Origin of the sequence: Peribacillus deserti, assembly GCF_016909175.1 — a bacterium.
In the GTDB taxonomy this organism is placed as follows: Bacteria; Bacillota; Bacilli; order Bacillales; family DSM-1321; genus Paraperibacillus; species Paraperibacillus deserti.
Map to the genome: position 1 here is coordinate 288,358 of NZ_JAFBFI010000001.1, position 57,671 is coordinate 346,028.

Sequence of the window (57,671 nt, forward strand, 5' to 3'; positions counted from 1 at the left end):
GTAACCCCCAATGATCTTTGGCGGGTTATTCTTCAACTGTTCTAATAGGTCTTTGTTTTGATTCTGGGTATCCATCTTAACTAACGCCTCCATTACTGCATTGAAATATGAAATTAAAAATCACTTCAGTATTTCTGCTGTCTCTCTATATATATGAAGATATTCAAGAATATTAAAGCAACATAAGTCTTTTTGAAAAAGTCTGTCTATTTCTATAATTTAGTATAAAAGAAGTTTCAAAACAATGTCAAAGGTTACCATGAAAGTATTATATTAGAAAACCGTTTAATTTACTAGAAGGATAGCTATTAGACTATGACTATTTACTTATATATTTCTTAAAAACGAATAGACAGGGCGTACAGCGATCACGCTGGTACTGCCCTGTCCAGTTAGAATAACCTTTTATAGCCTTTTAGTCTGGTTTTATAGTAATTCATGCTGGTGGAAGTAATTTCAATTCCCTTACCGGAACTGGCGTGGATAAATTGTCCGTCTCCAATATACATGCCCATATGGCTGATGCTCGGTGATCCTTCTATGGTAGAAAAGAAGATCAGGTCGCCCGGTATCGGTTCTGTTACAGACTGTCCAAGACTAAAATAGCTGGCAGATGATTGTCTCGTTATTTTATATCCAAGCTTATTAAAAATATAGTAGACAAACCCGCTGCAATCAAATCCGCTTGGTGTACTTCCTGAATATACATATGGAACGCCAATATGCTTTTTTGCTTCATCGATGACAGCTTGTATTTGGTTAGGATTTTTTTGAGGAACAATAATAGGAACAGTTGTTGCTGGCTCTTTACCTTTGCTGATTTGTCCTTGTGGAATCTGAAGCGCTTGTCCAGCGACGATACCGTTTTTAGTTAATTTGTTAGCGGCGCTAAGAGCTTCAACAGTAACGCTGTGTTTAGTTGCAATTTTCCAAAGGCTATCGCCTGGCTGAACGATATAGGTGGCTGGGGGTGATAGCTTATCTTTAGGGTTTGCTTTCTGTGGGACATCTGCTGCCGGAGTTTTAATGGTATTAGTAACCAATAGTTTTTGGCCGAGCAGGACCTTGTCACTTTTTAGGCTGTTCCACTTTTTGAGATCGGAAATAGACACTTTAAGCTTCTTGGAAATTTTATCGAGTGAATCACCTTTGACGACTATGTATGTAGACTGTGTCTTAGCAGGCTGTGTAGATGAAGTTTTTGTATCCGGTAATTGAAGCTTTTGGCCTAAGAAAATCGAATCGCTTTTTAGCTTATTCAATTCTTTTAGTTTAGCAATTGTTGTTGCGCTGTTTTTTGCTATTTTACTAAGTGAATCTCCGCTTTTAACGGTATATGTACTCGCTGATGCTACTGAGATAAAACAGCTTGAAAGCATGATAGAAGCTGTTAATGCCGCAATCGTTTTCCTCAAAATCTACACCCCTAAATTTTCCTCTTTTACATTATTCTACATAAACATCGATAATATGAATATTACAATTGTGTTACAAAAGTAGGGAAATAATGACTATCTCTTATTTTTTATTGATATACCAGCATTTCTAGCTTGGGAAATGGGGGACACTCCCCCTATTAATCAAGCGTTTAGTTAAATAGGCTGAAATGCCTGTTGTGCCGGTCAATCGGACTATTTTTTGCTGAGAAATGTGTAAGGTGTGGTGGCGAATATTGTCTGGGAAATAAATGTTAGATTTGGGGAATTGCCTTTTATCCTGTTTTTTCGTTTTTAAACTAGGTAATTCGACCTTTTTTTCAAAAACTATTAACATTTATGTAATTTTTTTGCATACTAGTTAGAGTATGGATAAAAAGAAATAAAAAGGGAGGATTGTTGGCTATCAAACTTAAACTTCTATTTGCCTCAATTATTACTATGTCACTAGCTATTTTTCTTTCAACTTTCGCTTTAGTATCTAATGCTAGCGCAAGTGAATCTACGTGGAGCGCCACTTATTATCCTCGTGTAGACTTTAAAGGCACAGCTGTAAACGCAACTGTCAGCCAGCTTAATTATAACTGGGGAGCCAATTCACCAAATACCAAGATTCCAAAAGATAATTTCTCTGCGGTATATTCTAAAAAAATAACACTCTCCAAAGCTGCTAAATACCGCATATCAGGAAAAGCAGATGATGGTCTGCAAATCTTCGTAAACGGTGTTAAGCAAGTAGATTACTGGAAAGATGGATCTCATTATTTCAACAAAGAACTTACGTTAAAATCCGGTACTAATACTGTACAGGTTAAGTATTACGAGCGGGGATCAAATGCTTATGTTCAAGTGAATATACAGCCTATCGAGGATCTTCGAACTGATAAATGGATTGCTCATTTTTATCCTAAAATTAATTTTACCGGAACACCAGCGAAACAATATTATACTGATCTAAAGTCTGTCTGGAGCGGTTCCCCTGCATCGGGAATACCTGCAGATAACTTTTCGGCAACATTTGAGCGGAAGATGGTCATTCCAAAAACCAATAAATATAAATTTTCAGGAAGAGTAGACGACGGAGTCCGTATTTACGTGGACGGAGTCAAACAGATCGAATACTGGAAAGATGGAGTAAGCAGCTTCAATAAAGAGATCTCGCTTTCAGCAGGCACTCATACTATTAAGGTAGAGTACTATGAGAGAGGTTCAAAAGCATCACTGGACTTAAACATTGTGCCTGTCCAGATCCAGCCTGCGATTCCATCAGACAAATGGCTGGCAACCTATTATCCGAAAATTAACTTTTCAGGTACACCAGTCAATCAATACTATAGCGACCTGGAGCTGGTCTGGAGCGGTTCACCAGCAGCTGGAATCCCGGCAGATAACTTCTCCGCCAAATTCGAACGAAAAATGGCGGTCTCTAAAACTGGAAAGTATAAGTTTTCAGGAAGAGTAGATGACGGATTCCGGATTTATGTGGACGGTGTCAAACAGATCGAATACTGGAAAGATGGAGTAAGCAGCTTCAATAAAGATATCTCGCTTTCAGCAGGCACTCATACTATTAAAGTAGAGTACTATGAGAGAGGTTCAAAAGCATCACTAGACTTAAATATTGTGCCTGTCCAGGTTCAGCCTGCAATTCCTTCAGACAAATGGCTGGCAACTTATTATCCGAAAGTTAACTTTTCAGGTACACCAGTCTATCAATATCCTAACGACCTGGAGCTGGTCTGGAGCGGTTCACCAGCAGCTGGAATTCCGGCAGATAACTTCTCCGCCAAATTCGAACGGAAAATGGCTGTCTCTAAAACCGGAAAATACAAGTTTTCAGGAAGAGTAGATGACGGAGTCCGTATTTACGTGGACGGTGTTAAACACATCGAATACTGGAAAGATGGAGTAAGCAGCTTCAATAAAGAGATCTCGCTTTCAGCAGGTACTCATACTATTAAGGTAGAGTACTATGAGAGAGGTTCAAAAGCATCTATCGATTTAAATATTGAGCCTGTACAGATTAAGCCAGCGATTCCATCAGACAAATGGTTGGCAACCTATTACCCGAACATTAACTTTACAGGAACGCCAGTCTATCAATATCCTAACGACCTGGAGCTAGTCTGGAGCGGTTCTCCCGCGGCTGGAATTCCGGCAGATAACTTCTCCGCCACATTTGAACGAAAAATGGCAGTCTCTAACACTGGAAAATATAAATTTTCTGGAAGAGTGGACGATGGTGTCCGGATTTACGTGGACGGTGTTAAACACATCGAATACTGGAAAGATGGAGTGAGCAGCTTCAATAAAGATATCTCGCTTTCAGCAGGCACTCATACTATTAAGGTAGAGTACTATGAAAGAGGCTCAAAAGCATCAATCGATTTAAATATTGAGCCAATTATAGCCACTGATCAATGGACAACGGCGTATTATCCTAACGTGAATTTTACAGGAACGCCCGTATCCGGAACCGCTGATACACTTAACTTCCAGTGGGGCGCTGGGTCACCCCATGCTTCTATACCGTCTGATTCTTTCTCTGCCAAATTTACAAAAAATGTGTCTATTCCTACAGCAGGAAAATATAAGTTGTCCGGACAGGCAGATGACGGAATTAGAGTTTTAATTGATGGAGCAGTAAAGGTTGACAATCCGGCAGAAGGCCTCAAGAATTTTAATGTGAATGTTGATCTACCCGCCGGCGTTCATACCATCGAGGTAGAATACTATGAATCAAGCGGTAATGCCATACTAGAAGTTAACCTAGATCGAGTAGAGATTACAAAGTCCATTCAATCTACAAATTATTCTTATACTCTTCAATCTGCAGTTGATAAACAGGTGAAGTATGCGAGTCCGCAGACCGACCTGAAATATAAGGCCTATATCAGCGCAGATGCTTTTTCATCTGTAACAACAGCGGGAACCGTTACTACAGGGACAGTAAAATCAGGAACAAATGACCCTGCTACCTGGAATGTAAGAAGCGGTCCTGGTACTGATTATTGGGCTTGGGGAAGTTTAAGCAAGGGTAAAAAGGTTCCAGTCGTTTCTCAAAAGCTGACGGCGGCGGATGGAAGCTACTGGTATGAAATTTCTTACAGTACGACATGGAAAAAAGCCAACCCTTTAGATGTCAAATACTATATAGACCCAAATAGTTTCAAATCAGATTCCCAGACTTTCTACCAATTCTTGAAACTTTCTGGCAGTGCAGGGACAAATGCTTATGAAGTAAATGATAGAATTCTAACTTCAGAAAAAGCTGGGGTATTGAGCGGCAAAGCTCAGGTCTATAAGAAGGCGAGCCAGGATTATAATATTAATGAGGTGTATCTCATTTCCCATTCGCTTCTTGAAACGGGGAATGGTAAGTCTCAGTTGTCATCAGGAGTAAAAGTAAGATATAGCGTTGATGAAAACGGGCAGCGAATTTATAAAGACGGAAAACCACAGGTCTCAGTTGTCAAAGATTTGGGCACCTATGATGCTGTCGTATATAATATGTACGGTATTGGAGCATATGATGACTGCGCACTAGAATGTGGAGCACAAAGAGCGTTTGATGAAGGCTGGTTTACTGTAGATGCTGCCATAATAGGCGGGGCAAAATTTGTGGCTGAAAACTATGTTTCTAAAGGCCAGGATACGCTTTATAAAATGAGGTGGAATCCAGCAGCTCTTATGGTTACGGCAGACGCAAAGCCTACTCACCAATATGCAACAGATATTGGGTGGGCCAGCAAACAGACTACTAGATTCTACGAGCTGTATAGTACACTCGAAAGCTATAGCGCGATTTATGATGTACCAGAGTATTCAATATAATTAGGAAGCATGGCCTGCAATTTTGGGCCATGCTTTTTTTATTTGGAGCCTTGGCCGCACTATTAGGGAAACTGAGCGAGAGGGAGGCTGCTTAAGGTTAAAGTGGACGTTAAGCTTCCTTAGATGAAAACATTCATTCGGGGTCACCAGCCCCAGGGCTGGACCACGTAAAAAAGCCGCTTCAAAAAATGAAGCGGCTGCAAGTTTTTTAAAACAGAAAATCGACTAGTTTTTTGGCAGATGATCCGGTGGAATACTCGTTCCATTTGTGTTTAAACTGATCCAATATTTCTTGGTCCATATTATTTTTCATTATTTCTTCCACAATAGCATCTGTCGAAAAGACCACTGGACCTGGCATTGTTGAAACGTAATCCTCCCAGAAGCCTCTCTCTTGTTCATATTCCTCTAAGTCATAAGGATAGAAGATCATGGGTCTTCCAAGCAACGAGTATTCGAATGGGATGGAAGAATAGTCTGTTATTAGTAAATCGGTTATTAATAATAATTCGTTTATATCATGATAGTGGGAAAGATTATAAAGAAAGCCGGGATAATCATTTTCAAATGAGGCAGAGACCGTAACTGCAGGGTGCAGCTTTAGTAAAAGGACGCAGCCTTCGTTGAATAGCTTTTGATGCAATACATCAATATCAAGCGATAATGTATCTGTATTGAGCTGATCTTCACGATATGTCGGTGCATATAAAATGGTTTTCTTCCCTGTCAAATCAGGATATTTATTTTGTAAGGAATGGATGGCTTCTGATTTGGCTTTTTCGTTAAAGAAGAAATCTGTCCGCGGAACACCGGTTTTCAATATATTCTGATCCTGAAGTCCGAAGCTTTCTTTATAGATATGAGCCATCGATTCAGAGCCTACAGTGGCATAGTGAAACTGTTTATAGACCTGTGAAAAACGCTTGTTGGCACGACTGCTTCTATTTATATTAGAAGGATCTTGTAAGCCGAATCGTTTAACAGCACCCGCTGCATGCCACACCTGTACGCATTTCACTTCAGGCTTAAAGGATGCTGCTGAAAGGAAAGCAAAATAGTTATCTATGATAATTACCTTTGCCGTCGCAAGATGATAGACAGAAGCTAACCAATGCAGTATATTGGGCGTTCCGTAATTAAAGACGATGGTTTCCCCATCGCCTTCAATGTTTGCCTTTGATTTTTTTGCTTTTAGGAATACCGTCTTATAAGGGATGTTCTGCTGTTTCATCTCTTGTAAAATAATACTGCAATTATCTCCAAAGGATGAAACAAAGGTTGCTTTGTTTTTCAGGGGGAACATTCTGAATAGAAGAAAGAACACCTTGAATATAAAAAGATAGATGCTTATAGCAGCTTCCCGGATCATCACTTAACTTTTAAGAGGTCTTTTTTAATTTTGGTGGTTGAGATACCGACTGTTCTCGGAAGATAGACAACCTCACAATAATCCCTTAATTCATCGAAATGACCTTCCCAGTCATCTCCCATAACAAAAACATCCACGCCTTCACGGATAATATCTTCTTTTTTTTGTGCCCAGTTTTCTTCTGGAATCACTTTATCCACATAACGGATTGATTCAAGAATTTTTTTTCGGTTTTCAAAGCTATGGTATGCTTTTTTATTTTTAATATCGTTAAATTCGTCTGTTGAAATAGCAACAATCAAGTAATCTCCTAATTCTCGTGCACGCTGTAGAAGATTAATATGGCCCCAATGAAGTAAATCGAATGTTCCGTAAGTAATTACTTTTTTCATACGAACTCCTCCTGTCCTGCTCATTTGCAATATGATTCCTATAAAATAGGCTGTTTTTCATTCAGGTGACAATATGCGACAAATTCCTTATAGTATATAATTTTTAATAGCTCATTATATTACCTATATCCGTTTATTTTTCAATTAAACAAAAATTGGCTATAAATCTATACATAAATGATATTTTACTTGTTTTTCGGGATACATACAAGTAAATCCATGATAAATCAAAGGGCAGAGCTCATAAAATGCTGGAAATGAAATCAATTTTTTCAAGTGTGATTTATATTATTTTTTATATTGTATCCGCATTTTTCTACAAAATCCCTTTAATTTTTTAGCAATATTTAGATATTGATTTAGTAGAAGAATTACCAGCTATGTATATGCAATGGAGCATTCGAGTGATTAGGCTGTGTGATTGTTATATACTTAAATATCCGAAGGAATTGTATGGTAATATGTAAGATGACTAAAATGATATTAAGGATTGTGAAAAACATGGAAATTGCAGTAGATGACAAAAATAAACAAAAACCTTTAATAAATAAACCTTCTTTTATTTCTAGAATCGTGTCTTCTTTAATAAGAAGAGCAGGCAAGCTTATACAAAGGACATTCAAATATACATTTCGAATTGTTGGAAAACTGCCTGTCCAAAAAAACCTGATTATTTTCGAGAGCTTCCTTGGAAAACAATACAGCTGCAATCCAAGAGCCATTTATGAATATATAGAGAAGCATTACCCTGAATACGAAATGTACTGGAGTGTCGATAAAAGATATACAAGTATGTTTGATCAGGAAGGAATTCCATATCTTAAACGTTTCTCAATGAGCTGGCTTCTTAATGTACCAAGAGCACGGTACTGGGTCTCTAACAGCAGAATGCCGCTTTGGATTCCGAAGCCAAAACACACAACCTACTTGCAGACATGGCATGGCACACCGTTAAAAAAATTAGCTGCGGATATGAAGGAAGTTCATATGCCGGGAACTAAGACGGAAAGTTATAAAAGAAATTTTATTGCTGAATCCAGCAAATGGGACTACCTGATCTCGCCAAATCCCTATTCCACGGAGATATTCTCAAGAGCCTTTCAAGTAGACAAAGAAAAAATTATAGAATCCGGCTACCCTAGAAACGACATTCTATATACAGGGCTGAACACTGAAACCATTACGTCAATTAAGAATAAACTAGGAATTTCCCAGGATAAAAAAGTGATTTTATATGCCCCTACCTGGAGAGATGACCAATTTTATTCGGTCGGAAAATATAAATTTGAACTTCAGCTCGACTTAAATCGGATGAAACAGGAGCTAGGGGATGATTATGTGATCCTGCTGAGGCTTCATTATTTAATTGCAGACGATCTAGATTTATCTTCGTTCAATGGTTTTGCTTATAATTTATCAAGACATGGCGATATTAACGAACTGTATTTAATATCTGACTTATTAATAACGGATTATTCCTCCGTGTTTTTTGACTTCGCTAATTTAAAAAGACCGATGATGTTTTATGCGTATGATATCGATACCTATAGAGATAAACTTAGAGGCTTTTATTTCGATTTTGAGGCGCAGGCACCCGGCCCGCTTGTAAAAACAACAGAGGAAATTATTTCGGAAATTAAACTGTTTGAACAAAACGGCTTTCATCCAGGAGATGAGATAGAGGAGTTCAATCGCAAGTTTTGCGGTTTAGAGGATGGAAGAGCGGCTCAAAGAGTTGTGGAAAGAGTATTTCAGGAACAACCATCCAAACAGGTAAGTAACAACTTCTAATTTGAGCTGGTCCTATCGAGGGCCGGCTATTTTTTAAACAATTAAGGTATTGTTAAGAAAAGTGGTTTATCTTTTTAGTATGTAATGAAGGAATGAGAAATATGAAACAAGAAACTGTAAGTATTTTGGGTCTGCCATTTATAAACGGGACAAGGGTTAAATTTGTTCAGGGTGACCTGAAAAGCAGGATTATGAACAAGGAAAAAGTTTTTATAGTGACAGCAAATCCTGAGATTGTCGAATTTGCGATTGCCGACAATGAGTATAGGAAGATGATTGAAAAAGCTGACTATATTGTTCCAGACGGGATCGGCATCATTGTTGCCTCCAAAATGCAAAGAACGCCGCTGCAGGAGCGCATTACCGGCTTTGAAGTGATGAAAGACCTTATGGAGCTGGCGGACAAGCACCATTTAAACGTGTATATGCTGGGCGCACAGGAGCATGTGGCTGCACGGGCTGCGGCTCAAGTGAAAGAGGAATATCCGGGTCTAAATCTGGTGGGGTATCACCACGGCTTTTTTGATCTGAAAGATGAAGCTTTTGCAGAAGATATAGCACAACTGCAGCCAGATCTCATTTTTGTGGCAACAGGGGCGCCGAGGCAGGAACAATGGATTTCCATGCATTATGATAAATTCGCTAAGGGTATTTTTATGGGAGTCGGCGGCTGCTTTGATGTATTAGCTGGTGAAGTGAAGGGTGCTCCGGAACTCTGGAAAAGGTATCATGTCGAATGGCTGTACCGCCTGCTCCGCCAGCCGTCCAGATGGAAACGAATGCTTGCGATTCCAAGGTTTCTGATAAGAGTTGCTAAAAATAGAAGTTAAATCCAAAAAAATGAAGTAATGCAGAAGTGAAACTTTTATAAATCATCTTCGTCAAATAGTAAGGAAGCTGCATAAATTCAGCCGATATATAAAGTAGCAGGCGCTAAACATAATTTTGAATCCTTGGGTTAAGGTAATAATGGGGAAATCCTTGGAACCAGGCAGGTATAGACCACTCTGCCCGGGTTAAATGAACCTCTCTCTGTTACAAAAAAGTCGATTATATGACATAGTTAGGAGTATATCTTCAAATATTTCTCCTTTGTCAAATTTTCGTGGAGAAAAATGCAAAAAGCGTTTATAATGTATATTTAGATACGAATTAAAGAGTAATGGTATAAAACACCATTTTATGTTAATATGTTACAGATTGCGAAATATGGGTAATTGTGTATATACATTCAAGAAAAGAGGTGGGTACCTTGTTGCTGTTAGCTTTCTGTTTAGCCTTAATACTATCACTGCTTATTACGCCGCTAGTCATCCGTTTTTCATTAATGGTAGGGGCTGCAGATAAACCTAATAGCCGCAAAGTACACGCTAAAGTGATGCCTTCTGCAGGCGGGCTGGCTATCTTTATTAGTTTTGTCGCCGTATACCTTATTATGACCCCTTATTTTCCATTTGAGGAATATAATCAAGTCGCTATCCTGGCCGGTGCCTTTGTCATTGTATTGTTTGGCCTCATGGATGATATCCATGAAATGAAAGCAAGAACCAAGCTCATCGGACAAATTGCAGCAGCACTGATCGTCGTGTACTGGGGCGGGATTCAGGTTGAATATATTAACCTTCCGTTCGGAGGACAGCTTGATTTTGGCGTACTGAGTATTCCTATAACGATCATATGGATTGTGGGTATAACAAATACAATTAATTTAATCGATGGATTAGACGGCCTTGCTGCCGGTGTTTCATCATTTGCACTGCTTGCTATCTCAGGCATGGCCTTGATCATGGACGACATGTTTGTTGCGATCATAGCCCTAATAGTAACTGGAAGCACACTCGGCTTCCTTAAATTTAATTTCTTCCCCGCAAAGGTATTCATGGGTGATACAGGAGCACTATTCCTTGGCTATATCATCTCTGTCCTATCGCTGCTCGGATTTAAGAACGTAACGTTCATCTCATTAGTAGTACCGATTATAATCCTTGGAGTACCGATATCTGATACATTCTTTGCAATCATCAGAAGAATCGTCAACAAGCAGCCGATTGCGGCACCAGACAAATCACATCTGCATCACTGCTTACTGCGAATCGGTTTTACACACAAACAAACCGTACTGCTCATTTACGCCATTGCAGCATCATTTGGATTGGCAGCCTTTATCTTCACCATGTCAACCGTATGGGGAGCGATGCTTTTCATAGCAGTCCTGATCCTTGCCATTGAACTGTTTGTAGAGTCTATTGGTCTTGTTGGACATGATTACCGCCCTCTCTTAAAGTTCATTGCTTCAAAAAGCGTAAAAGACCGGCCATAATAAAAAGCCCCATTCAGAATTTTGTTTCTGAATGGGGCTTTTTTTCATCCGGAAATTAGCTGGTACGCTCGATTTTGGTGAGGGTACGCGTGATGGGCTTAGCCAAGGGCAGGTCATCCAAACCGAGATAATGCAAGTTCAGCAGCAGGAACGCTCTATTTTGGTCCCTATACGCGCGATTCTGAGAAAATACGCTCGATTTTGGTTGGCCTATGCTCGATTGTAAAAATAGGTGCGATGGACCAACTGAGGGCAGGTCACCCAAACCAAGCCTAACTGGAAGTTCAGCAGCAGGAACGCTCGATTTTGGTCTCTCTACGCGCGATTCTGAAAAAATACGCTCGATTTTGGTCTCCTACGCTCGATTTTGAAAAAATACGCTCTAATTTGGTTGGCCTATGCTCGATTGTAAAAATAGGTGCGATGGACCAACTGAGGGCAGGTCACCCAAACCAAGTCTAACTGGAAGTTCAGCAGCAGGAACGCTCGATTTTGGTCCCTATGCGCGCGATGACCCTAGCCGAGGACAGGTCACCCAAACCGAATCTGACAGCAGGCCCGCAGAATGAAATTTCCGCAGACTTTTATAAAATCATTGATAATTTAAGCTGAACGTTCTATGATGAAACAAAGATAATTAATTAATTTAATTAAGTTAATCATATATGTTAATTAAAATGAGGTGGACTCGGATGACAATCTATCAATCTATTCAAAGTTTATTAAATTACGGAGTTCAGCAAGGTTTGTTGGAAAAAGAAGATCTTATTTATTCACGCAATCGCATCATGGAAGTATTAGGTTTAGATGAATGGGAGGATTGCGGGGGAGAAGAGTCTTCTTTAGAAGTTATTCTTAAAACCATTTTGGACTGGTCAGCTGAACAGGGTATTCTAGCATCGAATACGGTTACTGAACGGGATATTCTGGATACAGAAATTATGAATTGCTTGATGCCGCGCCCGTCAGAAGTGGTTCGTACATTTAAAGAGAATTATACAAAGAATCCTGAAGCAGCTACAGATGCCTATTACCATTTATCGCTGGCATCGAACTATATCCGTAAGGACCGTATAGCAAAAAACAAACAATGGAAGAGCCAGACTCCATATGGTGAAATAGATATTACCATTAATTTATCTAAGCCTGAGAAGGATCCTAAAGAGATTTTACTTTTAAAAAGTGCTCCTCAGGGAAATTACCCTGCCTGTGCATTGTGCCGGGAAAATGAGGGCTACAGAGGAAATCTTTGGAACGCAGCAAGAGCGACACATAGAATTATCCCATTAACACTGAATAATGAAGGCTGGTTCCTGCAGTATTCTCCTTATGTTTACTATAATGAGCATTCCATTGTTTTCCGGCAAGAGCATCTCCCTATGAAAATATCCGGAGATACTTTCACAAGGCTGCTTGAATTTACGGAGCAGTTTCCTCATTATTTCATTGGTTCAAATGCCGACCTGCCAATTGTAGGCGGTTCCATTTTAACTCATGACCACTTCCAGGGAGGAAGATATGAGTTTGCCATTGAGAGAGCAGAAACGGAAGAATCCATCAGCCTCGATCGCTTCCCTTCTGTGACGCTTGGGATCGTGAATTGGCCGATGTCCGTGATCCGCGTGCGAGGTGAGAAGAATGAAGTCCAAGCTGCATCGGAATTCATCTGGAAAAGCTGGCAGACGTACAGTGACAGAGAAGCCGATGTATATGCATTCAGCGGCGATACGCCGCATAACACAGTTACACCGATTGCCAGAAGACGAGGCGATTTATATGAGATGGATGTTGTTTTACGAAATAATCAGACATCAGAGGAACATCCAGACGGCATTTTTCATCCTCATGCTGAACTTCATCATATTAAGAAAGAAAATATCGGTTTAATCGAAGTAATGGGTCTGGCCGTCTTGCCGGGGAGACTTGCCGAAGAATTAGGGCTTGTTGCCGAATATCTTCTTCATCCTGTTTCTAAAGAGGAATGGGATGAGTCGGTCATTAAGCATTGGGATTGGGTTCAGAACCTATCAGCCAAGTATGACGCTATTACTAAAACAAACGTGATGGATATTATTGAAGTGGAAGTTGGTGCCGTATTCCAGACGGTTCTTGAACACGCTGGTGTTTTTAAAAGAACAAAAGAAGGAAAAACGGCTTTCTTAAAATTTTTGTACTGGCTGGAAGAGAACGCAAAGTAATAGAAAAATAGATTTTATGCTTTAAAAAATGAAATCGGAAAGCGGGTTGTGTATATGAATGCGATTCAGCTAAGAGAATTATTTAGAGATCAATATGGCTATGAAGAAGGCGTAAGAATTTTCTTCGCTCCGGGGCGGGTGAATTTAATTGGCGAGCACACTGATTATAATGGGGGTTATGTGTTTCCAGCAGCTTTAACGTTCGGGACCTGGGCGGCAGCGGCTCCCCGTAAAGATAGAGAGTACAGGCTGGCTTCTGCTAATTTCCCTTCGACAGCAGCCTGTTCAGTAAAGGAAGAGCTGGTTTATAAACAGGAGGATGACTGGGCTAACTATCCAAAAGGCGTATTGAAGGAGCTACTTCAGCTAGCCGGGCAGGATGGCAGTGAACAATATTTAGGTGCCGATGTTCTTTATTATGGCAATATACCGAATGGGGCAGGGTTATCGTCTTCTGCGTCCATTGAGCTTGTAACTGGGCTTGCGTTAAGTAAGCTTGCCGGATTAGAGATTCCAATGATTGAACTGGTAAAAATCGGCCAGAATGCCGAAAACCGTTTTGTCGGAGTTAACTGTGGAATCATGGATCAGTTTGCGGTGGGCATGGGCAAGGAAAACCAGGCGATGATGCTGAAGTGCGACACGCTGGAATTCAAATATGTACCCGTGAAAATCAACGGCTATAAGCTGGTTATTATCAACACCAATAAACGCCGCGGACTTGCTGATTCCAAATACAATGAGCGCCGTGCTCAATGTGAGGAAGCACTTGCAATTATCCAGCAGCACCTCAAGGGTGTTCAAAACTTAGGAGAAGTAAGCGCAGCTAAGTGGGAAAACGTAAAAGGATTTATTGAAAACGAAGTGATCCGTAACCGCGCTGAGCATGTTATCGCAGAAAACGAACGTGTACTTGCGGCAACTCAGAGTCTGCAGGAAAATGATATCCTGGCCTTCGGAGAATTGATGAAACAATCACATGAATCTTTGAGAGATTTATATGAAGTAACAGGCTTTGAGCTGGATACACTCTTTGAAGAAGCATCAAAAATAGAAGGCTGCGTGGGAACACGCATGACAGGGGCCGGATTTGGCGGCTGCAATGTGAGCCTCGTTAAGGAAGAAGCAGTGGATGAGTTTAAAGATAAAGTAGCTAAAAATTACACAGAAACAACGGGCCTTGAACCGGCTTTTTATGTGTGCAAAATAGGAGATGGCGCAAAAGAGATTTTATAAGGGGAATAATGGCCATTTTAGCTACAGGCGGTGCATGCTGCATCAGCCATAGCTAAAACAATCCTTGAAACAGCCTGGCACTTGCATAAAGCTAATCTGGAGGGATACCAGGATAGATAAACAATCAGCCAGGCCTTATGGCGAGGAGCTTATTTGCCTTCTAATCACGAATTACATCAATAAGAAAGGCTGGCCCAAAAGGCCAGCCTTTTTACTATTACTTCAACAGGGGCGCATCCTGTAGCTTCTCACCCGGCTCCTGGTTTTTGATCTGCGGCCAGCCATCCTTCCAGAGGATCGGATCGATCATGAGCGGCCTGCGGGTAACGCCGCTGATCATTTTTGGTTCTTTTTTATCTATAGCATGATAGACGAGCCAATCTGTGCCTTTTTTATCTGTGATGATGGCATTATGTCCGGGTCCGGCGAATTTCTTGCTGCCCGTGAGAATAACGGTTCCTTCCGTTGACACAATATCGTTTCCGCTTTTATCAAGATAAGGGCCTGTTATGGATTTAGATCTTGCCACTGCAACATGATAGGTGCTATCCTCACCTTCACAGCAGGAGCCAGAGGAAAGAAACATATAATAAAATCCCTCGCGCTTTACCACATACGGAGCTTCAAAAGCGTTGCCGGCAACCTGAAATGGTTTGCCTGATACTTTAAAGCCGTCCCTTGATAACTTGACTCCATAGATTCCATGAAAGCTTCCCCAGAAAAGATAAGGAGTGCCATTATCATCATAAAAAGCAGGATCAATAGAATTTTCGACACCGATTATTTGGCTGCGAAATAATGGACCCTCATCGGTAAACGGACCTTCGGGTTTTTCGCTCGTTGCAACTCCGATACCTGGGTCCATATCTCCCCAGGTGGACATAGAGTAATACAGATAATACTTGTCATTATAGTAGGAAATATCGGGAGCCCAAATGCCGCCTTCCTTCCAATTAGGCTTGTCGACAGCTTGAAATGCCTCGCCGATATACTTCCATTTTACCAGGTCTTTGGAGCGGATTACTGGAACATATTTCGGGCCTTTTCCTTCACCCCAGTTATCTTCTGTTCCATATACATAAAAATAGCCGTCTTTACCTTTTATGATCGACGGATCAGCAATCACTGGCTGGAACACAGGATTTTTATATTGAGAGCTCTTTGCTAGTTCCTTTCCGGGAGCTTTCGAGCATCCACCTAATACAAGCAGACTCGCTAAAAATAGAACTATTAATCTTTTACCCACTCTTTCCACAACCTTTTCCCAGGGGGACCCTGTTTCCCTTTATTAAATAACTTAACTTACCTACTGAGATTCTATCTTAGTTTATTTCAGGCTTCAATATATTTCCTTTTATAATTTAAGTGGATAAGGGAAGAAAATGAGAGGCAGTTGGAACAGATATCCATGGATAAATCACTTAAATTAAGTCTAGTAATCTTAATATTTTTTAAATTGAAAGCGTTGACAAAAATAGGCTATGAGATTATGATGAATATACAAAGTAAATTAATTTAACTAACTAATTTATTTCGTCAATTACCTAAGCATTAAAGCTTTAAATGAAGCTATTAACTCACATTTACCCAAGGGGGAAACACAAGATGAAGAAGAAGAAGTGGCTTGGCGCTGCAATGACAGCGGCACTTGCGATTGGTTCTTTAGCTGGATGTTCCGATAAGGAAGCAGGATCTTCTAAAGGCGGCGGCGATAAAATTACTTATTGGGCTCCATTCTCAGGTGCAGATGGCCCGCGAATGAAGAACATAGTAGCCAACTATAATAAATCTCAAGATAAATACGAAGTAGACTTACAGATTGTTCCTCAGACAGATTACTATAAAACAGTTGACCTTGCATTCTCAGGCCAGAAAAATGCTCCGGATCTTATGATCATGCATACGGATCAGCTTACAAACTATGCTGAGAAAAATCTATTAAAAGATATGTCAGATACCGTTAAGAAAAATAATGTTAAAGCTGAAGATTACTCAGAAACTGCATGGCAGGGAGGAACAATTGACGGGAAGCAGTATTCCATTCCTTTAGATATTCACCCATTAGTCATGTACTACAATAAAGACATGTTCAAAGCAGCCGGTTTAGATCCGGAGAAGCCGCCAACCAACCGTGAAGAGTTCGTTGCTGCAGCTAAAAAGCTTACAGATGAATCTAAAAAGCAATATGGGTTTGTAGTGCCGACTCTATGGCCGAACCAATTCATCTATCCAACTGTATTCTTCCAGAATGGCGGCGAATTGCTTAAAGACGGCAAACCTAACTACAACAGCCCTGAAGGTGTTGAGGCTTTAACTTTCTTAAGAGACCTTGTTCAAAAAGAAAAAGTATCACCGGCTAACGTTCAGCAGGATGGTGAAGTAACCTTATTCCTTCAAGGCAAAAACGCGATGCAGTTAAACGGTCCTTGGATGATGGAACAATGGGATAAAGCAGGCCTGAACTATGGTGTAGCTCCAGTTCCTACATTAGGTACAAAACAGCAGGCAGTTTATGCAAATGGACATAACTTTGTTATCCCGGCTTCTGTAAAAGATTCAAAGAAACTTGAAGGAATCTCTGATTTCTTGAAATATACGGCAGATAACACAATGGAGTGGGCAAAATCAGGCCAGGCTCCAGCTTCAAAAGCCATTTATGAGCAAAACGAAGATTTCAAAAAGATGGTTCAGCAGCCGCAAGTTGCGAAACAATTTGAATATGCTAAATTTGCTCCACGCGTTGCAAACTGGGGTCAATTATCAGAGCCGCTATGGGCTGAAGTAAACCTTGCTTTACTAGGCAAGAAGGATCCTCAAAAAGCTTTAGACGATGCTAATAAAAAAGCAGAACAATTATTGAATAAATAAGCAAAGCAAAAACAGGGAGGCGGGACAGGTGTATAGTGAAAACTAACCTGCCCGTCTCTTCTTTATCAGAACGTATTTACAAAAACATTTGAAAGGGGGAGAGGTTACATGTACAAAACAAGCTGGAAATCTAAGCTGACTTCAAGTTTGTTCGTGCTTCCATATTTGATTTTGTTCACCATTTTCCTGTTTATACCCATCATCTATGGCGCATGGATGAGCTTGCACAACTGGGATTTATTGAATCCTGTCCATGAATTTGTCGGATTAAAAAACTATATGAAGATTTTTGACTCTTCTTCTTATCTAAATAACCTGTTTTTTGAAGGCTTAAAGCACACTCTCCTATTTGTTATCTTTAGTGTGCCATTATTAGTGGTGGTCGGCCTTGGCCTTGCCCTCTTGATAAACAGCCTCCCAGGCAGGCTTAAAGGGATATTCCGTACGATGTACTTTATTCCTTATTCTGTATCTGTATCTGTTGTAGCGATTATCTGGCTCTGGCTTCTTGATACGAACAGCGGATTGATCAACCAGTACCTGCAGGTTCTTCATCTGCCGATTATTCCATGGCTTACGGACCTGCCATGGGCTTGGGTATCAATCGTTATTGCAACCCTCTGGTGGACGATTGGTTTTAATATGGTTATTTTCATAAATGCATTAAATGATGTGTCTGAAGAATTATATGAAGCAGGTTCTCTTGACGGGGCCTCAAGATGGCAGCGCTTGATCTACATTACACTGCCGAGCATCAAACCGACGATGCTGTTTGTTTTGATCACCTCCACCATTGCTTCATTTAACATCTATGGCCAGCCATACTTAATGACAAGAGGCGGACCGGGAACAGAAACAAAGGTTTTATTAATGAACATTGTCGATGAAGCATTTAAACAAAGACAATTAGGAAATGCAGCAGCGATGTCGCTTATGATGGCCTTAATCATGATCGTCATTTCAGTCGTTCAGCTGCGCATCACAAATCGAAAGGAGTAGTGGAGCATGCAAAGCAAAGCAAGTAAAGCGGTTATCGTCATCATAGGCATTCTGATAGGCCTGATATTCCTTGTTCCAATCTTCTGGATGCTGGCTACTTCTTTCAAAAGCGACCAGGAAGCGTTTACGGCAGGATTAAAGTGGCTGCCGGAAGTATTTACTCTAGAAAACTATCAATATGCTTTTCAAGGAGACGGAGAAACTCCCGTCTTAGCATGGATGGCCAACTCACTTTTTGTTGGTATTGCCGGAACTTTAATTGTCTTGATTGTTGATACATTGGCTGCATATGGACTCGCACGATTAGATGTTCCTTTTAAAAAGCTGTTCATCGGCATGTTCATCGGATCTTTAACCATTCCATGGGTTATTACATTCCTTCCATTGTATATGGAATTCAACACTTTCGGCCTTCTCGATACGTATGCCGTCTTAATACTTCCTTATTCAGCGAACGCGTTTGGTGTATTTCTTCTATATCAATATTTCAGAGGATTCCCAAAAGAGCTGGAAGAAGCGGCATTCCTGGATGGAGCCAATAAGTGGCAGGTATTCACAAAGGTTGTACTGCCATCTGCCCGACCGGTTATCTGGACACTGGCAATCTTCACATTCATGGGAATTTACAACGACTTCCTATGGCCTTTAGTGACAACGAATTCTCCGGAAATGCGGACAATCACCACAGGTATTGCCATCATGCAACAGGGAAGCTTCGTATCTTCGCCGGCAAAATTAATGGCATTAACTTCAATAGCGACGATACCAGCGGTGCTTCTGTTTGTGATCGGCCAGCGTTCGTTTATTAAAGGTGTAACACAGTCAGGAATAAAATAATTTTAGTTTATAAAATTGTCCAGCTCCAGCACCCAGTGACTAGCGCTAACCGGGTGCTTGCGCATTTAATTTAGGAAGGATTGAGTATACAATGTCTATTCCCCGCAATGAATATCCTAGACCCCAATTTGTCCGTAATGAATGGCAAAACTTAAACGGTCAATGGGACTTTGCTTTTGATGATGGAAATAAAGGTCTTTCTGAAAAATGGTTTGAGCAATTTCCAGCAGGGCAGACCATTACTGTTCCGTTTGCATTTCAAACTGAGTTGAGCGGAATAAATGACCCTGGCTTTCATGATGTAGTATGGTATCACCGCAGAATTGCCGTTCCAGAGAAATGGTCTGGCAAGCAGATTCACCTTCATTTCGGTGCAGTGGATTACCGCTCATGGGTGTATATCAATGGCAATCTTGCCTTTCATCACGAAGGAGGAAATACTCCTTTTTCCGTAAATATCACTCATTTATTGAAAAAGGACGGCAGTGACGATGAAGTAACGGTACGTGTGGAAGATCCATCTGAAGATGTGACCATCCCAAGAGGGAAGCAGTACTGGCACGAAAAATCAGAGTCAATTTTTTACACGAGAACAACCGGAATCTGGCAGACAGTGTGGATGGAACCAGTTGATCAGGTTACGTTAAGCGGCATTCGCTGGACACCTGAAATTGACCGCGGGGACATTGATCTCGAGTTTGAAATCGATGGCGGTTTAATTGAAGGGCTTTCACTGTCTGTTGAGATTTCCTTTAAAGGCCAAAAAATCATCACTGATTCTTCGAATATCTATGAAATATACAATAAGCGGAGCTATAATCTGCGCAACCGCTTTACAGACCGCAGCAATATCCATGGACCTGGCTGGTACTGGTCTCCGGAACACCCAAATTTATTTGATGTCACACTTACCTTAAAAAATGGGGAGCAGATCCTTGATCAGATTGAGACCTATTTTGGAATGAGAAAAGTATCCATCGAAGACGGTATTTTTATGCTGAACAATATGCCTTATTATCAAAAGCTTGTCCTGGATCAGGGATATTTCCCGAAGGCACTGTTAACAGCTCCGACAGATGAAGACTTAAAGAAAGATATTGAGCTTGCCAAAGAAATGGGCTTTAACGGGGCGAGAAAGCACCAGAAGGTTGAAGATCCGCGTTTTCTTTACTGGGCAGATAAACTTGGATTTCTGGTATGGGGAGAAATGGCGAACGCATCTGAATACAGTGAAGAAGCTGCCCGCCGCTTAGCAACTGAATGGTTTGATGTAGTAAAGCGTGATTACAGTCATCCATCGATTATCGTATGGCTTCCGCTTAACGAAAGCTGGGGCATCTCAAGAGTTGCATACGACAAGCAGCAGCAGGCACATGCTACATCCATGTACTGGCAGACCAAGTCTATTGATCAAACTCGTCCCGTGCTTTCTAACGACGGCTGGGAGCACACGATTTCTGACATCTGCGGCATTCATAACTACCGCAGTGCTGAGGAAATGGCCGAAGCTTACAAAGATGTGGAAAGCGCCATTTCAACTACACCGGCAAACCGTGTGATTTATGCTAAGGGCTTCTCCTATGGCGGAGAACCGATTCTTATCACAGAATATGGCGGCATTGCTTATAAAGTGGACGAAACAGAAGGATGGGGCTACTCAGCCGTACAATCCGAGGAAGACCTGGTAGAAGAATACCGCAAAGTAACGGATGCGTTATTTAACAGTAAGGTTGTACAGGGCTTTTGCTATACTCAGTTAACCGATGTTGAGCAGGAAATTAACGGACTGCTGACCTATGATCGTGAACCGAAATGTGATTTTAGCAAGATAAGAGAGATAAATAGTAAGAAATAATGGTGTTGAAGATCCCTGTGCTCCTGTGGAGAGTGCGGGGATTTTTTTTGGAGCTGGGCTGCGGTAGATGAGGTGCTAATTTGAAGTGCTGAGGGCTGAGTTTTGATGAGGAACAGCTAATGGCAGAACGGTGGAAAAAGCGAGGCGGAATGAGCTGCTGTGACGGCGGAGAAACTAGATGGGGTGAAAGTTCAAAGTGGTACGGGGTGTAGCGCAGAACCGGTGAGGATACCTGCCTAGTTTCGGCTCAATTATCTTGTTATCCGCACAATCTTTTAATAAAGCCACAAATAATAAGGGATTCGGCGCAATTTTACTCTATGAAGCTGCCATGGAAATAAGTTTTATAGTCATTATATACGTTTGGCGCAATTATTTTTTTATATGATGCAATTATCTCAAAAAACGGCTCAATTATTTCTCAGGGACCCTCAGTATGGCTTCAGCCACACACGCCTAAAAAAACAGCCTCAACTCAAAGAGCAGAAGCTGTTTCAGTATTCCTTGATGTAAACAATTCAGCCAAAATGAGTGCGACTGCCCCCATGGCGGTTGCGTCATCACCGAATTTAGAAAGGATGATTTCGGTTTCTTTTGCTGGCTGTGTCAGAGCACGCTGCTTAACGGTTTGTGTGATGCTTTCCATAATTAGATCGCCGGCATTGGAAACGCCGCCGCCGATGATAATTCGTCTTGGGTTTACGGTATGGATAAGGTTGGTTAAGCCAACTCCCATATAGCGTCCTGCCTGCTGAAGGGCTGTGCGGCATAAGCTGTCGCCGTCCAGGGCCGCCTTGTAAATTAATTCGCCTGTCACGTTGTCGAGATTGCCTTCGGTAAGCTGGGACAATAGACTGGATTGCCCAAGCCGCATTTCTTTTTTTACTCGATCCACAATAGCAGGGCCCGAGGCGAATGTCTGCAGACAGCCGTAATTGCCGCATGTGCATTTGGGGCCATCGATGTCTATGACCATATGTCCTATTTCGCCGCTGATAAAATGGCTGCCATGATAGAGTTTTCCATTCATAATGATTCCAGCGCCGATTCCACGGCCGACATTTATACAAACGAAGCTGTCGATGCCGGCTCCGTTGCCAAACCATAGTTCCCCGAGGCTCATGGCGCGGCCGTCATTCTCCACTTTTACAATCATATTAAACTTTTCTTCAAGCACTTCTTTAATCGGGATATTGTGTAAATGTAAATTAGGAGCAAACACAGATATCCCTTGATTGGCATCCACTATTCCGTGCATTCCTACGCCAATGCCGACTATTTTCTCTTCATCGATCTCTGTATCATCTAAAATGCTTTGGACAGACTGTATGATTGCTGAGAGAAGAGTTTCTCTGGTACTCTCAGCCGGGAGAGGGACGATCGAGTGTTTGATAATTGACCCGGTAATGGTCGTGAGGATCGTCTTTATGTTCTGGGATCCTATATCCATCCCGATGACATGAAACATTTTACTGTTTAATGTTAATAGAGTGGGTTTGCGCCCTCCGCTGGATTCGCCCAGGTTTCTTTCAATTACAATTTCGGCCTGAAGTAATTCTTTAACAAGGCTGCTTACTGTTGGAGGTGTCAGCTTTGTCAGCTTTGCAATTTCAGCCCTTGATATGGGACCTTTTTCTCGGATAATATTTAAAATTAACGAACGGTTCATAGATTTCATCAGCTTAAAACTGCCTCTGAGAAGGTTCTTCACCATTTGTATTCCCCCGTCTAAGTCAGTTATTTGTTACTTAATTAAATTTAATTATAAACTATTTGGCTATGTTAATACATCGTATAATAGTAAAAGGAACTATATTTAGACAAATTTCGGCAGAAACATATAAATGATTATTCTGACCCATTTTACAAAATAACATTTAAAGGTAAATAAATAATAAATTACCATACTCACCTCATATTGACACTCCATTCTTTTTTTATTAGAATTCTTGCGTGAATACTGGCTTTTTAAAGGGGTTATTGTGGGGAACTATTAACAGGATTTGACAGAAAGGGTGCAGAGCATTGAATAGTGAAATTACACCTACATTGCCTTATGAAACCGGAACTCGGCTGACCAGAAATGAACTTAAGGATATACTTGATGATAGTATTAGTTCATTTAAGGATCTATCTATTAAAGTAGCTGAACAAAACGAAGTGAAATTAAGCAAAGTCAGGGCTACTAATATTCTATTAGATGGGCTTAATAAGCATCAGCTGGTGGATATTATTAATCAGCTCTATTTAATTAACCAGAGAAATTCAAATGAAATTTCTTTTCTAAAATTTATTTTAACAGGACTTCTGAGTGAACAATCAAAGCAAAATTAAAAAATGCCATAGAGCCCAAAGGCTCTATGGCATTTTTTAATTATTCCTGAATGGTTGGTTCCTCTTCAGCTGCGGCACTGAACTTAGCTGTTTCTTCAGGAGTCAGGTCAAGGTGTGTTTTTAGCGTGTTTCTAATTTCCTCCACTGATGCATCATCAAGCTGGTAATAGTACACTCCTTCAATGCGGCTGTCTTCGCCTTTGAGGTCCAGAGATTCCAGCTGAAGGCCATCGCTTGACAGCACATAGTCCAGGAATGCTTTCATTTCAGAGAAAGTCAGGTTGGTTGTCATATTGTCGCCGATCGCGTCAATTACTTCGGTGTACTTAGAAATAGCACCTGCTGAAGCTGCTTTGGCAGCGATAGCCTGCATCACTTGCTGCTGGCGCTTACCGCGGTAAATGTCACTGTCTTGATGTCTTGTACGGACAAAGGCAAGAGCTTCTTCACCGTTAAGATTCTGCTCGCCTTTTAGAAGGTGGATTGCATCTTTACGGTCTTTGGAATCCTGTTCATACATTTCATAAGGAACGTCCACTTTTATTCCGTTAAGTGCATCAACAACATCCATAAAGGCATTGAAGTTCATTTTTACGTAATAATCAACGGGCACCTGCATTAATTCTTCAACCGTTTCTACAGTTGCCTTAGTGCCCCCGATTGCGTGTGCATGGGTGATTTTGGTGGTCGTATCATTTTCTGGGATGTGAACATACGAGTCACGCGGGATACTGACCAGTTTTATCGTTTTTTCTTTTGTATTAAAGGTTGCCAACATCAGAGCATCTGAGCGGGTATTCCCTTTCAGCTTTCTCTTCTGGCTGTCATCAATTCCGATGAACAATACGCTTATATTATCTTCACTCGGATCGACTGCGGCAACCCGCTTTGAAGATTTTCCGATAGATTCAAAGGTTCCGCTGAATACATTTTCTGCTTTATTATATAAGAAGGCAGCATAGCCCGTTCCTACTAATGCAAGAACAAGGATAGGAACTAATATAAAGGAAAGAAGCCTTTTACGCCTTCTTTTCTTTTTGTATACTTTATAAACTCTTCTTGTAGAAGACATGGTAGTTTCTCCTTTTATGGATTGTGTAAAGGCTCTGTTAATCTTTATCGGCAGTTTACTTATCATATTTTACAATTTATCACAAATTTCGTAAACAACATTTCTTCACGGGGACTTTGCCCTAATTAATTGAATATATTAACGAGATACCCATATTCATAGAAAAGCATTTATTTATGAGCTTTTTCCAAATAAAGAACTTCACCTTTTGAAATGCTCCCCTGGCCGTTAGTCAGCTCGGTCATCCAGTCTGTAAAGGCATCGATTGCTCCCTCTTCAACATATGCTTCAATTTCGACAAGGTCGCTGTAATGGATTTCTTTAAGAGTGTAAATAGAGGACCTCAGTTCGTTTTCCAGTTTCCCAAGCCAAGTATAATCGACCTTTGTATGCATAACCCGCATTAGTTTTCGTTCTACAATACCGGTTGCTTCAAGCCCTTCAGAGACTGACTTTCCGTAAGCACGGATCAATCCGCCTGCGCCTAGTTTAATACCGCCGAAATATCTCGTTACGACAACTACTGTATCCTTTAAATCTTTCTTTTTAAGGACCTCCAGCATAGGAACTCCAGCCGTACCGCTTGGCTCGCCGTCATCATTCGCTTTTTGTATTAAATTAGTTTCTCCTATTAAATAAGCCGAGCAGTTATGATTCGCATCCCAATGCTGCTTTTTAATAGAAGCAATAAACTCCTGGGCAGCTTCTTCCGTTTCGGCACGCTCCACATAGGCAATAAACCGAGACTTCTGAATCACAATCTCATGCTCGCCATACCCTTTAACCGTCAAATAACTAGCAAGCATACAATCACCCTTAATGGGGACAGTCCCCAATTTCCCGTGGATATTATTGGTTTTGTTAAGAAAAGTGAAATATTTCCCAACTTCCTAATCATTTATTATAATGTTTTACCAGGAATAGAGCAATGGAGGAAGTTAGGAAAGCTGTTAAAGATTAATAAAGCTGGAATTTTTCATGAAACGACATTTTTCGTAACTTGATTTATGCAAGATTGTAAAGGAATTTTAATATTACTAAAGACATAGCGTGTTATAATGAAAAATATTCTAATAGATAGAATTTATTATTTTACAATACATAAGTTTCATTCCGTTTTTCTTGAAAATAGCGGAAACCAGGGTTTACGGCGAATAGGTTAGAGGGCGAGATAGTTAGAAAGATATACGATCGAAATTATTATAAGAAAATAGTTCTATGCATTTTCAGATGATCCTTTAGGTCCTTTTAACTCTTTTACCCATACACAAATTTTCCCAACCTCAAAGTTCGTTGAATTCTGAAAATTTCTGTTACAATATAGATAGGAAAAACAGCTAAATAATAGAGATTTTGGAATATTATGAGAAAAATACATAATGGTATCTAGTAGAATAGTTGAGTGAGTAAATTAGGTAAAAAAGATTAACAATTACTTTGATTCAGAAGACAGATCTGAATCCGTAAATCATGGGGGATAAGAATGCCTTTAAGCAAAGTGGATTCCAATGTATTAGACTCTATATTGCAGACAATGGTCGATACTGTCGGGCATAGCAAAAACGAAATCTTCCAGATTGGCGAGCAGTGCCGCCAGGATTACGTATCTCTGTCCACTGAATTAAAAGAAATTAAAACGACAGTTCTTAAGGTTATTGACCAAGGCGATAAGCTCGAGATCAATGCCAGATTTGCACGTAAACGGCTGTCTGAGGTCAGCCGCCATTTTAACCAGTTTAACGAGGAACAGGTTCGTGAGGCTTACGAGAAAGCCCATTCCCTGCAGGTGGATCTGCAGATGAACAGGCAGATGGAAAAACAGCTTCGTGCAAGGCGTGACGATCTGGAACGGAGAATTCTTGGGATCCAGGAAACCATCGACCGCGCAGAACAGTTAAGTTCTCAAATTTCAGTTGTCTTGAATTATCTGACCAGCGATCTGCGCCAGGTTGGAGAAGCACTGGCTGATGCCAAACGAAAACAAGAATTCGGCCTGAAAATTATTGAGGCGCAGGAAGAGGAACGCAAAAAGCTTTCACGTGAAATTCATGACGGACCGGCTCAAATGATGGCTAACGTTATGATGCGCTCGGATTTAATTGATCGTGTGTTCCGGGAAAGAAGTATTGAAGAAGGGCTGAAAGAGGTTAAGGACCTGAAACGGATGGTGCGGAATGCTTTATATGAAGTGCGCCGGATCATTTATGACCTTAGGCCGATGGCTTTGGATGATCTTGGATTGATTCCGACCCTAAGAAAATATCTGCAGACAATCGAAGAGTATAATCATACTGTTAAAATATCATTTACTAATCTGGGTGAAGAGAAAAGGCTTCCTTCCAAAATGGAGGTGGCTCTGTTCAGGCTCATTCAGGAATCGGTACAAAATGCATTAAAGCACGCTCAGCCTCACCATATACATATTAAAATGGAAAGCCTCAAGGATCGGGTTACAGTCGTGGTAAAAGACGATGGAATTGGATTTGATTCGAAAGCTAAAAAAGAAGGCAGCTTTGGTTTAATAGGTATGGGAGAACGAGTGGAGCTGCTGGAAGGCAATTTGAGCATTGATTCGAGTATTGGCGCCGGTACAGTGATTGTGATTCAGGTGCCGATAAAATCGACAACGGCTGTTAATATATAATTTTGAAGTTCTCCTCTAAAGGAGTTTCATATAAAAATAACCAATACAAATAAAAAGTACTTTTAAACAGGGAGGCGAAGGCGTTGACAACAAAAATCATCATTGTAGATGACCATCAACTATTTCGCGAAGGGGTTAAGCGAATACTAGATTTTGAACCATCATTCGAAGTTCTTGCAGAAGGCGATGACGGCTCTGAAGCTATGGGATTAGTTGAAGAAAATAACCCGGACGTTGTAATTATGGATATTAACATGCCGACTACTAATGGAATCGAAGCAACACGTCAGCTGGTAGAAAAGTACCCTGAATCAAAGGTTATCATTCTATCGATTCATGACGATGAAAACTATGTAACACATGCTCTGAAAACAGGTGCTAGAGGCTACTTATTAAAAGAAATGGATGCCGATGCATTAGTAGAAGCAGTCAAAGTAGTCGCTGACGGCGGATCTTACCTTCACCCGAAGGTTACACATAATCTTGTCGCAGAATACCGCAGACTGGCTGCTGAAGAAGGTCAGGGGCAGGATCATAGACGTTCTTACGATATCCGCAGACCGCTGCATCTATTAACACGCCGCGAATGCGAAGTTCTTCAGCTGTTAGCTGACGGACAAAGCAACCGTGGAATAGGCGAAACCCTATTCATCAGTGAAAAAACCGTTAAAAACCATGTAAGCAACATCCTGCAAAAAATGAACGTAAACGACCGTACCCAGGCCGTCGTATTAGCCATCAAAAACGGCTGGGTCGAAGTAAAATAATAGAGAGGGCGCCTTCTTATCGAAGGTGCCTCAGGCTGTCGACAAAGTCGACAGCTATTTTTTAATAATATTTAACCCTCAATATATAGTGCTTAACTCTAAAAAAAGCCACCATATATGCAAGAAATAAATTGACAAACCTCTTCTTCGCAACAAAGTTTGTTTGAAATTGATTTTGTCTACACTCTGGGGCGCCTTCTTATCGAAGGCGCCTTTTTCTATAAATTTTAAACAAACGTTTGATTAAGTTTGTGAGGGAGAAGTCTCATAGTGGGGACTGTCCCCCATTTCCCGAGGGGTGAAACCCATGGGATACTTCAGTTTTGTAGGGGGAAATTCTTTATTTCTAGCTTATTTTGCTAATCTCTTTTCCGGGAATAATAGAACCTGCAAACATGGATTACGGGATTTTAGGGAGTTAATGCGGAAATCGTTCATACAGCCTAATATAAAGCCCCCGCCAACCGCGCCCTTTTTATGGGAAATAATTTAGGAAATGGGGACTGTCCCCATTTCCCGTTTTGGGATAGAATGGGAATATAGTAAACTGTTAAATAAAATAAGGCAGGTTTTGCGATGAAAACGGCTGTCGTTACGGATAGTACAGCGTATATAGCTCAGGATGTTCTTGAAAGATACAATATACATATGGTTCCGCTGAATGTGATTTTTGGTACGGAGTCTTACCGGGAGGAAGTCGACATTACGGCCGAGCAATTTTACGAAGAGGTGAGAAGTCAAAAGAAGCTTCCGACGACCTCTCAGCCCTCAATCGGCCAGCTTGCTGAAAAGTATGAGGAGCTCTCTATAGAATTTGATGCAATCATCAGCATTCACTTATCGAGCGGAATAAGTGGCACGTATCAAGGGTCGGTTACGGCCGGAAGTATGGCTGAGAATATTAACGTGTATAGCTTTGATACAGAGGTCAGCTGTATGGTTCAGGGCTTTTATGTGATCGAAGCCGCGAAAATGGCACAGGAAGGCCGCGGTCCAGAGGATATTATAAAGCGCCTGAATGAAATGAAGCAGACTTCGAATGCCTATTTTATGGTGGATGACCTCTCAAATCTTCAGCGGGGCGGCCGCTTAAGCAGTGCTCAGGCTATGATTGGGAGCCTTCTGCAGATTAAGCCTCTATTAACCTTTGAAAATAAGGTGATCGTTCCTTCTGAAAAAATAAGGACCCGTAAAAAAGCGATGAAGAGAATAGTAGAATTACTGCAAGAAGCTCAAACGGGAGAGCCGATGCGGGCGGTCATTATTCATGCTAACCGCGAACAGGGAGCAAAGGACTGGGTATCCGAGCTTACACCTCAGTTTCCACATGTCGAGTTTTCGATCAGCTACTTCGGTCCTGTAATTGGGACTCATCTTGGCGAAGGTGCAATGGGTCTTGGCTGGGTAAAAAAATATTAGAGGAATTCAGAAGCAGGTGCCGAACTATTAAATGTTGGCACCTGAATCTTTTTGGAGGTGAATTACCTGAGTTTATTTAAACGATTCTTTTCTTCGCAAGATACCATTTTCGACTACTCTTCCTTAAACAGAAATCCTCTTTCCTCCTTTGACTTTTCCACGAATTTGCAGCAATTTTTATCAGGCAGGGCTCTCCTCTTTGAAGAACTTTCTGAATTTCATGAGATTTTAGAAGAACATATTGTACACGGCTATGCAGGATGGTTTCAGGGCCTTTCGGTAAAAAATGGCCAGTATATCTGCGGCCGGTGTGGAAATTGCGACAAGCATTTGTTTACTGAGTTTCCTTGCAGCCGATGCAGTCATTCCTGTGTATATTGCCGAAAGTGCATCATGATGGGGAGAGTTAGCTCCTGCTCCAAGCTCTTTACGTGGACCGGACCGACATTTCAATTTTCGCGTCAGCTGAACCCTCTTGCATGGGAGGGTACTCTATCCGAAGCACAAAATTCTGCGTCTCAACAAGCGGTAGAGGCAGTGGAACAAAATAAAGAGCTTCTTGTCTGGGCTGTATGCGGGGCGGGGAAAACTGAAATCCTGTTCCATGCTGTTGAAAAAGCATTGCAGAATGGAAAAAGAGTCTGTCTGGCCACACCCCGTACAGATGTAGTCTTGGAGCTCGTGCCTCGGTTTAGGACGGTGTTTCCTCAAACAGAGATAGCAGCTCTATACGGCGGAAGCGATGAACGGCACCTCGCCGGGCAATTGGTGATCAGCACAACACATCAGCTATTTAGGTTCCAAGAAGCGTTTGATGTCCTCATTATTGATGAAGTGGACGCCTTTCCTTATTCAGCCGATTATTCCCTGCAAGCCGCTTCTCAAAAATCCCGTAAAAAAATCTCCTCCCGCATTTTTCTAACCGCAACTCCGTCATCCCTATTAAAAAGCCAGGTGAAAAGAGGAAAACTGAATTCCGTCATCATTCCTGCGCGTTTCCACCGAAAGCCAATACCAGTTCCCCAATTAGTGTGGAGCGGCAGCTGGGAGAAAAGCTTCAGAAAAAAGAAAATACCCCCAAAGATGCAACACTGGATTTCCTTTCGTCTACAAAACTCGATTCCTTTCCTTATTTTCTTTCCTGCGATAAAAACTATGGAACAAGCACTCCCTCTATTTCAGAAACTCCATAATGACATAGCGGCTGTCCACGCCGAAGATCCAGATCGTAAAGAGAAAGTAGTTTCACTAAGAGAAGGAAAGGTTCCGGGCCTGTTGACCACCACGATTCTTGAGAGAGGTGTGACCATACCAAGGCTGGAGGCTGCTGTTATTGGCGCGGAAGAGCTTATTTTTACCGAAAGTGCTCTTGTCCAAATCGCAGGCAGGGTAGGGAGAAAAGCTGATTTTCCGACCGGGGATGTTACCTTCTTTCATTACGGGAAAACAGAATCTATGCTCTCTGCGGTGCGCCATATAAAAATGATGAATAAGCAGGCCAGGGAGAAGGGGTTAGTGGATGAATAACTGCTTGTACTGCACCTATGAGCTTGAGAGCAGCATCACCTGGTATACAATTTTGAAACGGGAAAGCAGAGAACCCCAATTCTGTGAAGAATGCACCTCCAGGTTTGAGATTATTTCAGGTGCGAGGTGTAAGGTGTGCAGCCGTTCTTTATATCATTTGGAGGAGCAATTTGTTATCGATGGTTTATGCCTGGACTGCCACCGCTGGGAGCAGAATCCAGAATGGCAGAATGTGTTATCTAAAAACCTCTCCCTATATACCTATAACGAGTTTTTACAGGATCTCATCGCCCGCTTTAAATATAGAGGTGATTACATTTTGATAGAAGGCTTTAAAAAGATGCTCCTAAAAGTCTCAACCGAATTAAACTTTGATATAGCTGTGCCTATACCATTGAGCAGTGAGCGGCTTTTTGAAAGAGGCTTTAACCAGTCAGAGGCCGGGCTGGTTTCTATGGGCTTAAAGCCAGTACATGCATTATCCCGGTCTCATTCGGAAAAGCAGTCGAAGAAAACCAGGCAGGAAAGGATCCATCATGAGCAAATTTTTTTACTCGTGGATGGCATGGATTTAAAAGGGAAAAGCGTCCTGATATTCGATGATATTTACACGACAGGCTCTACATTGAGGCATGCCTCCAGAATTTTAAAAGAAGCAGGTGCAGAAGAAGTTTCTTCCATCACATTAGCTAGAGGGTAAACATACAGATGCTATTTGCCGATATTAAGGATACCTATTGTTAAGGGGAGAGATATCATTATGGCAGAATTGTTGAATTGTCCGCACTGCGGCTCCATTTTCGTACAGAATAGTGTCCGGGATGTGTGTGAAGCATGTTATAAGGCAGAACAAATCCAGTTTGAAACCGTTTACACTTATATAAGGAAAAGAGAAAATAGAACAGCTACCAGTGAGCAGGTAATCGAGGATACTGGGATTGAAAAGGAGCTGCTAATAAAGTTTATCCGAACTGGCAAGCTTAAATTGGCTCAATTCCCTAATCTCGGCTACCCATGTGCTAAATGCAGCACTTTAATTAGAGAAGGAAAGCTATGCGGAAGCTGCAACTCGAATCTTAAAGGGCAGCTGGATACTCTTGCGAAAGAAGAAGCGAGAAATCAAAGTGTGAAATCTGGTAATACCTTTTTTATAAAACGATAATATTCAATACCTGCCAGTTGTGTGCAGGTATTTTTTATTACGCCGTAATATTTCTGCAAAAATTGTCAATAAAAAGTAACATAGAAAAATTTAAAGTTTTGAAGTGCTATCCGATAAAATAGATAGGGAGAAAATTGAACGGTTGAAAGAGAGGTCAAAATTATGAAAATCAACCAAGTCGGTTCCGCAGGAATGAACCCATACAAACGCCAGTTGAATAAAATGGACGAAGTAAAACAAAGCTCATTCAAGTCAGATAAAGTTGAAATATCTACAACTGCAAAGGACCTTCAGCATACATCCCAGATTCCAGCCCAGCGTGAAGCGAAGGTAGAGGCACTAAAAGAACAGATTAAGAACGGAACCTATAAAATAGATGCCGATGAAACGGCTAAAAGCATTATTAATTATTACTTTGAAAAATAAATCAGGATGAACTCAGTATACGTTTTTTACATTCCTAATGAATAAAAGAAAAAGCAAGGAGGAGCGGAACATGTCTGCCCAAAACATCATAACAGCCATGGAAAAGCTGGTTAAGCTTCATAAAAGTCTATATGACCTGGCTGAGAAAAAAACTCAAATCATCAAAACGGGCGACATGGATGCCCTCAACAAAATCATGATTGATGAACAAAAGCATGTGAAGGCGATCGGGATGATCGAAAGAGAAAGAGAGCAGTCTGTATTAGAATTTCTACAAAGAAACAATTCTGCGGAGCTGGTTCCCAACTTATCATCTTGTATTGGACTTGCCGAGGATTCGGAAAAAGAAACGCTGAATGACTTAAAACAAAGCCTAGTAGAAAGCGTGCTTAAACTAAAAGTGGCCAACTATTTAAATCAGCAGTTAATCTATCAGTCTCTTCAATTCATCAATCTATCGCTCGATATGGTACGGCCTTCGCCGAAAGCCTTTAATTATGAAAAGCCGGTGCAGCAAAAAGGGCAATATCAGGCTGGAAATAGATCTTACTTTAATTCGAAAGCTTAACAAACGGAGGAACATCCTATGATTTCTACTTTTCATGGCCTAGAAGTGGCTAAGCGCGGAATGTCTGCACAGCAGAATGCCCTTTATGTCACCGGCAATAATATATCAAATGCAAACACACCAGGTTACACCCGTCAGCGCGTGAACTTTGAACAAACAGAAGCCTTTCCGCCGCCTTCCATGAACCGGCCGCAGATTCCTGGTCAGATGGGAACGGGAGTGAAAGCAGGAAGCATTGAGCGGATTAGAGAGGGATTCCTCGATGTTCAGTACCGCAATGAATCTACCAAGCTAGGCTACTGGGAAACCAGGGCGGATGCACTTCAAAAGATGGAAGAAGTGATGAATGAACCGTCTGAATCAGGGTTGTCTGTTGTTATGGACCAATTCTGGCAGTCGCTTCAGGATTTATCCATAAATCCTAATAATTCAGGTGCGCGTTCTGTTGTAAGGCAGCGCGGGATTGCCGTTGCCGAGACGTTTAATTATCTAAGCGATACTCTTAAAGGCGTCCAATCAGATCTGAAAAGTGAAATTGATATTTCTGTAAAAGAAATTAACTCTCTTCTGAACCAGATTAATAATATCAACCAGAAGATTGCAGACGTAGAGCCTCATGGGTTACTCCCGAATGACTTATATGATCAAAGGGACCTGCTGGTAGATCAACTATCGTCCTTAGTCAATATTTCTGTCAAGACCACCCCGACTGGTGGAATGTCTGCGGCAAAGCCTGATGGTACTCCAATGGCACTCGGAAAATATACCATTGAGCTGGTTACTGCTAACGGATCAAGACCCTTATTAAGCGGGGATTCCAATACCGTTAATGAGTTTAAGGTCAATTTTGACGATACTATAAAAATGGTAGAAAGCATTACAATTGGTCCACGCATTCTAGATGCAAATGGAAATCCAACTGACGAGGTAAATGGTACACCTATTGATATAGGAAGTTTTAATGCCGGCGGTAAATTACGAAGCTTAGTTGATTCTTATGGATATGAAACGGCAGGGAACGTTAAGGGATTATATCCGGATATGCTCCACAAGCTGGATCAAATGGCCTTTCAGTTTGCTAAGGAATTCAATTCTCAGCATGAATCTGGATGGGACCTTGCCAGTATAAAAGCTGAAGTGAAATCGCCTAAAACATTTTTTGATGGAGTGAGCACTGCAGAAGGTGCAGCAAGTAAAATCAAACTGCACCAGCATATAAAGGACTCTCTTGATCATATTGCTTCAGCTGGCAAAGATAATATGTCAGTGGGCGATGGCGCCAATGCATTGCTGCTTGCTGTAGTAAAAAATAAACCATTGACCATTGATGGCCAGTCCAGCACCATCCAGAGTTATTATGAAGGAGCCATCGGTGACATGGCTGTCCAATCCCAGGAAGCGGCAAGAATGACGAACAACAGCGGCATTCTACAGCAATCTGTGGAAGAACGCAGACAATCAGTCAGCTCCGTTTCTTTGGACGAAGAAATGACAAATATGATCAAGTTTCAGCATGCTTATAATGCAGCTGCAAGAAATATAACGATAGTAGACGAAATGCTTGACAAAATCATTAACGGCATGGGAACCGGCGGAAGGTAAGGTGAAAAATATATGCGCGTGACACAGAATATGCTAGCAAACTCTTCACTTAAACATATCAGCAGCAGCTACCAGCGTATGGATAAATATCAGGATCAGCTTTCAACCGGCAAAAAAATCACCCGGCCGTCTGATGATCCGGTTGTTGCGATGAAGGGTATGTTTTATCGTACAAACCTGACTGAGGTAGAGCAATATAAGAGAAATCTTTCAGAGCTGAATTTATGGATGGAGAACTCGGATGCAAGCTTGGATCAGGCGAATTCGTCCCTTCAGAGGATTAGAGAACTTGTTCTTCAAGCTAAAAATGGTACCAATACAGTAGATGAACGTACTGCAATAGCTACTGAGATTGACCAGCTAAAAGAGGATTTGGTCAATGTAGCGAATTCCAAAGTAGCAGATAAGTACATCTTTAATGGTACTGACGTAGATAAAGCACCAGTCACTTTAACAAGCGGCATAGCTATAGTTAATGCTAATAACGAAGATTTTTCTGTTGAGGTCGGGCCTGGTGTGAAAATAAGGGCAAACGTACATCCAGGGAATGTGTTTTCTCCTAATCTATTTAGTGATATTGAAAAACTTGTGACTGATTTAAAAGCAGACAATACCGCAGGACTTGATGATACGCTTACTAAGTTAGACGGCCACCTTGATAATTTGTCCTCCGAACGAGCTGACTTAGGTGCACGCTATAATCGTCTTGAAATGGTGAGTTCCCGGATTGATACACAGGAAGTGTTCGCAAACCGTGTTCTGTCAGATAATGAAGATGCTGATATCGAAAGAGTGATCACTGATTTGAAAACACAGGAAAGCGTACATCGCGCGGCCCTAAGTGTGGGGGCGCAGATTATACAGCCAACATTAATGGACTTTTTAAGATAAGCTATTCACTATGAATAGCTTTTTTTTCAATTTTATAAGAGGAGTGACGATATGAACATTCCACAAATACGGCTTGAATCCACAAAAGGGCAGATTGAGATGAGGACGATTCAGCCAAAACAGATCATTGAACAGAAACCGGCAGAGCTTTCTATTGAACAGCCAAAAGCCCAGCTCCAAATAGAAACCACTCCCGGGAAGCTGACAATTGACCAGACAAGGGCCAGGGAAGATGTAGATTTGAAGAGTGTATTCAAGCGTACGGAAGAATTTGCACAGCAGGGATATAATGATTGGTTAAGCGGCTTAGCCCGGGTTGCCGGTGATGGAGACGAGCTGATGAAAATTGAAAATGGATTTAATGCACTGAAAAGCCAGGCAAAACGAAACAGCGAAAACCCTATTTATGATTTTAATATAGGATGGATTCCTTCGGCGGGTAGTGTCAAAGTTAATTACGAGCCTGCTAAAGTAAATATCGAAGCTGTTCCCCAAAAGCCAAGAATTAACGTGAAAATTAATAAACCTATTCATGAGTACATACCTGGTCAAACAGACATATCTCTAAAGCAGATTCCGTCCCTTAATATCGATTTTACAAATGTTGAACCTATACTAGATAAAAAATACTAAGGAGAAATCAAAATGCTCATTAATACTAAGTACCACGAACAGTTAGAAGTATACGAACAAGAAGTCTTACATTTTCAAGATGGAATCCCAGGATTTTTACAAGAAAAGGAGTTTGTCCTTCTTTCATTAGCTGAAGAAATACAGGTGCTGCAGTCAATAACAACGAGGGATATCGCTTTTGTTGTGATTAATCCTTTTATTGCCTATAAGGAATATGATTTTACATTAGATGATAAAACCATTGAACAATTAAAAATAGATAAGGCAGAGAATGTCCAGGTGTATACAATTATGCACGTAAAAGATCCCTTTCATAAATCGACTGTTAATCTAGCTGCTCCAGTAGTAGTAAATGTAGTCAATAGAAAAGGGAAACAGGTAATATTACAAAAAACCAACTACTCTATTAGAACGCAATTACCTGAACTAGCATTAGGCCAAAAGGGGTGAACATCTATGCTGATACTTACTAGAAAAACAGGTGAATCCATACAAATAGGCTCAGATATTGAGATAAAAGTTATTTCAGTGAGCGGAGATCAAATAAAAATTGGTATAGAGGCACCTAAGCATATAGATGTTTTTCGAAAAGAGCTGTATCTAGAAATACAAAATGAAAATAAAGAGGCCATCTCTTCAGAAGAAGATTTAAGTGTTCTGATAAATTCTATTAAAAAAAATAAATAATTTTCCATATACTATTAAAACTCTTATACCTCCTCCGATATTAATATTGTAAAGGTTGAAAGGCGGCCGACTTCTTCAACCTTATAATAGGGCCCACAAGGACGTGAGCCATACAATTCAAGGAGGAATTTTATAATGAGAATTAATCACAATATCGCGGCGCTTAACACACACCGTCAGTTATCAAGTGCTTCTGCAGCACAAGGTAAATCAATGGAGAAATTATCTTCAGGTCTTCGTATAAACCGTGCAGGAGATGACGCTGCAGGTCTAGCTATCTCTGAAAAAATGCGTGGACAAATCCGTGGTTTAGATCAAGCATCTCGTAACTCTCAAGATGGTATCTCTATGATCCAAACTGCTGAAGGTGCTTTGAACGAAACTCATGACATTCTTCAACGTATGCGTGAATTATCTGTTCAATCAGCTAACGATACAAACACTGATGGAGATAGAAAGAATATCCAGGATGAAGTTAATCAATTAGGTAAGGAAATTGATCGTATTCGTGATACTACTCAATTCAATACTAAAAATCTTCTAGATGGTTCTATGGATAAGAGTACTACAGCTACCAAGAATGTTAATACCGGTGCTGCTTTACAAGGTGCAGCTAATCCTGCTGTTGCAGCTGACCTGTTGACTGGAATGAAAGACGCCAATGGTAACAGCTTAGGTATTGCGGTTGGTGATAAAATTGATGTTTCTTATGTTATTAACGGAAATACAAAAACTGATACAATTACCGTTTCTTCTACATCAAAGCTATCTGACCTATATTCTGGTACAAACATGAATGCTGATACTACGGGTGCTGTGAATGCTACTACGGGTGCATTAGAAATTACCGCAAAAGCTGATGGGTTCACAGGTGCAATCAATGGCTTGACTATGACTGTTAAAGATTCAGCTGGTAACGTGAAAAATGGTGCATCAAATTCATTGTCTTCTTTCACTGAGACTACTCAAGCAGAGGTTACACATGCTGATGGTCAAGCAACATTCCAAATTGGGTCTAATACTGGACAAAATATCCAGTTAGCGTTTAAAGACATGGGTACTTCCGCACTTGGCGTAAAAGATATCAAAGTTGGTAACCAAGGTCAAGCAAATGTAGCAATTAAAGCTATTGATTCTGCTATCTCTAAGGTTTCTGCTGAGCGTTCTAAATTGGGTGCTACTCAAAACCGTTTAGAGCACACAATCAATAACTTGAATACATCTTCTGAAAACTTAACAGCTGCTGAGTCTCGTGTACGTGACGTAGACATGGCGAAAGAAATGATGACTCAAACCAAGAACTCAATTCTTTCTCAAGCTGCTCAAGCTATGTTGGCTCAAGCTAACCAACAACCACAAGGTGTACTTCAACTTCTTCGTTAATCTTCGCCCGCGGTTTAGATTAACTAAAAAGAAAGAGACTCTAGGAATTTTCCTAGGGTCTCTATTTATGCACGTTCATTCCCTGATATTGGCTGTCTTTAGACTATTTCATTTTTCATTACTAGTAATTACTATAATCTATTAGTCTTCATTCTACATACACAATCGAATGTTTCTTCTTACGCCCCTCAGTTGATAATACTCTTACATAATCAGATTAATGTCTTTTAGAAAGAGAATACCATTCGAACATAGTTGCTTATATATTTAGCGTTGTATGTTACAAGATAAACATTTGATGGATATGCGTATGAGAGCGTTAATAACATGAGTTTATAGTACTAAATTCTGCTATATTTATCTCCTGAGTCAAAATTAGAACATACGTTTTAGAAGTTTTATTCTAATAATCGGTAAAAAGGTTAATAAATAAATAATTCTACCGATATTAAATGTAGAAAATTGATATCTATTTGCGGAGGGAAATTATGATTGATCGTCTCTTATCAAATCCTTCACCTGCTGCATCAAGACCCCCAGAAAACATACAAGTCGAAGGTGTCATTACTATAGAAAATGAACCAAAAAAATACGCAGAACCTGTAAATCGGGAAAGTCCGGAAATTTCAAAAGAAAAAGTAAATGAAATGGTTGAGACATTTAATAAATTCTTAAATCCGGCAAATACAGCATTAAAATTTGAATTCCATGAGAAGCTTCATAAATATTACGTAACCATTGTAGATAGTGAGACAAATGAGGTAGTCAAAGAAATACCTCCTAAAAAGATGCTGGATTTATATGCCCAAATGGCCGAATTTTTAGGCATTATTGTAGATAAAAAAATATAGCGGAGCTGAACCTTCATGACAAGAATTAGCGGGCTTGCCAGTGGCATGGATACCGATCAAATGGTTAAAGATCTAATGAAAGCAGAACGTATGCCTCTGGACAAGCTTAATCAAAAAAAGCAATACACGGAATGGCAGCGCGATGATTACCGGTCGATGAATAAACTTTTGTTTGATTTAGATCAATTTGTTTTTGATGGAATCAGCAAACAAGGGACTTATACAAAAAAGACTGTAACTGTTTCCGATCCGAGTGCTGTGACAATCAAAAACATTAATTCTACTTCTGAATTTAGCGGCACTGTTAAAGTTAACTATTTAGCTGAAGCTGCTACCATGTTCAGCACAGCTGCTAAAGATATAGACCCTGCTAAAACCCTAAATCAACATGTACCGCCCGTCCTAAGCCAAACCATCTCTATTAAAGCAATAGGTAAAGATGGCAAATTAGAAACTACCGGCTTTAGTTACACAATTGATCCAAGTAAAGACACCTTAAATAGTATTATTGATAAAATCAACAAAGAATCAGGCGTTAACATGTTCTACGACACTGTTACACAAAAGGTATCCATAACCGCGAAAAATACGGGTAATGCCGGAACAGATGATAATTCGGACATCGAGCTATCTGGGGATTTTCTAATCAATAATCTTTCCTTAAGCAGCAATAATGTGGATGCAAAAAAAGCTGGATTTGGATCATTAGGGAAAAATGCGTCTTTTGAAATTAACGGCCTGCCAACAAGCCGATCAACTAATAACTTTCAAATCAATGGTGTTGATTATACCTTAAATAAAAAGACTGATACACCTGTCACTTTTTCATCTAGTACGGATACGGACGCCATACTCGACACCATTACTAAATTTGTTACCAAATATAATGAAACCATTAGTAAAATTAATGAAGAAATTTCGGAAAAACGTTATAGAGAATACCAGCCTTTAACCAAAGAACAAAAAGACGACATGGATGAAAAGGATATTGAGAAATGGGAAGAAAGAGCAAAAAGTGGAACATTGCGGGGAGACAGCGCCTTATCAAATGGACTAAATCAGTTGCGTGCCAACCTTTATTCTGCCGTTCCCGGTGCTGGATTTTCACAGCTTTCCCAGATCGGGATTACCACTTCGTCCAATTACCTTGAAAAAGGAAAGCTGGTTATTGATCCGGATAAACTTAAAGCGGCTATTTCAAAAAATCCTAATGGAATTTACGAGCTGTTTCAGAAAGAAGGAGCGACGCCTGCTGATCAAGGAATTGCTCGGAAAATGCGTGCGTCCATTAAAGATATTATGAGCAATATCGAGAAAAAGGCCGGCAAAGCAACAATGACTAACCAATCATTTACGATTGGACGATTGCTGGATACAATGAATAATTCAATAAACCGATTCGAAGATCGCCTTCTACAAGTTGAAGACCGCTACTACCGTCAGTTCACAGCCATGGAAAAAGCAATACAAAAATCCAATTCTCAATCTACATACCTCATGCAGCAATTTGGCGGAGGTCAATAAGAAAGGATGTTCTAAATGGCTTTGCATAATCCTTATCAGGCGTATCAAAACAATAGTGTGAATACAGCATCTCCTGGGGAACTTACATTGATGCTATATAATGGGTGCATTAAATTTATCCACCAGGCCAAAATGGCAATCAACGCAAAACAAATCGAAGCAAAAAATACGAATATCCAAAAAGCCCAGAAGATTATTCAGGAGTTAATGGTTACCTTAAATATGGATCTGGAAGTTTCTAAGGATATGATGTCTCTCTATGATTATATGAACCGCCGGTTGATCGAAGCTAATATTAATAACGATACTAGCATTTTAGATGAGGTTGAGGAACTTGTGAGCGAATTTCGTGATACCTGGAAACAAGTTATTCAGGCTAATCGCCAGAAGCAGTATGTGCAAGGCGGGTCCATTTAATGAACCGCCTGATGCCTTACCGTAACCTTTCAATTGAGCTTATTGAGCTTATTAATACTTCCAGTGAAGAGAAAAGAAATGAACAGATTGCTGAGATAGAAAGAATTCTAGAACTGCGCCAGGCTATACTGGCTGAGATTACAGCCCCTTTTTCTGATGAAGAAAATATAACTGGATCCCTTTTGATCGGATTGGAAAAACAGGTTACTGAAAAACTTTCCCGAATAAAAAGGGACATACAAATCGATATAAAAAAACTTCAGTCTAAAAAAGAAGGAAATCAAAAATATGTGAATCCTTATCAGTCCCTCACGACTGATGGATATTTTTATGATAAACGTAAATGAGGAACAGCCTAAATTAATTAGAGCTGTTTTTTTTGTTTTATAAAAGTTCGACAACGTCAAAAATAAGTTTATTGTACTGGTATTTTTTAAATCTCAGAGAATTATAATGTAGATAACCCCTTCAGTTAACTCGCCAAATCGCAATAAGTTTGAAAATTCGACAAATTCTTTTGGTGTTTATGAAGGAATTGTAAAGGGTATCGTAGAAACTATATACATACCTTATTTAAAGGAGGAATTCATCGATGAATTATAACGTTCGTGGTGAAAACATTGAAGTAACTCAGGCTCTGCGTGACTATGTAGAGAAAAAAATTGGCAAGTTAGAGAGATATTTTAATGACACTCCAGATGCAAATGTGCATGTTAACTTAAAGGTCTATAACGATAAATCCACCAAAGTCGAGGTAACCATCCCGATGTCCGATTTGGTCCTTCGTGCAGAAGAGTCCAACGGTGACATGTATGCGGCCATCGACTTGATCACTGATAAATTAGAACGCCAAATTCGTAAGCATAAAACAAAAGTGAACCGCAAATTCCGTGAGAAGGGCAGTATCCAGGAATTATTTACAAGCAGCGCGAGTGAAGCTGAGGCAAGTGCGACACTGGTGGATGTGGAAGAAGAAAATGATTTAGAGGTTGTCCGGAATAAGCGATTTGACTTAAAGCCGATGGACAGTGAAGAGGCTATTCTGCAGATGAACATGCTGGGACATAACTTCTTCGTCTTTACGAATGCAGTTACGAATGTGACGAATGTGGTTTATAAGCGTAATGATGGGCGATATGGGTTGATTGAGCCTAGTTAAATAGAATAATAGAAAATGCCTGATTCCTATATGGATTCAGGCATTTTTTATGGAATTCTTTCTGCTTCAATGACATACCGGTTAGGCGCATTGCCGACAAAAGAAAAAGGATAACAGGTGGAGAGAGTGAGTATTTCCTTTGGGGACGTATCGCGGATCACTGTGGTGTTGTCTTTGTCCACTATATAAGATTTAAAGATTTTATAGCTGAAGGTTTGGGACGGCATTTTTAATTCTAGTGTGTCTCCTGTCTTTAAATCACCAAGCTTTCGGAAAACAGTATCTCGGTGGCCTGAAAGCAGAATTTGGTTGTCCTGATCAGGCAGAGCCGATGTGCTGTAATGCCCTACCCCTTTAGCAAGATCATCCTCATGAGTTCCTTCTATTATAGGAAGATCCGATTTTATTGCTGGAATGCTTAGAATGCCTATGATGTCACCAGTTTGGAAAGTTTCCATTCTTTTAGGAGGAGGAACTGATTGCATTTCTTCCTGGGCTTTGTCTTTCTGAGATCCTAAGCCTACTTTTTTATAAGCTGCTTTAAGTGTATATTCCTGCAAGTCGCTCTCATGATTCATTTTTAATAACGAAAATGCAATGAAACTTATCCCAGCTAGGATAATGAGGATTCCAACCCACAGGGAATTATTTTTTCGTTTCATTATTAATTTGAACCTTCTTAAAGATATTAAACTCCAGCCATAATCTAAATTCGTCCTTACTGATCCCCTGTTGTTTTGCCTCCATAATAAGATTCACCCACTCTTTATCAAGAGTCATATCACTGATTGTTTCTCCCATTAAGTCATCCACACTGCAATCAAGAACTTGAGCTATCTTTGTAAGAATATTAATAGAAGGATTCTGCTGAAGCCCCCTTTCTATATAACTTAAATACGATTTGGAAATTCCCGTTCTCTCTGCAAGCTGGGTAATGGAATATCCTTTTTTTATTCGCAGCCTCCTAAAAGCATTTCCATCCATAGATAAGAATCCCCTTTTTACTATATTTGTAAATTCATTATATAGAACATTCCGTTCTTTAAAAAATATGAAATACTGAGATTTAAGGAGAAAGAATAAGATATAGAACAAAAAACGTTCGTTTTTAAGAATATTTAACCAATTTTGAGGTTTTTCAAACCCGTTACCAATGAACTATACTCAAGTTACAAGTTCGATAAAACGAACAAAAAGAGCAAACTTCCAAGGGGGAGTGGTTCCTATAAGGCACAAACGATTAAAGAAATACGGTAAAAAGAACAAGAAGTTGCTGCTGTTCATGAAAGCTTTTGGAATTTGGTACATAACGATCGGTTCCTTGGGTTACATATCAGGAAACACGAATGCATCCTTTAGTGATAGTGAAGATGTTCAAGGTACTATTGCGGCTGGTATTTGGGCGAAGGAAGAGGATTGTTCAGAAGAAGTAACGCGTGATAGCGAAGAAAAGCAGCCTGTTTCTGCAGAAACGAATCAAGGTGAAAATGAACAAGGAAAAACTGAGTGTAAAGAGCCAGAAAAGAAAGATGCAGAACCTGAGAAGGATCTAGAAAAAGTTACCCCTGAAACTGAGAAAAAAGAAGAGGGTAAACCGGACCTTCCTTCAGAAAAGAAAGATAAAGAAGAACCTTCTGAAGTTGAAGTTCCTGCTAAAGAAACTACTGCTGATGGAGAAACGGAAGACAAGAAAGAGATAGAGACTACACCAGATCTCAAAAAAGAAGAAGCTCCAGACAGCAGCCAGGAGAAGAAAGAAACTAAAACTAGTGAACCCGTTTCAAAAGATAAAGAGATTTCAGAGCCTACTAATAGCGATGCAGCTGAATCAGTGCAAACTGAAGCTGCAAAGCAATGAAAAAGCAGTTAGATAATCTCATGCAGGCAGGTGTTAACCAATGAAAAAAGTCTTAAAGATACTCAGCAATACACTGACCTATGTACTATTCGCAGTGTTTCTGCTGATGCTGTTTCTAGTCATTTCCTCTAAGGCATCCGGCGGTGAACCGCAGGCCTTTGGATACCAGTTAAAAACCGTTCTCTCCGGATCGATGGAACCAACCTTTCAAACAGGCTCCATCATAGCCGTCAAGCCGCTAAATACGGATGAAAGAAAAAGCTTGAAAAAAGGAAGCATCATTACTTTCCGTGAAAGTGAAGAAAAATTAATCACCCACAGAGTTACCAAGGTATTAGGAACTGGCCAAAACGTATCCTATGAAACTAAAGGTGATAACAACGATGCTACTGACCTTCAGCCAGTCTTATCACAAAATGTGGTAGCCCAGTACGATGGCTTCACGATTCCATATGCAGGATACTTCATTAGTTATGCTTCTTCCAAAACAGGGAGCGCATTAATGATGGTGGTTCCTGGCTTACTAATACTCTTGTATGCCGGTTACACCATATTTCAGGCAATCAGGGAAATCGATTCAAAAACAAAAAATACAGAAACCACTAAAACTGCTTAACTTGGTTGAATCTCCTGTTAAAGCGGGAGTCAATATATAAAACAAAATATACATACCCATAGTTGGGAATGAGGAGGAAACAAGGAATGAGTATTAAAAAGAAATTAGGTTTAGGTATTGGATCGGCGGTATTAGGTTTGTCGTTAGTTGGTGGAGGAACGTTTGCTTATTTTAGTGATTCAGCTGATGCAAAGGGGACTTTCGCTGCTGGTACACTAGACATAAGTACTGATCCTAAAACCGTTATTGATGTATCTAATATTGCACCGGGGGATTCAATGATCAGAGAATTCCAACTTAAAAATGATGGAACTTTAGACATTAAAAAAGTTTTGCTTGATACCGCTTATACTGTAAAAGATAAAAAAGGGGATAATGCTGGCAATGATTTTGGCGAACATATTAAAGTAGATTTCTTAGTCAACGGCGATAAACTTAATGGTGTAATTTGGTCTACAACTCTAGCAGAACTTTTGGATGAAAAGGATCCGGATGCTGTAGCAAGAGGCTTGTTTGGTGAAAAACGAGGAATTAAAGCTGGAACGACAGATGACATGTATGTCATGTTTACTTTTGTAGATAATGGAGACGACCAAAATAAGTTCCAAGGTGATTCCCTATCGCTTACTTGGACTTTCAATGCTCAACAAGGCGATGGTGAATTGAAGTAATTTCTTATATGAGGTTCATGTAAAAGGTGGGGCATCCGTCCTGCCTTTTATTTAAATTATAGAATGTGAGGTTATGCAATGTATCCCAAAAAGCTTTTGGCAAAGCCTATTTTAATACTAATGACTATATTCGTTCTTTATAGTTTTTTAACGCCAAAAGGTGCATATGCCGCTAGCAGCGAAATCGATATTGCCACTGATCCGGAGAATTTTTTATTCCAGGTAGATAATTTAAAACCAGGCGACTGGATGCCAAGAGAGATCACGATAAAGAATCAGGGAACTAAAAATTTTCAATACACTGCTGTAATAGGCAGCCATAAATCACACAAAAACCTATTTGAAAATTTAAAACTTGAAGTTAAAGAAAATAGCAATCTTCTATATACAGGCCTTTTAAAGGATTTTAAAGGATTTGGTTCGAGAATTTTAAAATCGGGAACATCTGAAAAGCTATTATTCACAGTGACTATGCCCTACGAGCTGGATAACAGTTTTCAGGGTTCATCCGCAGAAGTTGAGTTTAAGTTTGTAGCAGAAGGAAGGGATACACCGCCTCCAAGCTGTGAAGAAACCAACACATGTCCAGAGCCGCCGGGCTGTGAAGAAACTAACACATGTCCAGAGCCGCCGGACTGTGAAGAAACTAACACATGTCCAGAGCCGCCGGACTGTGAAGAAACTAACACATGTCCAGAACCGCCAACGTGTGAACAAACCAATACATGCCCAGAGCCGCCAAGCTGTGAACAAACCAATACATGTCCAGAGCCGCCAACGTGTGAAGAAACTAACACATGTCCAGAGCCGCCAGCATGCGGAGAAACGAATACATGTCCTGAGCCAGAACCAAATCCTGAACCAACACCGATACCGACACCAAATCCAGCACCAACTCCAATTCCAGTACCAGATTCAACAGAACCGACAACCGATTCAAATCCAATACCCAATGCAGGAACCGGCACTAATGGCGATAACAAGCTGCCAGACACGGCTACCGACAATTATAATTACCTGCTAATCGGTGTATTTCTTACATTATCAGGTGGATCAATCTTGTTTGTAAATAACCGTAAAAGAAAAGAAAACGATGAATAGACTTTAGGGAAAGGGGAACAACAGATGTTTCGCAAAAATTGCTATAAATGCCACAGACCCTCCTTTAGCAGCTCGGAGTCCGGCCAATGGATTTGTCCGGTATGCGGGGAGGATTTAACAAGCCAGAGATTGTTTAATGCCATAACGATGGAGAAGGTGGGAATGCGCATCGGAAGTTTTCCTGTACCTAAAGAGTCATCGAAAAAGAATTGAGTGCTTTCCACGATTCTTTTATGGTTAATTCGACCCCAGTAGACAAATAATTTTCGGTATTTTTACCTTTAGTGATTGTTTTTACAAAAAATGGGTGAAAAATGAGGTTTTCTGAAGAAAAAAAGTTTGAAAATTTAGTTTTCAACTGACATAAAACAACAAAGTAATTCGTTTGCCTTGTTTATAATCAACATGTGAGATAAGTACTACAGAAAAAGGCAAACTTGGCTGAAAGGCAGGGACGCAAAGTCACGGGTCTACGGTAGTTCGTACTATGATGGCTGGGCTGCCTGAAATACAAAAGGTATTTTGGGAGGGTATTTAGATTGTTAATAACTGTACCTGAGTTGGATCAAGAGTGGGTTGAACTGTTACTTCAAGCGAAAAAAATGGGAATGAACTTAGAAGATATCAGAGAATTTTTGCAGAGTGCTCAGGAGCAGAAAGAGGTCGTTTAGCTTAAGTGGGGAATGGAAATGAAAGAAAAAAAGTACCCTTAAAAAGTGAGCTTGCCTGACAGGCTTTCTTTTTAAGGGGTTTATTTTTTTACAAAAAAACAAGGTCTCTACAGCACCTTGTTTGGTTTAGTCCTTATTAATCCTCCATTTATTGAATTCAATAAATTCGCGGAATTGCTCCTTAGATACACCAGAGCTCATGGCTTCTTTCACGATTTTCATCCAGTCTGCATCGAGGCTGTCCTGGCTGGGCTGATCGTATAGAAGGGAATCCAAAGGAACTTCTAGAACCGCGGCAATTTTTTCAAGGAACTGAATAGATGGGTTTGACTGCAGGTTGCGTTCCAGGGCACTTAAATAAGATTTCGCCACACCCGCCTTCTCCGCAAGCTCCGACATGGACATTTTTTTTTCTTTTCTAATAATTTTAACTCTGTCACCGATCATTATGAGTATCACATCCTGCGGGCTATATTATATAAGGAATTAATTTTTGTTAAAGGGAATTTAATAAGTAAATTTCATACTGCACTCTATATTAACTTACTATAATTTTTCCCATTTTTATAGTGCTTTTATGACTTTTTTTATCGATTTATGTATGCATATTTCCCTATTATTCCCCTTCGGTTGTGCCTATGTGGCAGAAGTGTTAAAATTAAAGGCAGTAGTTTACATTTTGAGAAGAGGATTTTCGTGCTTTACGGCGAATACTTTCCTATTATAATATTGTCCATCAAGAGTGCCCGCTAACCATTGGGCTCACTTACTTTTATAAAAGAGGAGCGCTTATCATGCTGGGGATTTTGAATAAGGTGTTTGACCAGAATAAACGCGAAATAAAACGCCTTGAAAAACAGGCGGATCAAATAGAAGCTTTAGCATCTGATATGGAACGTTTGTCAGATGATGAATTAAGAGCGAAAACAGAGGAATTTAAAGAGCGCTACCAAAAAGGCGAAAAACTGAATAGCATTCTTCCAGAGGCATTCGCGGTTGTCCGTGAAGGTTCACGCCGCGTGCTTGGCATGTATCCTTTCAGAGTTCAGCTGATGGGTGGTATTTCCCTTCATGATGGGAATATATCTGAAATGAAAACCGGGGAAGGTAAAACACTGACTTCCACCATGCCGGTTTATTTAAATGCGATTACTGGCAAGGGTGTTCATGTTGTAACGGTGAATGAATACCTGGCAAGCCGTGATGCAACTGAAATGGGCAAGCTGTTTAACTTTCTTGGATTGACTGTCGGCCTTAACCTGAACAGCATGACAAAGGAAGAAAAGCAGGAAGCATATGCAGCAGATATCACGTACAGCACCAATAATGAGCTGGGATTTGACTATCTTCGTGATAACATGGTTCTCTACAGCGAACAAAAAGTTCAGCGTCCGCTTTATTTTGCCGTGATAGATGAAGTCGACTCCATTCTTATTGATGAAGCTCGTACACCGCTGATCATTTCAGGTACAGCTGAGAAATCTAATGTGCTTTATATTCAGGCGAATGCTTTTGTGCGTACTCTTAAAAAGGACGTTGATTTCACGTACGATGAGAAAACAAAAGGAGTTCAGCTGACAGAAGAAGGGATTTCTAAATCTGAACGTGCTTTTGGCATCGATAATTTATTTGATATTTCACATGTAACGCTTAACCATCATATCAACCAGGCATTGAAGGCTCATACAAGCATGCAGCTGGATGTGGATTATGTGGTTCAGGACGATGAGATCGTCATCGTTGACCAATTTACCGGCCGTCTCATGAAAGGACGCCGCTACAGCGATGGACTGCATCAGGCAATTGAAGCTAAAGAGGGCGTTGAAATTCAAAACGAGAGCATGACTTTAGCGACCATTACCTTCCAGAACTATTTCCGTATGTATGAAAAGCTTTCTGGTATGACGGGTACCGCGAAAACGGAAGAAGAGGAATTCCGTAATATCTACAATATGCATGTTATTGTGATTCCGACGAACCGAGATATCGTCCGTGATGACCGTGCAGACTTGATTTACGCTTCTATTGAAGGCAAGTTTAATGCAGTGGTCGAGGAAATTGCTGAACGCTATGCCAAAGGACAGCCTGTTCTTGTGGGTACCGTTGCCATTGAAACCTCCGAATTAATTTCACAGCTCTTAACCCGAAAAGGCGTTAAGCATAATGTATTGAATGCGAAGAACCATGAACGCGAGGCAGAAATTATTGCTCATGCCGGCGAACAGGGTGCTGTTACGATCGCGACAAACATGGCAGGACGCGGAACCGACATTAAGCTTGGCGAAGGCGTGAAGGAACTGGGCGGACTTGCAGTTGTTGGTACGGAACGACATGAAAGCAGACGTATTGATAACCAGCTTCGCGGACGTTCCGGACGTCAGGGCGACCCGGGGGTTACTCAATTCTACCTTTCTATGGAAGATGAATTAATGCGCCGCTTTGGCTCTGATAACATGAAGAATCTGATGGCCCGTCTTGGAATGGATGATACACAGCCTATTCAAAGTAAAATGGTCACAAGAGCAGTTGAGTCTGCGCAAAAACGGGTTGAGGGCAATAACTTTGATGCTCGTAAGCAGCTTCTGCAATATGATGATGTGCTTCGCCAGCAGCGTGAAATTATTTATGCACAGCGTAATGAAGTGTTAGACAGCGAAAATCTTCGTGAAATTGTAGAGAAAATGATTACTACTTCTCTTTCAAGAAACTTTGAAGCCTTTATTTCTCCACATGAGGACGAGGAAGAATGGAACTTCACTGGCCTCATTGATTATATTAACGGAAACCTTCTGCAGGAAGGCGATGTGACAGAAAATGATCTAAGAGGCAAAGATCCGGAAGAGATGGTAGAATTTATTCTTGGCAAAATTAAAGACCGCTATAATGAAAAAGAAGAGCAGCTAACCGAAGAACAGATGAGAGAGTTCGAGAAGGTTATCGTTCTTCGTGCGGTTGACAGCAAGTGGATGGACCACATCGATACAATGGAACAGCTCCGCCAGGGTATCCATCTTCGTGCATACGGTCAGATTGATCCGCTTCGTGAGTACCAGGAAGAAGGTTTATCCCTGTTCGATGGCATGATTGCTGCCATTGAAGATGATGTGGCTAAATATATTATGAAGGCTGAGATCCGCAACAACCTGGAGCGCCAGGAAGTGGCTCAGGGACAAGCTGTGAATCCTAAGGATGACGGTGAACCAGTAAAGAAACAGCCTGCCCGCAAAAAGGCCGAGGTTGGACGTAATGATCTTTGTCCATGCGGCAGCGGCAAAAAGTTTAAAAACTGCCACGGACAATTGCAATAACGTCTGTGTTTAAAGGAAGGACGGTAAGCTCAAGGGTTTACCGCCTTTTTCCGTTTGTAACGAATGTTTTTTGGCGGTATAATAGACTTTTACTATCAAGATGAATGTAATAACTATAGTGATCATAAATAAATTATATAAAAAGAGGTGCTTCAGGCATGGAATTATCAGAAATTCGTAATGAGCTTGAGAAAACAGCTAAGAAATTAGCGGACTTTAGGGGGTCTCTTTGACTTAGAAGAGAAGGAAGCCCGTATTGCCCAGTTGGATAATGAAATGTCACACCCTGACTTCTGGAACGACCAGAATAAAGCACAGGTTGTTATTAATGAAGTAAACGCGTTAAAGGAAGCCGTTAACCAATTTAAAGAGATGTTCGAGAACTATGAGAATCTCGATTTAACCTTTGAATTAGTTAAGGAAGAAAGTGATGCAGAGCTTCAGGCTGAGCTTGAGTCGGAATTGATGGACCTTACTGAACAATTAAATAAGTATGAACTTCAGCTTCTTCTTAGTGAAGAATTTGATAAAAACAATGCGATCTTAGAGCTTCACCCAGGTGCAGGCGGAACTGAGTCCCAGGACTGGGGTTCTTTGCTGCTGCGTATGTACACTCGCTGGGCTGAAAAGAAAGGCTTTAAGGTGGAAACTCTCGATTATCTCCCTGGAGATGAAGCTGGGATTAAAAGTGTAACCCTCTTAATTAAAGGCCATAACGCCTATGGCTACTTGAAGGCTGAAAAAGGGGTTCACCGTCTTGTCCGTATCTCACCATTCGATTCTTCAGGACGCCGCCATACTTCGTTTGTATCGTGTGAAGTTATGCCTGAGTTTAATAATGAAATCGAGATCGAGATTCGAACAGAAGACCTTAAAATTGATACGTACCGTGCCAGCGGCGCCGGCGGCCAGCATATCAATACGACTGACTCGGCAGTACGTATTACCCACACCCCAACAAATGTCGTGGTTACCTGTCAATCCGAGCGTTCGCAGATCAAGAACCGTGAGCAGGCCATGAAAATGTTAAAAGCCAAGTTATACCAAAGAGAAATCGAGCAGCAGCAGGCGGAACTAGATGAAATCCGCGGAGAGCAAAAGGAAATCGGCTGGGGCAGCCAAATCCGCTCCTACGTATTCCATCCATACTCCATGGTAAAAGATCACCGTACCGGCAACGAATCCGGTAACATCCAGGGAGTCATGGACGGAGACCTCGACTCCTTCATCGACGCCTACCTGCGTTCAAAACTAGCATAATCTCTTGGGAAATGGGGACTGTCCCCCATTTCCCATTTTTATTTTCTGCGGGAAATAGGGGACAGTCCCCATACGGAAGTCAAGTCTGGCAATGGATTCAGCCGCTGGGAAATAGGGACAGTCCCCCGAAAAAGAGCAGGTTTTTTGCCGGGAAATAGGGACAGTCCCCATAATGGCGTGGTATACTCAATTCTGTTGTGTATGAGTATGTTTTAGGAATTTTAATAGATACTATTTGTAATAGATAATGGAGGATTTTGGGATGCGGAAGAGAAGAGGTATGGCCTATTCACACCCGGTTGTGAATAAATTGATCGAGATTGGCTATGTTCTTTTGGGTTCAGCGATTGTAGCCGTTGCTTTTAATGTGTTTTTGCTGCCGAACAAGATCGCTTCGGGCGGTGTCAGCGGGATCAGTACGATTTTGCACGCACTCGCTGGCTGGGAGCCTGCCTATGTTCAATGGGCGTTTAATGTTCCTCTTTTTATTGCAGGACTCATCTTTCTAGGGGCTCAATTTGGTGCTAAAACGCTGCTTGGCACGATATTTTTGCCGTTTGTCGTTTTCTTGACGAGTCACTGGGAACCGTGGACAACCGATCCGCTGCTAGGTGCACTGTTTGGCGGAATCGGAGTGGGCCTTGGGCTTGGTGTGGTTTTTAGAGGAAGAGCTTCAACAGGCGGAACCGATCTGGCTGCACAGATTATCAACAAATATACAGGTTTCTCGCTTGGAACCTGTGTAGCGATTATAGATGGCTTAATTGTGCTTTCCGCAGCTATTTTCTTTGATATTGAGCTGGGGCTTTATGCTTTAATTGCCCTGTACGTGACAAGCAAAACGATTGATCTTGTTCAGGTAGGGATTGGCCGTTCTAAAATGGCGATGGTTATAACTGCACATGAAGCTGAAGTAAGAAATGGAATTATTCATGAGATTGACCGCGGTGTGACCAAGCTTTCCGGGACGGGCGGCTATACGGATGATGAACGTCCTGTACTTATGTGCGTGGTGGATCAGACGGAGTTCATAAAGTTGAAACAACTCGTAAAAGGCATTGATCCCAACGCTTTTGTGGTCGTTATGGACGCTTCGGAAGTGCTTGGCGAGGGTTTCAAACGAGTATAATAAAGGTATAATGAAAAATGGGATAACTCTTTGATGCAAGGCCAAAACACCATAGAAATACTATGTGTTTTGGCCTTTATTTTAAAGATGTGTACTTCGTTCGAGGAGAGATGAACATGAAAAAAAAGCTCATTATGCTTCTGCTGGGTACTTCCCTAGCATTAGCGGCATGCGGAAATGCTGATAACGGTGAAAAAGAGAATGCTAATCAGGAAAACGGTTCAGAAAATGCCGGGTCTGTTGCAGGCAATGGTGAAAAATTATACCAAAAGAACTGTTCAAGCTGTCATGGCGGAAATCTTGAGGGTGGATTCGGTCCTGACCTGACAAATATCGGGTCTGCCTATTCGGAAGCTGAAATCACGAATATTATAAAAAAAGGTAAAGGCCAAATGCCTCCAAACATCCTAAAGGGCGATGATGCCAAAGTGGTTGCAGGCTGGCTTGCAGAGAAAAAATAAGTACATAGAAAGAAGCAGTGCATAAGATTTTTAATGCACTGCTTTTTTTAAATGGGTATTTGGATACGCCTCTAGTATGGAGAAGTATCTAGATATACACACGGGTCCGACGATGCTATGATAATCCCCATAAAAAACCGAAACCCTCATAAAATCTAAGATACCCCTCGAAAAATTATGTTTACCCCGATAAAACTCCATTTACCCCTCCAAAATTTTTGAATGCCCCATAAAGGGTTTATACCTTTTTTATAGAATAGGCTGAGGTCTTCTAATAACGATACTTACAACCAACTAAAACTATATTTAGTCTAAAAGAGCTGCAAAATAAGGGCTTTAGGTTTTTCGTAAACTAAATTATGCCTCTGCTCCTAAAACCTGACTTACCAGCCTCCTCAGTAAGTATTTCCCATCTCTTGAATTAATGCCCTACACAATAAAAATTCTAAAAAAATAAACATTATAGTTTTAGGCATGGGGCTCTGGGTATATTCAGGTTGTAGGGTGCGCACCCATAATAAGGCATAGGAGGTTTTTTATGTTTTCACATATTAAAGAACTGCAATTTGAAGCTAAACCAGACAGACCCGATCCGTTATTTGCGAAAAAATTACAGGAATTAATCGGTGGTCAGTTTGGTGAGATGTCAGTGGCTATGCAATACTTATTCCAGGGCTGGAGCGTCCGCGGTAACCAAAAATATAAAGACTTGCTTTTAGACATAGGAACTGAGGAAATTGGCCATATTGAGATGCTTGCTACTATGGTTTCACGGCTGCTTGATGGTGCACCAGTTAGCGCTCAGGAAGAAGCGGCGAAAGACCCTGTTATGGCTGCAGTTATGGGCGGCATGAATCCGCAACATGCCATTGTGTCAGGACTTGGCGCACGTCCTGCTGACAGCGTCGGCAACCCATGGATGGGTAATTATATTATCTCAAGCGGAAACCTGCTGGCTGATTTCCGCGCCAACTTAAATGCGGAATCTCAAGGACGTCTTCAGGCTGTTCGTTTGTATGAAATGAGCGATGACAGAGGCGTGAAAGATATGCTGTCCGTACTGATTGCGCGCGATTCCTATCACCAAAACCAGTGGGCCGCAGCCATTGCTGAGCTTGAAGAAGCGGAAGGGCTGCTGGTTCCGAGCACATTCCCTCGTGAAAAAGAAAGATTAGATGTAGCATATACACTATTTAATTTTTCTGAAGGTGAAGAAGCGAGCACAGGGCGCTGGGCACAAGGTCCAAGTATAGATGGGCATGCAGAATTTAAATATGAATCTACTCCAAAAGCAGAAGGAGCGAAGCCGATTCTTAAACCAGCACCTCCTGCCCTGCATAATACTCTGCCGATGGATAATATACCGAAATAATCGTACAAGCAGAATCCCACTGGGGTTCTGTTTTTTAGTAGATTCTTCCTATTATCTTCCTTCAAGAAATAGATATTTATCATCATGACTTTTTCTTCGCTGTATCTCTAATGAAATGAAATTGTAATATAATTATCCTTAAAACTGTCAAACTTGAATGTTATAATGTGTGAAGACGAAAAGAAGAAATTGCTCAGTCTTTTTCTTGGTTTTTGTCGTTTTTTGTTGTTTATCGCTAAAAGTTAAATTCATTTAGGTGAATTTTATATAGGAACATAGTTTTAAACTAGAAGGTTAGGTGAATTGTTATGATCGAAATGTCTGAAGTATCTAAAATCTATCCTAATGGAGTTTCTGCCATTAATGGGATTACTGTAAAAATTAATAAAGGCGAGTTTGTTTACGTGGTGGGCCCAAGCGGCGCCGGTAAATCTACTTTTATAAAAATGATGTACCGCGAAGAAAAGCCGACAACCGGGAGCATTACCGTTAACGGAATTCAGCTTTCTAAACTGAGAAATACGAAAGTACCGCTATTCCGCCGCAATTTAGGGGTAGTCTTCCAGGACTTTAAGCTCTTGCCTACTCTTACTGTATTTGAGAACGTAGCGTTTGCGATGGAGGTTGTAGAAGAGCATCCAAAAGATATTAAAAAGCGTGTGATGGAGGTGCTTGATTTAGTAGGACTTAAGCATAAGGCACGCATGGTTCCGACTGAATTGTCTGGCGGAGAGCAGCAGCGTGTTTCCATAGCGCGGTCCATCGTTAATTCCCCGCAGGTTGTGATTGCAGACGAACCGACAGGTAACCTGGATCCGGAGACTTCATGGGAGATTATGAATATTTTAGAAGAGATTAATAACCGTGGGACTACTATTGTGATGGCCACACATAATCGAGATATTGTTAATAATTTAAAGCGTCGCGTAATTGCCATTGATAATGGAAGAATCGTACGTGATGAGCAGCGAGGAGAATACGGATATGAGTATTAGAACCCTTCGCCGCCACTTTAGAGAGAGCGGAAAAAGCTTAGCGAGGAACGGCTGGATGACTTTTGCATCCATCAGTGCGGTGACTGTCACTCTGCTTTTGGTTGGCGTATTTTTTGTAATCATGATGAACTTAAACCATATTGCTGAGAACATCCAGAAGGATGTTGAAATCAGGGTCCACCTTGATCCGGCAGCGGATGATAATAATAAAGATTTAATCGGCCAGAAGATCGAACAAATCTCTGCAGTCGATACGGTCGCATTTTCCCCAAAGGAAAAAGAGCTGACGAACTTAATCGATGAGATGGGTGAAGATGGAAAGACCTTTAAGCTGTTTGAACAGGATAACCCCCTGAACGATGTATATGTGGTCAAAACAAAGGAGCCTGTAGACGTCGTTAAAACGGCTAAACAGATTGAGAAATTTCAATATGTCCAAAATGTAAAATATGGACAGGGCTATGTTGAAAAAATGTTTGATGTTGTCGAAGTTGCACGAAATATCGGGATCGTTTTAATCCTTGGTTTATTATTTACCGCAATGTTCCTGATTTCAAACACCATTAAAATAACAATTATTGCCAGAAGAAGAGAAATTGAGATTATGAGATTAGTAGGAGCTACAAACAGCTTTATCCGCTGGCCTTTCTTCCTTGAAGGAGCCTGGCTCGGGATTCTTGGAGCAATTATCCCTATTGCTTTTATCGCTGCCGCCTACTCGTACATCTATGATTTTGTATCACCAAGAATCCAAATTAAGTTTGTAGAGCTTCTGGAATTCAATCCATTCATTTGGCAAGTATCGCTGATTCTGCTGCTTTTAGGTGCAGTCATTGGCGTGTGGGGAAGCTTAATGTCAGTAAGGAAATTTTTAAAAATATAATGTGTAAGGCCGGCAGATTAAGTGCCGGCCTTTTTCGACGTGTTACTTAATCTCCATGAACATCCACATTTACAGCAAAATGGCTGTGAGGAAGATACTGAATGTCCAGCGTCTTTCCTGATAAATTCGCTTCGTAGTAATCCTGTGTTATCTGCAGATAATGTACATCGATGATCTGCCCGCTAAAATCCAGGTCAGATATAAATCGTGGTCCGGTGTCGTGATTATCATACTCCACATGGTCAGGAACACCTGTGATTCTTTCAAACTGCCTATTTTCGTATGTTTCTTTATCCTTGTACAAAAGAAAAGAAGTATCTAGTAAACCATAACCCGCATATCCAAAGGCTGCTGAGAAAAGGAACAACACAATTTTACCGGGCCAGCTGCGCACTGCAGTCACAACTCCAAGAAGAACAAAGCAAAATCACAGAGTCAAACAGGCTCCGCAGTATAACCCAAGCATTTTTGATAAAATAAAATGTTCTTCCGTTAACGAAGATGCGCCCCAAAAGACTAACCACAGGAGAAACATCAACATTGTTAAAATCATCAGCACCGAGCCAGTCAAGCCACTCTCATTTGTTTCACTGCTTTTTTTTATATACCTTATTTTTCCCATCATGATCATCTGCCAATTTTCACCTTACCATTATAGTACTCTTTTGAAGGACTGCCGTGCCATTCTTAAGCGGGGATCCAATGATTCAGCTTGGCCTGATTTATCACTCTTTTTCACTAAAAAACATAATAAGTCCGAGCTTCTCATATATAACTAAGGACAAGTATATGGCTATGCAGGCGTTTAGATGATTCAGGCCGGTAAAAGGGCCTATTGATAAGAGAGGAGCTTTTTATGGGGAAAAAATGGGTGCTGCCTTTATCGGTTGCTCTTTCGCTGACGACTGGAGCGGCTGGCGGGGTGTATGCAGGAATAAAGATTAATGATGGCGATATACCAGGCTTTTCACAAAAGCCCGACGAAAAAATGAATCCTGTGGATGGGAATTCTTTACTTAAGGTTCATCAGGCTTATCAGCTGATTAAGGAGAACTATGTAGAGAAAGTAGGAGAAACACAGCTGGAGGAGGGTGCGATCCAGGGAATGCTCTCTACGCTGAAGGACCCGTACTCCGTCTATATGA

Annotated in this window: 56 protein-coding genes, 1 pseudogene and 1 riboswitch (2 of these 58 only partly in view); of the genes and pseudogenes, 44 read left to right on the plus strand and 13 right to left on the minus strand. The window is 40.8% G+C overall.

From position 1 onward, the window contains the following. Positions 1-75: the beginning of a hypothetical protein gene (locus JOC77_RS01235; RefSeq protein WP_204537563.1), read on the minus strand. The gene continues 336 nt to the left of window position 1, outside the view; 75 of the gene's 411 nt are visible here — the first part of the coding sequence; the start codon lies at positions 73-75; the stop codon falls past the left edge of the window. Positions 76-392: 317 nt separating this feature from the next. Further along, positions 393-1,415 (minus strand): C40 family peptidase, encoded by a 1,023-nt coding sequence (locus JOC77_RS01240; RefSeq protein WP_204537565.1) that lies wholly within the window; start codon positions 1,413-1,415, stop codon positions 393-395. A 420-nt stretch (positions 1,416-1,835) separates the two neighbouring features. Between JOC77_RS01240 and JOC77_RS01245 the strand changes: the two genes are divergently transcribed. Beyond that, positions 1,836-5,270 (plus strand): PA14 domain-containing protein, encoded by a 3,435-nt coding sequence (locus JOC77_RS01245; protein ID WP_204537567.1) that lies wholly within the window; start codon positions 1,836-1,838, stop codon positions 5,268-5,270. A 208-nt stretch (positions 5,271-5,478) separates the two neighbouring features. Here JOC77_RS01245 and JOC77_RS01250 read toward each other — a convergent pair whose 3' ends face one another. Together JOC77_RS01250 and tagD are read right to left on the minus strand one after the other, a co-directional pair. Further along, complete coding sequence (locus JOC77_RS01250; protein WP_204537569.1) at positions 5,479-6,639, minus strand: CDP-glycerol glycerophosphotransferase family protein; 1,161 nt, start codon at positions 6,637-6,639, stop codon at positions 5,479-5,481. Further along, entirely contained in the window at positions 6,639-7,031 is a 393-nt protein-coding gene (tagD, locus tag JOC77_RS01255) for a glycerol-3-phosphate cytidylyltransferase (RefSeq protein ID WP_204537571.1), read from the minus strand. The genes JOC77_RS01250 and tagD overlap by 1 nt, the downstream gene beginning before the upstream one ends. A 522-nt stretch (positions 7,032-7,553) precedes the next feature. On the opposite strand from tagD, the pseudogene JOC77_RS01260 reads away from it, so the two are divergent. The 5 genes and pseudogenes from JOC77_RS01260 to JOC77_RS01280 all read left to right on the plus strand — a co-directional run. Then, a pseudogene (locus JOC77_RS01260) lies at positions 7,554-8,822 on the plus strand (CDP-glycerol glycerophosphotransferase family protein); the annotation flags it as partial. Positions 8,823-8,923: 101 nt separating this feature from the next. Beyond that, entirely contained in the window at positions 8,924-9,652 is a 729-nt protein-coding gene (locus tag JOC77_RS01265) for a WecB/TagA/CpsF family glycosyltransferase (RefSeq protein ID WP_204537575.1), read from the plus strand. A 422-nt stretch (positions 9,653-10,074) separates the two neighbouring features. Beyond that, positions 10,075-11,142, plus strand: a complete 1,068-nt coding sequence (locus JOC77_RS01270) for a glycosyltransferase family 4 protein (protein ID WP_239558522.1) — start codon at positions 10,075-10,077, stop codon at positions 11,140-11,142. 692 nt (positions 11,143-11,834) lie between these two features. Beyond that, positions 11,835-13,340 (plus strand): UDP-glucose--hexose-1-phosphate uridylyltransferase, encoded by a 1,506-nt coding sequence (galT, locus tag JOC77_RS01275; protein WP_204537577.1) that lies wholly within the window; start codon positions 11,835-11,837, stop codon positions 13,338-13,340. Between the two features lie 54 nt (positions 13,341-13,394). Continuing rightward, a complete protein-coding gene (locus JOC77_RS01280; RefSeq protein ID WP_204537579.1) occupies positions 13,395-14,576 on the plus strand; it encodes a galactokinase in 1,182 nt (393 codons plus the stop codon). A 217-nt stretch (positions 14,577-14,793) separates the two neighbouring features. Here the strand turns inward: JOC77_RS01280 and JOC77_RS01285 are convergent, their stop codons facing one another. After that, entirely contained in the window at positions 14,794-15,822 is a 1,029-nt protein-coding gene (locus JOC77_RS01285; RefSeq protein ID WP_204537581.1) for a family 43 glycosylhydrolase, read from the minus strand. A gap of 359 nt (positions 15,823-16,181) precedes the next feature. Between JOC77_RS01285 and JOC77_RS01290 the strand changes: the two genes are divergently transcribed. The 4 genes from JOC77_RS01290 (at position 16,182) to JOC77_RS01305 (ending at position 21,135) form a co-directional block, all read left to right on the plus strand. Continuing rightward, positions 16,182-17,444 carry an ABC transporter substrate-binding protein gene (locus JOC77_RS01290; RefSeq protein ID WP_204537583.1) on the plus strand — a complete coding sequence of 421 codons (1,263 nt, stop codon included), beginning with the start codon at positions 16,182-16,184 and terminating at the stop codon, positions 17,442-17,444. Between the two features lie 108 nt (positions 17,445-17,552). After that, entirely contained in the window at positions 17,553-18,443 is an 891-nt protein-coding gene (locus tag JOC77_RS01295) for a carbohydrate ABC transporter permease (protein WP_204537585.1), read from the plus strand. 6 nt (positions 18,444-18,449) lie between these two features. After that, positions 18,450-19,280: a carbohydrate ABC transporter permease gene (locus tag JOC77_RS01300; RefSeq protein ID WP_204537587.1), complete on the plus strand. Its 831-nt coding sequence runs from the start codon at positions 18,450-18,452 to the stop codon at positions 19,278-19,280. Positions 19,281-19,371: 91 nt separating this feature from the next. Next, a complete protein-coding gene (locus JOC77_RS01305) occupies positions 19,372-21,135 on the plus strand; it encodes a glycoside hydrolase family 2 protein (protein ID WP_204537589.1) in 1,764 nt (587 codons plus the stop codon). A 475-nt stretch (positions 21,136-21,610) separates the two neighbouring features. Here the strand turns inward: JOC77_RS01305 and JOC77_RS01310 are convergent, their stop codons facing one another. Then, on the minus strand, positions 21,611-22,849 hold the full coding sequence (locus tag JOC77_RS01310; protein WP_204537591.1) for an ROK family transcriptional regulator: 1,239 nt from the start codon (positions 22,847-22,849) through the stop codon (positions 21,611-21,613). 311 nt (positions 22,850-23,160) lie between these two features. On the opposite strand from JOC77_RS01310, the gene JOC77_RS01315 reads away from it, so the two are divergent. Further along, a complete protein-coding gene (locus tag JOC77_RS01315; RefSeq protein WP_204537593.1) occupies positions 23,161-23,469 on the plus strand; it encodes a hypothetical protein in 309 nt (102 codons plus the stop codon). Between the two features lie 40 nt (positions 23,470-23,509). Here JOC77_RS01315 and JOC77_RS01320 read toward each other — a convergent pair whose 3' ends face one another. Together JOC77_RS01320 and JOC77_RS01325 are read right to left on the minus strand one after the other, a co-directional pair. Next, on the minus strand, positions 23,510-24,541 hold the full coding sequence (locus JOC77_RS01320; RefSeq protein WP_204537595.1) for an LCP family protein: 1,032 nt from the start codon (positions 24,539-24,541) through the stop codon (positions 23,510-23,512). Positions 24,542-24,711: 170 nt separating this feature from the next. After that, the gene (locus tag JOC77_RS01325; protein WP_204537597.1) at positions 24,712-25,347 is read right to left on the minus strand and encodes a YigZ family protein; all 636 of its coding nucleotides are present in this window, start codon (positions 25,345-25,347) and stop codon (positions 24,712-24,714) included. Between the two features lie 677 nt (positions 25,348-26,024). Here JOC77_RS01325 and JOC77_RS01330 point away from each other — a divergent pair. From JOC77_RS01330 to JOC77_RS01340, 3 genes are all read left to right on the plus strand, one after another. After that, positions 26,025-27,185, plus strand: coding sequence for a sensor histidine kinase (locus JOC77_RS01330; protein WP_204537599.1), 1,161 nt, complete (start codon positions 26,025-26,027; stop codon positions 27,183-27,185). Positions 27,186-27,268: 83 nt separating this feature from the next. Beyond that, a complete protein-coding gene (locus tag JOC77_RS01335) occupies positions 27,269-27,952 on the plus strand; it encodes a response regulator (protein ID WP_204537601.1) in 684 nt (227 codons plus the stop codon). A 576-nt stretch (positions 27,953-28,528) separates the two neighbouring features. Continuing rightward, positions 28,529-29,371: a DegV family protein gene (locus tag JOC77_RS01340; protein ID WP_204537603.1), complete on the plus strand. Its 843-nt coding sequence runs from the start codon at positions 28,529-28,531 to the stop codon at positions 29,369-29,371. Between the two features lie 228 nt (positions 29,372-29,599). Here the strand turns inward: JOC77_RS01340 and JOC77_RS21485 are convergent, their stop codons facing one another. Next, the gene (locus tag JOC77_RS21485; RefSeq protein ID WP_275585038.1) at positions 29,600-29,824 is read right to left on the minus strand and encodes a hypothetical protein; all 225 of its coding nucleotides are present in this window, start codon (positions 29,822-29,824) and stop codon (positions 29,600-29,602) included. A gap of 84 nt (positions 29,825-29,908) precedes the next feature. Here JOC77_RS21485 and JOC77_RS01345 point away from each other — a divergent pair, with 84 nt between their 5' ends. The 16 genes from JOC77_RS01345 to hpf all read left to right on the plus strand — a co-directional run bounded on the left by JOC77_RS01345 (position 29,909) and on the right by hpf (position 42,201). Continuing rightward, positions 29,909-30,898 carry an ATP-dependent helicase ComFA gene (locus tag JOC77_RS01345; protein WP_377336251.1) on the plus strand — a complete coding sequence of 330 codons (990 nt, stop codon included), beginning with the start codon at positions 29,909-29,911 and terminating at the stop codon, positions 30,896-30,898. Continuing rightward, on the plus strand, positions 30,891-31,598 hold the full coding sequence (locus JOC77_RS01350) for a ComF family protein (RefSeq protein ID WP_204537605.1): 708 nt from the start codon (positions 30,891-30,893) through the stop codon (positions 31,596-31,598). The genes JOC77_RS01345 and JOC77_RS01350 overlap by 8 nt, the downstream gene beginning before the upstream one ends. 60 nt (positions 31,599-31,658) lie before the next feature. Beyond that, positions 31,659-32,060 carry a TIGR03826 family flagellar region protein gene (locus JOC77_RS01355; RefSeq protein ID WP_204537607.1) on the plus strand — a complete coding sequence of 134 codons (402 nt, stop codon included), beginning with the start codon at positions 31,659-31,661 and terminating at the stop codon, positions 32,058-32,060. 162 nt (positions 32,061-32,222) lie between these two features. Beyond that, positions 32,223-32,486, plus strand: coding sequence for a flagellar biosynthesis anti-sigma factor FlgM (gene flgM / locus JOC77_RS01360; RefSeq protein ID WP_204537609.1), 264 nt, complete (start codon positions 32,223-32,225; stop codon positions 32,484-32,486). A gap of 70 nt (positions 32,487-32,556) precedes the next feature. Further along, complete coding sequence (locus JOC77_RS01365) at positions 32,557-33,054, plus strand: flagellar protein FlgN (protein WP_204537611.1); 498 nt, start codon at positions 32,557-32,559, stop codon at positions 33,052-33,054. A gap of 18 nt (positions 33,055-33,072) precedes the next feature. Then, on the plus strand, positions 33,073-34,656 hold the full coding sequence (gene flgK / locus JOC77_RS01370) for a flagellar hook-associated protein FlgK (RefSeq protein WP_204537613.1): 1,584 nt from the start codon (positions 33,073-33,075) through the stop codon (positions 34,654-34,656). A 12-nt stretch (positions 34,657-34,668) separates the two neighbouring features. Beyond that, complete coding sequence (gene flgL, locus JOC77_RS01375) at positions 34,669-35,547, plus strand: flagellar hook-associated protein FlgL (RefSeq protein ID WP_204537615.1); 879 nt, start codon at positions 34,669-34,671, stop codon at positions 35,545-35,547. A 51-nt stretch (positions 35,548-35,598) separates the two neighbouring features. Then, on the plus strand, positions 35,599-36,180 hold the full coding sequence (locus tag JOC77_RS01380) for a DUF6470 family protein (protein ID WP_204537617.1): 582 nt from the start codon (positions 35,599-35,601) through the stop codon (positions 36,178-36,180). A gap of 12 nt (positions 36,181-36,192) precedes the next feature. Then, positions 36,193-36,630 (plus strand): flagellar assembly protein FliW, encoded by a 438-nt coding sequence (gene fliW, locus JOC77_RS01385; RefSeq protein WP_204537619.1) that lies wholly within the window; start codon positions 36,193-36,195, stop codon positions 36,628-36,630. Between the two features lie 6 nt (positions 36,631-36,636). Further along, positions 36,637-36,867, plus strand: coding sequence for a carbon storage regulator CsrA (csrA, locus tag JOC77_RS01390; protein WP_204537621.1), 231 nt, complete (start codon positions 36,637-36,639; stop codon positions 36,865-36,867). A gap of 135 nt (positions 36,868-37,002) precedes the next feature. Beyond that, a complete protein-coding gene (locus tag JOC77_RS01395) occupies positions 37,003-38,250 on the plus strand; it encodes a flagellin N-terminal helical domain-containing protein (protein ID WP_204537623.1) in 1,248 nt (415 codons plus the stop codon). A gap of 488 nt (positions 38,251-38,738) precedes the next feature. Then, on the plus strand, positions 38,739-39,101 hold the full coding sequence (gene flaG / locus JOC77_RS01400; protein WP_204537625.1) for a flagellar protein FlaG: 363 nt from the start codon (positions 38,739-38,741) through the stop codon (positions 39,099-39,101). Positions 39,102-39,116: 15 nt separating this feature from the next. Beyond that, positions 39,117-40,625 carry a flagellar hook-associated protein 2 gene (locus tag JOC77_RS01405; protein ID WP_204537627.1) on the plus strand — a complete coding sequence of 503 codons (1,509 nt, stop codon included), beginning with the start codon at positions 39,117-39,119 and terminating at the stop codon, positions 40,623-40,625. Positions 40,626-40,640: 15 nt separating this feature from the next. Further along, positions 40,641-41,042, plus strand: a complete 402-nt coding sequence (gene fliS / locus JOC77_RS01410; RefSeq protein WP_204537629.1) for a flagellar export chaperone FliS — start codon at positions 40,641-40,643, stop codon at positions 41,040-41,042. Next, positions 41,042-41,389 carry a flagellar protein FliT gene (gene fliT / locus JOC77_RS01415; protein ID WP_204537631.1) on the plus strand — a complete coding sequence of 116 codons (348 nt, stop codon included), beginning with the start codon at positions 41,042-41,044 and terminating at the stop codon, positions 41,387-41,389. Before fliS ends, fliT begins: the two co-directional genes overlap by 1 nt. Before the next feature lie 245 nt (positions 41,390-41,634). Next, on the plus strand, positions 41,635-42,201 hold the full coding sequence (gene hpf / locus JOC77_RS01420; protein WP_204537633.1) for a ribosome hibernation-promoting factor, HPF/YfiA family: 567 nt from the start codon (positions 41,635-41,637) through the stop codon (positions 42,199-42,201). A 47-nt stretch (positions 42,202-42,248) separates the two neighbouring features. Here the strand turns inward: hpf and JOC77_RS01425 are convergent, their stop codons facing one another. Together JOC77_RS01425 and JOC77_RS01430 are read right to left on the minus strand one after the other, a co-directional pair. After that, entirely contained in the window at positions 42,249-42,863 is a 615-nt protein-coding gene (locus JOC77_RS01425; RefSeq protein WP_204537635.1) for a class D sortase, read from the minus strand. Further along, complete coding sequence (locus JOC77_RS01430) at positions 42,847-43,185, minus strand: helix-turn-helix domain-containing protein (protein ID WP_204537637.1); 339 nt, start codon at positions 43,183-43,185, stop codon at positions 42,847-42,849. The genes JOC77_RS01425 and JOC77_RS01430 overlap by 17 nt, the downstream gene beginning before the upstream one ends. Before the next feature lie 232 nt (positions 43,186-43,417). Between JOC77_RS01430 and JOC77_RS01435 the strand changes: the two genes are divergently transcribed. The 6 genes from JOC77_RS01435 (at position 43,418) to JOC77_RS01460 (ending at position 47,118) form a co-directional block, all read left to right on the plus strand. Then, on the plus strand, positions 43,418-44,059 hold the full coding sequence (locus JOC77_RS01435; protein WP_204537639.1) for a SipW-dependent-type signal peptide-containing protein: 642 nt from the start codon (positions 43,418-43,420) through the stop codon (positions 44,057-44,059). Positions 44,060-44,099: 40 nt separating this feature from the next. Then, positions 44,100-44,675 (plus strand): signal peptidase I SipW, encoded by a 576-nt coding sequence (gene sipW, locus JOC77_RS01440; RefSeq protein ID WP_204537641.1) that lies wholly within the window; start codon positions 44,100-44,102, stop codon positions 44,673-44,675. 86 nt (positions 44,676-44,761) lie between these two features. Next, complete coding sequence (locus JOC77_RS01445; RefSeq protein WP_204537643.1) at positions 44,762-45,346, plus strand: CalY family protein; 585 nt, start codon at positions 44,762-44,764, stop codon at positions 45,344-45,346. A gap of 78 nt (positions 45,347-45,424) precedes the next feature. Continuing rightward, a complete protein-coding gene (locus tag JOC77_RS01450; RefSeq protein ID WP_204537645.1) occupies positions 45,425-46,447 on the plus strand; it encodes a TasA family protein in 1,023 nt (340 codons plus the stop codon). Positions 46,448-46,471: 24 nt separating this feature from the next. Beyond that, positions 46,472-46,660, plus strand: coding sequence for a hypothetical protein (locus JOC77_RS01455; protein ID WP_204537647.1), 189 nt, complete (start codon positions 46,472-46,474; stop codon positions 46,658-46,660). Between the two features lie 207 nt (positions 46,661-46,867). Next, positions 46,868-46,954, plus strand: a riboswitch (cyclic di-GMP riboswitch). Between the two features lie 32 nt (positions 46,955-46,986). Next, a complete protein-coding gene (locus tag JOC77_RS01460) occupies positions 46,987-47,118 on the plus strand; it encodes an anti-repressor SinI family protein (protein ID WP_204537649.1) in 132 nt (43 codons plus the stop codon). A 126-nt stretch (positions 47,119-47,244) separates the two neighbouring features. On the opposite strand, the gene JOC77_RS01465 is transcribed toward JOC77_RS01460, so the two are convergent. Beyond that, positions 47,245-47,565, minus strand: coding sequence for a helix-turn-helix domain-containing protein (locus JOC77_RS01465; RefSeq protein WP_204537651.1), 321 nt, complete (start codon positions 47,563-47,565; stop codon positions 47,245-47,247). 347 nt (positions 47,566-47,912) lie between these two features. Here JOC77_RS01465 and secA point away from each other — a divergent pair, with 347 nt between their 5' ends. The 7 genes from secA to ftsX all read left to right on the plus strand — a co-directional run bounded on the left by secA (position 47,913) and on the right by ftsX (position 56,526). Further along, the gene (secA, locus tag JOC77_RS01470; RefSeq protein ID WP_204537653.1) at positions 47,913-50,426 is read left to right on the plus strand and encodes a preprotein translocase subunit SecA; all 2,514 of its coding nucleotides are present in this window, start codon (positions 47,913-47,915) and stop codon (positions 50,424-50,426) included. 158 nt (positions 50,427-50,584) lie between these two features. After that, a protein-coding gene (prfB, locus tag JOC77_RS01475; RefSeq protein ID WP_204537655.1) for a peptide chain release factor 2 occupies positions 50,585-51,686 on the plus strand; the annotation gives its coding sequence in 2 pieces (ribosomal slippage) (positions 50,585-50,656 and positions 50,658-51,686; 1,101 coding nt in all). Positions 51,687-51,948: 262 nt separating this feature from the next. Further along, complete coding sequence (locus tag JOC77_RS01480) at positions 51,949-52,815, plus strand: YitT family protein (RefSeq protein WP_204537657.1); 867 nt, start codon at positions 51,949-51,951, stop codon at positions 52,813-52,815. A gap of 116 nt (positions 52,816-52,931) precedes the next feature. After that, a complete protein-coding gene (gene cccB / locus JOC77_RS01485) occupies positions 52,932-53,276 on the plus strand; it encodes a cytochrome c551 (RefSeq protein ID WP_204537659.1) in 345 nt (114 codons plus the stop codon). A 538-nt stretch (positions 53,277-53,814) separates the two neighbouring features. Further along, positions 53,815-54,648 (plus strand): manganese catalase, encoded by an 834-nt coding sequence (locus tag JOC77_RS01490; RefSeq protein WP_204537661.1) that lies wholly within the window; start codon positions 53,815-53,817, stop codon positions 54,646-54,648. Between the two features lie 308 nt (positions 54,649-54,956). After that, positions 54,957-55,643, plus strand: a complete 687-nt coding sequence (gene ftsE / locus JOC77_RS01495; RefSeq protein ID WP_204537663.1) for a cell division ATP-binding protein FtsE — start codon at positions 54,957-54,959, stop codon at positions 55,641-55,643. Then, positions 55,633-56,526, plus strand: coding sequence for a permease-like cell division protein FtsX (gene ftsX, locus JOC77_RS01500; protein ID WP_204537665.1), 894 nt, complete (start codon positions 55,633-55,635; stop codon positions 56,524-56,526). The genes ftsE and ftsX overlap by 11 nt, the downstream gene beginning before the upstream one ends. Before the next feature lie 46 nt (positions 56,527-56,572). Here ftsX and JOC77_RS01505 read toward each other — a convergent pair whose 3' ends face one another. Continuing rightward, the gene (locus JOC77_RS01505; RefSeq protein ID WP_204537667.1) at positions 56,573-56,929 is read right to left on the minus strand and encodes a hypothetical protein; all 357 of its coding nucleotides are present in this window, start codon (positions 56,927-56,929) and stop codon (positions 56,573-56,575) included. Positions 56,930-57,382: 453 nt separating this feature from the next. Here JOC77_RS01505 and JOC77_RS01510 point away from each other — a divergent pair, with 453 nt between their 5' ends. Continuing rightward, positions 57,383-57,671, plus strand: the beginning of a protein-coding gene (locus tag JOC77_RS01510) for a S41 family peptidase (protein WP_204537669.1). The gene runs 1,154 nt beyond the window's last position; only the first 289 of its 1,443 coding nucleotides appear in the window; it begins with the start codon at positions 57,383-57,385; the stop codon falls past the right edge of the window.

What these genes read in the sequence shown, in the direction of transcription:
- JOC77_RS01250 (WP_204537569.1), bottom strand. Translation starts at nt 6,639, where the DNA reads ATGATCCGGGAAGCTGCTATAAGCATCTATCTTTTTATATTCAAGGTG.
- tagD (WP_204537571.1), bottom strand. Translation starts at nt 7,031, where the DNA reads ATGAAAAAAGTAATTACTTACGGAACATTCGATTTACTTCATTGGGGC.
- JOC77_RS01265 (WP_204537575.1), top strand. Translation starts at nt 8,924, where the DNA reads ATGAAACAAGAAACTGTAAGTATTTTGGGTCTGCCATTTATAAACGGG.
- galT (WP_204537577.1), top strand. Translation starts at nt 11,835, where the DNA reads ATGACAATCTATCAATCTATTCAAAGTTTATTAAATTACGGAGTTCAG.
- JOC77_RS01280 (WP_204537579.1), top strand. Translation starts at nt 13,395, where the DNA reads ATGAATGCGATTCAGCTAAGAGAATTATTTAGAGATCAATATGGCTAT.
- JOC77_RS01290 (WP_204537583.1), top strand. Translation starts at nt 16,182, where the DNA reads ATGAAGAAGAAGAAGTGGCTTGGCGCTGCAATGACAGCGGCACTTGCG.
- JOC77_RS01295 (WP_204537585.1), top strand. Translation starts at nt 17,553, where the DNA reads ATGTACAAAACAAGCTGGAAATCTAAGCTGACTTCAAGTTTGTTCGTG.
- JOC77_RS01300 (WP_204537587.1), top strand. Translation starts at nt 18,450, where the DNA reads ATGCAAAGCAAAGCAAGTAAAGCGGTTATCGTCATCATAGGCATTCTG.
- JOC77_RS01305 (WP_204537589.1), top strand. Translation starts at nt 19,372, where the DNA reads ATGTCTATTCCCCGCAATGAATATCCTAGACCCCAATTTGTCCGTAAT.
- JOC77_RS01310 (WP_204537591.1), bottom strand. Translation starts at nt 22,849, where the DNA reads ATGGTGAAGAACCTTCTCAGAGGCAGTTTTAAGCTGATGAAATCTATG.
- JOC77_RS01320 (WP_204537595.1), bottom strand. Translation starts at nt 24,541, where the DNA reads ATGTCTTCTACAAGAAGAGTTTATAAAGTATACAAAAAGAAAAGAAGG.
- JOC77_RS01325 (WP_204537597.1), bottom strand. Translation starts at nt 25,347, where the DNA reads ATGCTTGCTAGTTATTTGACGGTTAAAGGGTATGGCGAGCATGAGATT.
- JOC77_RS01330 (WP_204537599.1), top strand. Translation starts at nt 26,025, where the DNA reads ATGCCTTTAAGCAAAGTGGATTCCAATGTATTAGACTCTATATTGCAG.
- JOC77_RS01340 (WP_204537603.1), top strand. Translation starts at nt 28,529, where the DNA reads ATGAAAACGGCTGTCGTTACGGATAGTACAGCGTATATAGCTCAGGAT.
- JOC77_RS01350 (WP_204537605.1), top strand. Translation starts at nt 30,891, where the DNA reads ATGAATAACTGCTTGTACTGCACCTATGAGCTTGAGAGCAGCATCACC.
- JOC77_RS01355 (WP_204537607.1), top strand. Translation starts at nt 31,659, where the DNA reads ATGGCAGAATTGTTGAATTGTCCGCACTGCGGCTCCATTTTCGTACAG.
- flgM (WP_204537609.1), top strand. Translation starts at nt 32,223, where the DNA reads ATGAAAATCAACCAAGTCGGTTCCGCAGGAATGAACCCATACAAACGC.
- JOC77_RS01365 (WP_204537611.1), top strand. Translation starts at nt 32,557, where the DNA reads ATGTCTGCCCAAAACATCATAACAGCCATGGAAAAGCTGGTTAAGCTT.
- flgK (WP_204537613.1), top strand. Translation starts at nt 33,073, where the DNA reads ATGATTTCTACTTTTCATGGCCTAGAAGTGGCTAAGCGCGGAATGTCT.
- flgL (WP_204537615.1), top strand. Translation starts at nt 34,669, where the DNA reads ATGCGCGTGACACAGAATATGCTAGCAAACTCTTCACTTAAACATATC.
- JOC77_RS01380 (WP_204537617.1), top strand. Translation starts at nt 35,599, where the DNA reads ATGAACATTCCACAAATACGGCTTGAATCCACAAAAGGGCAGATTGAG.
- fliW (WP_204537619.1), top strand. Translation starts at nt 36,193, where the DNA reads ATGCTCATTAATACTAAGTACCACGAACAGTTAGAAGTATACGAACAA.
- csrA (WP_204537621.1), top strand. Translation starts at nt 36,637, where the DNA reads ATGCTGATACTTACTAGAAAAACAGGTGAATCCATACAAATAGGCTCA.
- JOC77_RS01395 (WP_204537623.1), top strand. Translation starts at nt 37,003, where the DNA reads ATGAGAATTAATCACAATATCGCGGCGCTTAACACACACCGTCAGTTA.
- flaG (WP_204537625.1), top strand. Translation starts at nt 38,739, where the DNA reads ATGATTGATCGTCTCTTATCAAATCCTTCACCTGCTGCATCAAGACCC.
- JOC77_RS01405 (WP_204537627.1), top strand. Translation starts at nt 39,117, where the DNA reads ATGACAAGAATTAGCGGGCTTGCCAGTGGCATGGATACCGATCAAATG.
- fliS (WP_204537629.1), top strand. Translation starts at nt 40,641, where the DNA reads ATGGCTTTGCATAATCCTTATCAGGCGTATCAAAACAATAGTGTGAAT.
- fliT (WP_204537631.1), top strand. Translation starts at nt 41,042, where the DNA reads ATGAACCGCCTGATGCCTTACCGTAACCTTTCAATTGAGCTTATTGAG.
- hpf (WP_204537633.1), top strand. Translation starts at nt 41,635, where the DNA reads ATGAATTATAACGTTCGTGGTGAAAACATTGAAGTAACTCAGGCTCTG.
- JOC77_RS01425 (WP_204537635.1), bottom strand. Translation starts at nt 42,863, where the DNA reads ATGAAACGAAAAAATAATTCCCTGTGGGTTGGAATCCTCATTATCCTA.
- JOC77_RS01430 (WP_204537637.1), bottom strand. Translation starts at nt 43,185, where the DNA reads ATGGATGGAAATGCTTTTAGGAGGCTGCGAATAAAAAAAGGATATTCC.
- sipW (WP_204537641.1), top strand. Translation starts at nt 44,100, where the DNA reads ATGAAAAAAGTCTTAAAGATACTCAGCAATACACTGACCTATGTACTA.
- JOC77_RS01445 (WP_204537643.1), top strand. Translation starts at nt 44,762, where the DNA reads ATGAGTATTAAAAAGAAATTAGGTTTAGGTATTGGATCGGCGGTATTA.
- JOC77_RS01450 (WP_204537645.1), top strand. Translation starts at nt 45,425, where the DNA reads ATGTATCCCAAAAAGCTTTTGGCAAAGCCTATTTTAATACTAATGACT.
- JOC77_RS01455 (WP_204537647.1), top strand. Translation starts at nt 46,472, where the DNA reads ATGTTTCGCAAAAATTGCTATAAATGCCACAGACCCTCCTTTAGCAGC.
- JOC77_RS01465 (WP_204537651.1), bottom strand. Translation starts at nt 47,565, where the DNA reads ATGATCGGTGACAGAGTTAAAATTATTAGAAAAGAAAAAAAAATGTCC.
- secA (WP_204537653.1), top strand. Translation starts at nt 47,913, where the DNA reads ATGCTGGGGATTTTGAATAAGGTGTTTGACCAGAATAAACGCGAAATA.
- JOC77_RS01480 (WP_204537657.1), top strand. Translation starts at nt 51,949, where the DNA reads ATGCGGAAGAGAAGAGGTATGGCCTATTCACACCCGGTTGTGAATAAA.
- cccB (WP_204537659.1), top strand. Translation starts at nt 52,932, where the DNA reads ATGAAAAAAAAGCTCATTATGCTTCTGCTGGGTACTTCCCTAGCATTA.
- JOC77_RS01490 (WP_204537661.1), top strand. Translation starts at nt 53,815, where the DNA reads ATGTTTTCACATATTAAAGAACTGCAATTTGAAGCTAAACCAGACAGA.
- ftsE (WP_204537663.1), top strand. Translation starts at nt 54,957, where the DNA reads ATGATCGAAATGTCTGAAGTATCTAAAATCTATCCTAATGGAGTTTCT.
- ftsX (WP_204537665.1), top strand. Translation starts at nt 55,633, where the DNA reads ATGAGTATTAGAACCCTTCGCCGCCACTTTAGAGAGAGCGGAAAAAGC.